The 57,671-nt window shown below is 52.2% G+C and carries 55 protein-coding genes and 1 other annotated feature (1 of these 56 running past the window's edge); of the genes, 45 read left to right on the plus strand and 10 right to left on the minus strand.

Translation table 11 applies throughout. From position 1 onward, the window contains the following. Positions 1-189 precede the first annotated feature (189 nt). From A6395_RS12900 to mnhG, 7 genes are read left to right on the plus strand one after another with little or no spacing between them, the layout of a single operon-like run. The gene (locus tag A6395_RS12900) at positions 190-2,619 is read left to right on the plus strand and encodes a Na+/H+ antiporter subunit A (protein ID WP_071399341.1); all 2,430 of its coding nucleotides are present in this window, start codon (positions 190-192) and stop codon (positions 2,617-2,619) included. Further along, positions 2,603-3,040 carry a Na(+)/H(+) antiporter subunit B gene (locus A6395_RS12905; RefSeq protein WP_071399342.1) on the plus strand — a complete coding sequence of 146 codons (438 nt, stop codon included), beginning with the start codon at positions 2,603-2,605 and terminating at the stop codon, positions 3,038-3,040. The genes A6395_RS12900 and A6395_RS12905 overlap by 17 nt, the downstream gene beginning before the upstream one ends. Next, on the plus strand, positions 3,040-3,381 hold the full coding sequence (locus tag A6395_RS12910; RefSeq protein WP_071399343.1) for a Na(+)/H(+) antiporter subunit C: 342 nt from the start codon (positions 3,040-3,042) through the stop codon (positions 3,379-3,381). The genes A6395_RS12905 and A6395_RS12910 overlap by 1 nt, the downstream gene beginning before the upstream one ends. Next, positions 3,374-4,855: a Na+/H+ antiporter subunit D gene (locus tag A6395_RS12915; RefSeq protein WP_071399344.1), complete on the plus strand. Its 1,482-nt coding sequence runs from the start codon at positions 3,374-3,376 to the stop codon at positions 4,853-4,855. Before A6395_RS12910 ends, A6395_RS12915 begins: the two co-directional genes overlap by 8 nt. A 7-nt stretch (positions 4,856-4,862) precedes the next feature. Next, the gene (locus tag A6395_RS12920; protein WP_071399345.1) at positions 4,863-5,348 is read left to right on the plus strand and encodes a Na+/H+ antiporter subunit E; all 486 of its coding nucleotides are present in this window, start codon (positions 4,863-4,865) and stop codon (positions 5,346-5,348) included. After that, on the plus strand, positions 5,345-5,641 hold the full coding sequence (locus A6395_RS12925) for a Na(+)/H(+) antiporter subunit F1 (protein WP_173647396.1): 297 nt from the start codon (positions 5,345-5,347) through the stop codon (positions 5,639-5,641). The genes A6395_RS12920 and A6395_RS12925 overlap by 4 nt, the downstream gene beginning before the upstream one ends. Next, positions 5,619-5,978 carry a monovalent cation/H(+) antiporter subunit G gene (gene mnhG / locus A6395_RS12930; protein WP_071399346.1) on the plus strand — a complete coding sequence of 120 codons (360 nt, stop codon included), beginning with the start codon at positions 5,619-5,621 and terminating at the stop codon, positions 5,976-5,978. Before A6395_RS12925 ends, mnhG begins: the two co-directional genes overlap by 23 nt. Positions 5,979-6,016: 38 nt before the next feature. Here mnhG and A6395_RS12935 read toward each other — a convergent pair whose 3' ends face one another. After that, a complete protein-coding gene (locus A6395_RS12935; protein WP_071399347.1) occupies positions 6,017-7,330 on the minus strand; it encodes a dihydrolipoyl dehydrogenase family protein in 1,314 nt (437 codons plus the stop codon). A 71-nt stretch (positions 7,331-7,401) separates the two neighbouring features. On the opposite strand from A6395_RS12935, the gene uvrC reads away from it, so the two are divergent. Then, a complete protein-coding gene (gene uvrC, locus A6395_RS12940; protein WP_071399348.1) occupies positions 7,402-9,186 on the plus strand; it encodes an excinuclease ABC subunit UvrC in 1,785 nt (594 codons plus the stop codon). Positions 9,187-9,217: 31 nt separating this feature from the next. Here uvrC and A6395_RS12945 read toward each other — a convergent pair whose 3' ends face one another. Next, the gene (locus A6395_RS12945; RefSeq protein WP_236637606.1) at positions 9,218-9,610 is read right to left on the minus strand and encodes a YslB family protein; all 393 of its coding nucleotides are present in this window, start codon (positions 9,608-9,610) and stop codon (positions 9,218-9,220) included. Between the two features lie 223 nt (positions 9,611-9,833). On the opposite strand from A6395_RS12945, the gene A6395_RS12950 reads away from it, so the two are divergent. The 23 genes from A6395_RS12950 to A6395_RS13060 all read left to right on the plus strand — a co-directional run bounded on the left by A6395_RS12950 (position 9,834) and on the right by A6395_RS13060 (position 34,819). Next, positions 9,834-10,451, plus strand: coding sequence for a succinate dehydrogenase cytochrome b558 subunit (locus A6395_RS12950; RefSeq protein WP_071399350.1), 618 nt, complete (start codon positions 9,834-9,836; stop codon positions 10,449-10,451). 15 nt (positions 10,452-10,466) lie between these two features. Then, the gene (gene sdhA / locus A6395_RS12955; protein WP_071399351.1) at positions 10,467-12,224 is read left to right on the plus strand and encodes a succinate dehydrogenase flavoprotein subunit; all 1,758 of its coding nucleotides are present in this window, start codon (positions 10,467-10,469) and stop codon (positions 12,222-12,224) included. 8 nt (positions 12,225-12,232) lie between these two features. Continuing rightward, the gene (gene sdhB / locus A6395_RS12960) at positions 12,233-13,021 is read left to right on the plus strand and encodes a succinate dehydrogenase iron-sulfur subunit (protein WP_173647397.1); all 789 of its coding nucleotides are present in this window, start codon (positions 12,233-12,235) and stop codon (positions 13,019-13,021) included. A 9-nt stretch (positions 13,022-13,030) separates the two neighbouring features. Beyond that, positions 13,031-13,471 carry an acyl-CoA thioesterase gene (locus tag A6395_RS12965; protein WP_071399382.1) on the plus strand — a complete coding sequence of 147 codons (441 nt, stop codon included), beginning with the start codon at positions 13,031-13,033 and terminating at the stop codon, positions 13,469-13,471. Between the two features lie 72 nt (positions 13,472-13,543). Further along, complete coding sequence (locus tag A6395_RS12970) at positions 13,544-13,807, plus strand: phosphocarrier protein HPr (protein WP_021066838.1); 264 nt, start codon at positions 13,544-13,546, stop codon at positions 13,805-13,807. Positions 13,808-13,924: 117 nt separating this feature from the next. After that, positions 13,925-14,731 (plus strand): glutamate racemase, encoded by an 807-nt coding sequence (racE, locus tag A6395_RS12975; protein ID WP_071399352.1) that lies wholly within the window; start codon positions 13,925-13,927, stop codon positions 14,729-14,731. Then, positions 14,724-15,473: a ribonuclease PH gene (rph, locus tag A6395_RS12980; RefSeq protein ID WP_071399353.1), complete on the plus strand. Its 750-nt coding sequence runs from the start codon at positions 14,724-14,726 to the stop codon at positions 15,471-15,473. Before racE ends, rph begins: the two co-directional genes overlap by 8 nt. Beyond that, positions 15,470-16,060, plus strand: a complete 591-nt coding sequence (locus A6395_RS12985) for an XTP/dITP diphosphatase (protein ID WP_071399354.1) — start codon at positions 15,470-15,472, stop codon at positions 16,058-16,060. The genes rph and A6395_RS12985 overlap by 4 nt, the downstream gene beginning before the upstream one ends. A 5-nt stretch (positions 16,061-16,065) precedes the next feature. Beyond that, complete coding sequence (locus A6395_RS12990; protein WP_071399355.1) at positions 16,066-16,578, plus strand: metallophosphoesterase family protein; 513 nt, start codon at positions 16,066-16,068, stop codon at positions 16,576-16,578. Between the two features lie 545 nt (positions 16,579-17,123). Continuing rightward, positions 17,124-18,029: a hypothetical protein gene (locus A6395_RS12995; RefSeq protein WP_071399356.1), complete on the plus strand. Its 906-nt coding sequence runs from the start codon at positions 17,124-17,126 to the stop codon at positions 18,027-18,029. 98 nt (positions 18,030-18,127) lie between these two features. Next, entirely contained in the window at positions 18,128-19,420 is a 1,293-nt protein-coding gene (gene tig, locus A6395_RS13000; RefSeq protein WP_070327725.1) for a trigger factor, read from the plus strand. Positions 19,421-19,630: 210 nt separating this feature from the next. After that, a complete protein-coding gene (gene clpX / locus A6395_RS13005; protein ID WP_071399357.1) occupies positions 19,631-20,899 on the plus strand; it encodes an ATP-dependent protease ATP-binding subunit ClpX in 1,269 nt (422 codons plus the stop codon). Between the two features lie 71 nt (positions 20,900-20,970). Further along, positions 20,971-23,274 carry an endopeptidase La gene (gene lon, locus A6395_RS13010; protein ID WP_070327724.1) on the plus strand — a complete coding sequence of 768 codons (2,304 nt, stop codon included), beginning with the start codon at positions 20,971-20,973 and terminating at the stop codon, positions 23,272-23,274. Continuing rightward, positions 23,271-23,867: a ribosome biogenesis GTP-binding protein YihA/YsxC gene (gene yihA / locus A6395_RS13015; protein WP_071399358.1), complete on the plus strand. Its 597-nt coding sequence runs from the start codon at positions 23,271-23,273 to the stop codon at positions 23,865-23,867. Before lon ends, yihA begins: the two co-directional genes overlap by 4 nt. Positions 23,868-23,962: 95 nt before the next feature. Next, positions 23,963-25,135 carry an AI-2E family transporter gene (locus A6395_RS13020; RefSeq protein ID WP_071399359.1) on the plus strand — a complete coding sequence of 391 codons (1,173 nt, stop codon included), beginning with the start codon at positions 23,963-23,965 and terminating at the stop codon, positions 25,133-25,135. Between the two features lie 187 nt (positions 25,136-25,322). Beyond that, a complete protein-coding gene (hemA, locus tag A6395_RS13025) occupies positions 25,323-26,666 on the plus strand; it encodes a glutamyl-tRNA reductase (RefSeq protein ID WP_071399360.1) in 1,344 nt (447 codons plus the stop codon). A gap of 58 nt (positions 26,667-26,724) precedes the next feature. Next, complete coding sequence (gene hemC / locus A6395_RS13030; RefSeq protein WP_070327718.1) at positions 26,725-27,642, plus strand: hydroxymethylbilane synthase; 918 nt, start codon at positions 26,725-26,727, stop codon at positions 27,640-27,642. Beyond that, positions 27,635-28,300 carry a uroporphyrinogen-III synthase gene (locus A6395_RS13035; protein ID WP_071399361.1) on the plus strand — a complete coding sequence of 222 codons (666 nt, stop codon included), beginning with the start codon at positions 27,635-27,637 and terminating at the stop codon, positions 28,298-28,300. The genes hemC and A6395_RS13035 overlap by 8 nt, the downstream gene beginning before the upstream one ends. Next, on the plus strand, positions 28,297-29,277 hold the full coding sequence (hemB, locus tag A6395_RS13040) for a porphobilinogen synthase (RefSeq protein WP_071399362.1): 981 nt from the start codon (positions 28,297-28,299) through the stop codon (positions 29,275-29,277). Before A6395_RS13035 ends, hemB begins: the two co-directional genes overlap by 4 nt. Continuing rightward, positions 29,274-30,578: a glutamate-1-semialdehyde 2,1-aminomutase gene (gene hemL, locus A6395_RS13045; RefSeq protein ID WP_070327715.1), complete on the plus strand. Its 1,305-nt coding sequence runs from the start codon at positions 29,274-29,276 to the stop codon at positions 30,576-30,578. Before hemB ends, hemL begins: the two co-directional genes overlap by 4 nt. Positions 30,579-30,625: 47 nt before the next feature. Beyond that, positions 30,626-30,846: a binding site (T-box leader), on the plus strand. Positions 30,847-30,901: 55 nt separating this feature from the next. Beyond that, the gene (locus A6395_RS13050) at positions 30,902-33,553 is read left to right on the plus strand and encodes a valine--tRNA ligase (RefSeq protein ID WP_071399363.1); all 2,652 of its coding nucleotides are present in this window, start codon (positions 30,902-30,904) and stop codon (positions 33,551-33,553) included. Between the two features lie 95 nt (positions 33,554-33,648). Beyond that, complete coding sequence (locus A6395_RS13055; RefSeq protein ID WP_131443453.1) at positions 33,649-34,434, plus strand: hypothetical protein; 786 nt, start codon at positions 33,649-33,651, stop codon at positions 34,432-34,434. A gap of 37 nt (positions 34,435-34,471) precedes the next feature. Continuing rightward, positions 34,472-34,819: a hypothetical protein gene (locus tag A6395_RS13060; protein WP_071399365.1), complete on the plus strand. Its 348-nt coding sequence runs from the start codon at positions 34,472-34,474 to the stop codon at positions 34,817-34,819. A gap of 201 nt (positions 34,820-35,020) precedes the next feature. Here the strand turns inward: A6395_RS13060 and A6395_RS13065 are convergent, their stop codons facing one another. The 4 genes from A6395_RS13065 to A6395_RS13075 form a co-directional block, all read right to left on the minus strand. Continuing rightward, complete coding sequence (locus A6395_RS13065; protein ID WP_071399366.1) at positions 35,021-35,221, minus strand: hypothetical protein; 201 nt, start codon at positions 35,219-35,221, stop codon at positions 35,021-35,023. Next, a complete protein-coding gene (locus A6395_RS16000) occupies positions 35,218-35,394 on the minus strand; it encodes a hypothetical protein (protein ID WP_158625498.1) in 177 nt (58 codons plus the stop codon). Before A6395_RS16000 ends, A6395_RS13065 begins: the two co-directional genes overlap by 4 nt. A 20-nt stretch (positions 35,395-35,414) precedes the next feature. Beyond that, positions 35,415-35,858, minus strand: coding sequence for an ASCH domain-containing protein (locus tag A6395_RS13070; protein WP_071399367.1), 444 nt, complete (start codon positions 35,856-35,858; stop codon positions 35,415-35,417). A gap of 93 nt (positions 35,859-35,951) precedes the next feature. Then, complete coding sequence (locus A6395_RS13075) at positions 35,952-37,394, minus strand: protein adenylyltransferase SelO (RefSeq protein ID WP_071399368.1); 1,443 nt, start codon at positions 37,392-37,394, stop codon at positions 35,952-35,954. Positions 37,395-37,508: 114 nt separating this feature from the next. On the opposite strand from A6395_RS13075, the gene A6395_RS13080 reads away from it, so the two are divergent. The 3 genes from A6395_RS13080 to A6395_RS13090 all read left to right on the plus strand — a co-directional run bounded on the left by A6395_RS13080 (position 37,509) and on the right by A6395_RS13090 (position 43,160). Beyond that, on the plus strand, positions 37,509-38,723 hold the full coding sequence (locus A6395_RS13080) for a bifunctional folylpolyglutamate synthase/dihydrofolate synthase (protein ID WP_071399369.1): 1,215 nt from the start codon (positions 37,509-37,511) through the stop codon (positions 38,721-38,723). Positions 38,724-38,811: 88 nt separating this feature from the next. Further along, entirely contained in the window at positions 38,812-42,552 is a 3,741-nt protein-coding gene (locus tag A6395_RS13085; protein ID WP_071399370.1) for a DUF5057 domain-containing protein, read from the plus strand. Continuing rightward, the gene (locus tag A6395_RS13090) at positions 42,552-43,160 is read left to right on the plus strand and encodes a hypothetical protein (RefSeq protein WP_071399371.1); all 609 of its coding nucleotides are present in this window, start codon (positions 42,552-42,554) and stop codon (positions 43,158-43,160) included. Before A6395_RS13085 ends, A6395_RS13090 begins: the two co-directional genes overlap by 1 nt. A gap of 41 nt (positions 43,161-43,201) precedes the next feature. Here the strand turns inward: A6395_RS13090 and A6395_RS13095 are convergent, their stop codons facing one another. From A6395_RS13095 to A6395_RS13105, 3 genes are read right to left on the minus strand one after another with little or no spacing between them, the layout of a single operon-like run. Continuing rightward, positions 43,202-44,857 carry a hypothetical protein gene (locus A6395_RS13095; protein WP_071399372.1) on the minus strand — a complete coding sequence of 552 codons (1,656 nt, stop codon included), beginning with the start codon at positions 44,855-44,857 and terminating at the stop codon, positions 43,202-43,204. A gap of 20 nt (positions 44,858-44,877) precedes the next feature. Then, positions 44,878-45,441, minus strand: coding sequence for a prepilin-type N-terminal cleavage/methylation domain-containing protein (locus tag A6395_RS13100; RefSeq protein WP_252100543.1), 564 nt, complete (start codon positions 45,439-45,441; stop codon positions 44,878-44,880). After that, positions 45,380-45,844, minus strand: coding sequence for a type II secretion system protein (locus A6395_RS13105; RefSeq protein ID WP_071399373.1), 465 nt, complete (start codon positions 45,842-45,844; stop codon positions 45,380-45,382). Before A6395_RS13105 ends, A6395_RS13100 begins: the two co-directional genes overlap by 62 nt. A 158-nt stretch (positions 45,845-46,002) precedes the next feature. On the opposite strand from A6395_RS13105, the gene A6395_RS13110 reads away from it, so the two are divergent. From A6395_RS13110 to A6395_RS13160, 11 genes are all read left to right on the plus strand, one after another. After that, positions 46,003-47,229: a G5 domain-containing protein gene (locus tag A6395_RS13110; protein WP_071399374.1), complete on the plus strand. Its 1,227-nt coding sequence runs from the start codon at positions 46,003-46,005 to the stop codon at positions 47,227-47,229. Continuing rightward, the gene (locus tag A6395_RS13115; protein WP_071399375.1) at positions 47,226-47,507 is read left to right on the plus strand and encodes a hypothetical protein; all 282 of its coding nucleotides are present in this window, start codon (positions 47,226-47,228) and stop codon (positions 47,505-47,507) included. Before A6395_RS13110 ends, A6395_RS13115 begins: the two co-directional genes overlap by 4 nt. A gap of 1 nt (position 47,508) precedes the next feature. Beyond that, positions 47,509-49,167, plus strand: a complete 1,659-nt coding sequence (locus tag A6395_RS13120) for a GspE/PulE family protein (protein ID WP_149038983.1) — start codon at positions 47,509-47,511, stop codon at positions 49,165-49,167. Between the two features lie 4 nt (positions 49,168-49,171). Next, positions 49,172-50,209 (plus strand): type IV pilus twitching motility protein PilT, encoded by a 1,038-nt coding sequence (locus A6395_RS13125; RefSeq protein ID WP_084813075.1) that lies wholly within the window; start codon positions 49,172-49,174, stop codon positions 50,207-50,209. A gap of 4 nt (positions 50,210-50,213) precedes the next feature. Continuing rightward, entirely contained in the window at positions 50,214-51,431 is a 1,218-nt protein-coding gene (locus A6395_RS13130) for a type II secretion system F family protein (RefSeq protein ID WP_071399376.1), read from the plus strand. A 140-nt stretch (positions 51,432-51,571) separates the two neighbouring features. Beyond that, positions 51,572-52,051, plus strand: coding sequence for a prepilin-type N-terminal cleavage/methylation domain-containing protein (locus A6395_RS13135; protein ID WP_071399377.1), 480 nt, complete (start codon positions 51,572-51,574; stop codon positions 52,049-52,051). Positions 52,052-52,140: 89 nt separating this feature from the next. Then, complete coding sequence (locus tag A6395_RS13140; protein WP_084813076.1) at positions 52,141-52,893, plus strand: prepilin peptidase; 753 nt, start codon at positions 52,141-52,143, stop codon at positions 52,891-52,893. Between the two features lie 12 nt (positions 52,894-52,905). Further along, positions 52,906-54,507: a pilus assembly protein PilM gene (gene pilM, locus A6395_RS13145; RefSeq protein ID WP_071399378.1), complete on the plus strand. Its 1,602-nt coding sequence runs from the start codon at positions 52,906-52,908 to the stop codon at positions 54,505-54,507. Then, positions 54,504-55,211 carry a hypothetical protein gene (locus tag A6395_RS13150; RefSeq protein ID WP_071399379.1) on the plus strand — a complete coding sequence of 236 codons (708 nt, stop codon included), beginning with the start codon at positions 54,504-54,506 and terminating at the stop codon, positions 55,209-55,211. Before pilM ends, A6395_RS13150 begins: the two co-directional genes overlap by 4 nt. A 137-nt stretch (positions 55,212-55,348) precedes the next feature. Then, positions 55,349-55,936 carry a Maf family protein gene (locus A6395_RS13155; RefSeq protein WP_070327700.1) on the plus strand — a complete coding sequence of 196 codons (588 nt, stop codon included), beginning with the start codon at positions 55,349-55,351 and terminating at the stop codon, positions 55,934-55,936. 23 nt (positions 55,937-55,959) lie between these two features. Next, on the plus strand, positions 55,960-56,298 hold the full coding sequence (locus tag A6395_RS13160) for a helix-hairpin-helix domain-containing protein (RefSeq protein WP_252100544.1): 339 nt from the start codon (positions 55,960-55,962) through the stop codon (positions 56,296-56,298). 9 nt (positions 56,299-56,307) lie between these two features. On the opposite strand, the gene A6395_RS13165 is transcribed toward A6395_RS13160, so the two are convergent. Then, positions 56,308-57,671, minus strand: partial view of a recombinase family protein gene (locus tag A6395_RS13165; protein WP_071399380.1) — the 3' portion only. Its footprint extends 73 nt past the window's final position; only the last 1,364 of its 1,437 coding nucleotides appear in the window; the start codon falls outside the window, past its right edge — the gene reads right to left on this strand; the stop codon is at positions 56,308-56,310.

The following is a 57,671-nucleotide window of genomic DNA, read 5'->3' on the forward strand; positions in this document are numbered from 1 at the left end:
CGTTTTTTGTCGACTCCCTTCATATTTAACAGTTCAGGTTTTTTTAGCCGCGGCTAGAAAAGCGGGAAGCTTTTATCATGGAAACAGCCTGAAAATTTAAGCTATACTCATGAGGAAGACGTGATGGCGTCAAATGAACTTAATATTTGATGCCATCGTTGTAAGACTCTGTTCGAAGGAGGAATTTTCTTGTCGGTGTTACATTTAGCTATCTTATTGCCGCTCCTCGCGGCACCGTTCATCCCGTTTTTGTTTCGGGCGTTGAAACGGATCCATACGGGCTGGTTCGTACTGGTCGTCCCGGTACTCCTGTTCGTCTACTTCTTCCGCTTCATCGGAATCACGAGTGCGGGAGACGTCGTGAGCGAAACGGTCGAGTGGATGCCGTCGCTCGGGATCAACTTTACTGCTTACGTGGACGGGCTTGGACTACTGTTTGCCCTCCTCATTACAGGGATTGGGGCGCTCGTCGTCCTGTATTCGATTTACTACTTGAACAAAGATAAAGAGTCGCTCGGGCACTTTTATGTGTACTTGCTTCTCTTCATGGGTGCGATGCTCGGTGTCGTCCTCTCGGATAACATGGTCGTCATGTACATGTTCTGGGAACTCACGTCGATTTCGTCGTTCCTGTTGATCGGGTATTGGTATGAGAAAGAACGCTCTCGCTATGGGGCCCGCAAGTCGATGCTCATCACCGTGTTCGGTGGTCTGTCGATGCTCGGCGGGATCGTCATCTTGGAGTCGATCGTCGGATCGTTCAGCATCCGCGACATGGTCGCGAATCAGGCGCTTATCGCCGAAAGTCCGTTCTTCGTCGCCGCCATGATTTTGATTTTGCTTGGGGCGTTCACGAAGTCGGCGCAATTCCCGTTCCACATCTGGTTGCCGGACGCGATGGAAGCACCGACCCCGGTCAGTGCGTACTTGCACTCGGCGACGATGGTCAAGGCCGGGCTCTACTTGGTCGCCCGGATGAGTCCGGTGTTCCAAGAGTCGTCACTCTGGCTATGGATCATCGTCTCGGTCGGAACGTTCACGTTGTTCTGGGGATCATTCAACGCCGTCAAACAGACGGACTTGAAAGGGATACTCGCGTTCTCGACGGTCAGTCAGCTCGGTCTCATCATGTCGCTGCTCGGCCTTGGCGCCGCGGCGCTTCACTATGACGGGATCGACGACAACATCTTCATGGTCGCGACAATCGCGGCCATCTTCCACTTGATCAACCACGCCACGTTCAAAGGATCGTTGTTCATGATGGTCGGGATCGTCGACCATGAGACGGGCACGCGTGACATCCGCAAGCTCGGCGGTCTCATGACCGTCATGCCAATCACGTTCACGATCGCCGTCATCGGCTCATTGTCGATGGCCGGGTTACCGCCATTCAACGGCTTCCTCAGTAAAGAGATGTTCTTGAAGGCGACGACGAAAGTGTTCTCGATGGACTTCTTCGCGCTTGATACGATTGGGATCTTGATTCCTGTCGTCGCGTTCATCGCGAGTGTGTTCACGTTCATCTACAGCTTGATCATCTTTACGCGGACGTTCATGGGGAAAGCCAAGTTCGACGAATTACCGAAACAGCCGCACGAGGCACCGATCGGGATGCTCATCCCGCCGGCGATTTTAGCCATCCTCGTCGTCGTCCTCGGTTTCGTTCCGAACGTGTTGTCGAACTCGCTCATCAAGCCTGCCGTCGAGTCGATCTATCCGACGCTCGTCGCGAGCGGGCAAGAGGTCAAAGTCGACATTTACTTCTGGCACGGACTTACTCCAGAGCTATTCATGACGCTCGGGATTATCGCCCTCGGGACGCTCATGTTCTTCATGATCAACAAGTGGATGGGGATCTACAACCATATCCCGAACCGGTTGACGCTGAACGGCATGTATGACGGGTCTCTCGTCTGGTCGAACAAAGCAGCTTACCGTTTTAAAGACAATTACATGACCGGATTCATCCGGACCTACTTGATCTACATCTTCCTGTTCTTATCAGGGATGCTGTTGTTCTCGATGTACTGGTTCGACTTGTTCAACTTCTCGTTCGGCGAGATGGAGGCTGTCGCACCGTATGAATATGTGCTCGGGGCGGTCGTCATTTTGGCGGCGCTCGCGATTCTGTTCATGGGCTCACGCCTGCCATCGATCATCTTGCTCGGGGTCATCGGCTATTCGGTCGCCTTGTTCTTCGTGTTCTTTGGAGCACCGGACCTCGCCTTGACGCAGCTCGTCATCGAGACGGTATCGGTCGCCTTGTTCTTGCTCGTGTTCTATCACATGCCGGAGATCAGCAGAAAAGAAGTTCGCATCAAATTTAAAGTGGAGAACGCGATCGTGTCGGTCATCGTTGGGGTGACGGTCATGTTGCTCAGCTTCATGGCACTATCGAACCGGTCGTTGTCTTCGATCTCTGAATATTATAAAGAGAACGTCTACGACTTAGCAGCCGGGAAGAACATGGTCAACGTCGTCCTTGTCGACTTCCGGGGCTTTGATACACTGTTCGAGATCGTCGTCCTCGCCATTGCGGCAATCGGGATCTATACGATGATCAAGTTTAGAACGACAGAACGCACGAAAGGAGCACATGAACATGAATCGGAAAAATGATCAAGTGAATGACGTCATCTTACAGACGGCTGCGGTGATCATCTTCTTCATCATCATCATGTTTTCAATCAACCTATTCTTCGCCGGGCACTATTCGCCAGGCGGCGGGTTTGTCGGTGGATTGATGACGGCTGCTGCTCTCGTGTTGTTACTGCTCGCGTTCGACTCGAAGACGCTTGCGAAAGTTTTACCGTTCGACTATCGGATCATGACGGCACTCGGGCTTGTCATCGCGATGCTTACATCGCTTCACAGCATATTTTGGGATCGTCCGTTCCTGACACACGCTTATGACAAGTTCGATTTGCCGCTCCTTGGTGAACAGACGCTTCACACGGCCATCGCCTTTGACTTAGGCGTCTACCTTGTGGTCATCGGTGTGACGATGACGATCATTCAAACGATTGGAGAGAGTGAATAATGGAAATCTTCGTTAGCATCATCATCGGGGTACTGACGATGAGCGCGGTCTACATGATTCTCTCAAAGAGTTTGTTGCGCATCATCATCGGTACCGGCCTGCTCAGTCACGCAGCCCACTTGCTCGTCTTGACGATGGGTGGACTGAAGACGGGAGCGGCACCTGTCCTCGTCGACGGGGTCACGGAATATACTGACCCGCTGCCGCAAGCGCTCGTCTTGACGGCGATCGTCATCAGCTTCGGTGTGACGGCGTTCTTCTTGGTACTCGCTTATCGGACGTATCAGGAGTTGACCACGGATAATATTGAGGAAATGAAAGGAACGGAATCGAATGATTAACTTACCGATCTTTCCGATTGTCATCCCTGCACTTGCGGCCGTCATCCTGATGTTCGCACCGAAACAGGTACGCCTACAACGTGTGATGGCACTCGGGGCTTTACTTGTCACGTTAGCGGTATCGGTGTTGCTCGTCTTCACCGTATCGCAAGACGGTATCTTGACCGTCAACCTCGGGAATTGGCCCGCACCGTTCGGAATCACGCTCGTCTCGGATATGTTGTCGGCGCTGCTCGTCACAACATCGACGTTGATCGTATTCTTCATCGTCTGGTTTGCGACGCATTACTTCTCGGACGCTTATGAATCGAACTACGTGTACGTCGCGATGTTATTTTTACTCGTCGGTGTCAACGGCGCCTTCACGACGGGCGATATTTTCAACTTATTCGTCTTCTTTGAAGTCTTCCTCATCTCTTCGTACGTCTTGATCGTACTCGGTGGGAAAGGCGTCCAGTTGCGCGAGTCGATCAAATACTTGCTCGTGAACGTCATCGCGTCGGCGCTGTTCGTCATGGCCGTCGCACTTCTTTACGGCGTCGTCGGGACGCTCAGTCTCGCTGACTTGGCACAGAAGATTCCGCTCGTCGAAAACCAAAACGTCATCACCGTCATCGGTGTCTTGTTCGTCATCGTCTTCGGTATGAAAGGGGCGCTCGTCCCGTTGCACTACTGGCTGCCTGGATCGTACGTCGTTGCCCCGACGCCGATTCTCGCAATGTTTGGTGCCTTGCTCACAAAAGTCGGCGTCTATTCGATCTTACGGACGTACACGCTCTTGTTCGACACAGGGTCGTTCATGCAGACGTTCTTGATCGTGCTTGCCGTGCTGACGATCGTCATCGGGATGACCGGGGCGATCGCCTATAACGATGTGAAGTTGATCATCATCTACAACATCATGATCGCGGTCGGCGTCATCCTTTACGGGATCGCTCTCAATACGCAGACGTCGCTCGAAGGGGCGCTCTACTATTTGATTCACGACATGCTCATCAAGGCCGCCTTGTTCATGCTCGTCGGGATGATGATCGGGATCACCGGTTCCGGTCAACTTCGCGACATGGGTGGATTGATCACCCGGTTCCCGCTGTTCGGATGGACGTTCTTCATCGCCGCGTTGTCACTCGCCGGCATTCCACCGCTCAGTGGCTTCTTCGGTAAATTGTTGATCGTTCAAGGCGGGGTGGCCGACGGCGACTTGTTCGGCCCGCTTCTCATCTTGCTGTCGAGCTTGTTCGTCCTGTTCTCGGTCATTAAGATTTTCCTCTATGGCTTCTGGGGAGAAGAGAGACGCGTCTATGACGGTCCGCTCGTCCCGTATATGAACCGACTCATCGTGCCGACGTTGTTACTCGTGGCAGTGGCCGTCGCGTACGGATTCGGGGCCGAGGCGATGCATCCGTTTATTACCCAGGCAATCGAACCGCTTGTCGACCCGGAAATCTACATCGATGCCGTGATTAAGGAGTGATTTAGACATGGCTTACCAACTACTCATCAACTTTTTCTTGGCGTTCATCTGGATGTTCTTCACGGGTACGTTCACGACGAGCGGGTTTCTCGTCGGTTACTTGCTCGGGTTGCTCGTCATCTTCATGATGCGGCGGTTCTTCAAATCTGAAGGTACGGGCTTTTACTTCACACGTGTGATCAAGCTGTTCAAGCTGTTCTTGATTTTCGCACGTGAGCTCGTCATGGCGAACTTCGAGGTGTTACGTCTCGTTTTGAGCCCGAAATTGAAGATTCAACCTGGTATCTTCCGATATGAAACGTCACTGCGCTCGGGTTGGAAAATCAGCCTGTTGTCGATGCTGATCTCGCTCACACCAGGGACGCTCGTCGTCCAAGTCTCGAAAGATAATAAAATACTTTATATCCACGCGCTCAACATGCCGGATAAAGAGGCGCTCAAACGCGACATCTACAATAACTTTGAATCAACCATTAAGGAGGCGACGGAATGAGCATATTAGATATTTTAATTTACATTGCGCTCGCCATTCTTTTGTTTGCTATGCTCGGTATGCTGTACCGAGTCGTCAAAGGGCCGACGACAGCCGACCGCGTCATCGCGCTCGACTCGATCGGGATCGCGTTGATCTCGGTCGTCGCGCTGTTGTCGATCTTGCTCGATACGACGATCTTCTTCGAGGTTATCCTCTTGCTCAGTATCCTCGCCTTCATCGGTACGGTGGCATTCTCGAAATTCTTAGAGAGAGGGGAGATCATCCAACATGACCGCGACAACGATCTTTGATATATTGACCGGCGTCTTCACGATCATCGGAGTGTTCTTCACGGTCGTTGCGGCGATCGGTCTCATCCGTTTGCCGGACGTCTATTCCCGGACGCACGCGGCATCGAAGTCGGCGACGCTTGGCGTCATGTTCGTCTTGTTCGCGGCGGTGCTCCACGTCTGGGTCGACCAACGTATCTTCGATGCGCGCCTCTTGCTCGGCTTGTTCTTCGTCTTGTTGACCGCACCGGTCGGCGGACACTTGATCGCTCGGGCGGCTCACTCTAATGGCGTCGCACTTTGGGAGAAGTCGTTACAGGACGCGCTCAAAGAAGATAAGGAAAAAGGGATCGAATGACGAAAGGCTCTTCCATACGACATGGAAGAGCCTTTTTTTTACATCAAGTGTGTCAAATCAGAGGCGGACGTCGGATAGGCGAACTCTAAGTGCTTAACGTGTTGATGGCTGATATTGTTTTGTATAATGAACGAGAACAAGTTGATGAGCTCGGGCGCGTGTTGCCCGATCAAGTGAGCGCCGATGACGTGGCCGTCTTTGCTGAGCAAGACGCGCGAGAAGGCGGTCGCATCATTGACCCGTTCATACGTAAGAAAGTGGGACATGTCATTGTCCCTGCATTCATAGTCGATCCCGAGTGATTTTGCCTCGTCGACCGTCAGACCGACTTTGGCGATTGGCGGCGTCGTGAACACGACCGTCGGGGCCGGACGCTCCGGCAATGGACGTGTGTTGTTCCGCAACAGGTTAAGGGCGGCGATCCGTCCTTCTTGCCCGGCAAACGGGGTGAGCGCCGGGTTCGGACTTTTGGCGACGTCGCCGGCCGCATAGACGTTCGCGTTCGTCGTCTGTAAATAGCCGTTGACGGTGATCCCGTCCTTGTCCGCCTCGATGCCGGCCGCATCCAACCGCAGCCGCTCGATGCTCGGGATACGACCCGTGGCGTTAAGGACGAGCCCTTCTAGGGTAGAGTCATCTGATAATGTCAAGATGTTCCCGTCAAGCTTGACGGGCTCGAGCCCGAACCGGACGTCGATGCCGATGTGGATCGTCTCATCGATGAGCCGCTTCACAATTTTTCGGTCGAATTGTTTAAGTGCCCGCGACCGGATGAGGAGCGTGACAGCGCTGCCGAACCGGCGGAGAATGTGCGCGAACTCGAACGCGATATATCCGGCACCGACGATGGTGATCCGCTCGGGCACGTCCTCAAGGTCGAACACGTCGTCGCTCGTGATGGCGTCTTCACCGCCTGGGATGTCGAGTGCGCGCGGAAGTTGGCCGGTCGCGATCAAAAATTGATGCGCCGAGATCTCATGGCCTTCGATGACGATCGAGTCCTCATCGATAAAGTGGGGCTCGCCCTCGTATAAGTCGATGTCATCTTCTTTCCACTTGTGCATCTTCGTCGTCGGGATGGCGAAGCGGTATTCATCGACACGTCGCTTGAAGGCGTGCCAGTCGAGCGTGATGTCTCCTTTGACGCCGAGCGGTTTCATGCGTTCGACTTTGGAGATGAGTTCCGCCCCTTCCGCGAGCATCTTTTTCGGATCGCACCCGCGTTGCGGGCACGTCCCGCCGAACGTCCAATTTTCGACGATGGCAATCCGTTTACCGGCGTCGCGTAAAACGCTCGCGGCTTGGCTCGCTGCCGAACCGCTGCCGATGATGATTACGTCATATCGTTTCATCAAAAACCCTCCCTCTGAGACTACACCAATTTTTTCCCGTCTTGGAGGAAGCTAAACTGAGGTGATAAAATTTGAGTCAAACTGACCACATTAAACATAAATTGGCGCTGCTCCCGGACGAACCGGGCTGTTACTTGCATAAGAACGAGTACGGTGAGATCATCTACGTCGGGAAAGCGAAAAACTTAAAGAACCGCGTCCGTTCGTACTTTACCGGGGCGCACGATATTAAAACGATGCGTCTCGTCGCCGAGATCCGTGACTTCGAATATATCGTCACGGCGAGCGAGCTCGAGGCACTCTTGCTCGAGATGACGCTCATAAAAAAACACGACCCGAAATACAACATCCGGTTGAAAGACGACAAGTCGTATCCGTATATTAAAGTCACGAACGAGCCGTACCCGCGGCTGCTCACGACACGTAAGTTGAAACGGGACGGCGGCCATTACTTCGGGCCATACCCGAACGCCTACGCCGCCAACGAGACGAAACGGTTGCTCGACAAGCTGTATCCGCTCCGGAAATGTCAGCCGATGCCACGGAAGCTCTGTCTGTACTACCACATCGACCAATGTCTCGGTCCTTGTGAACTCGCCGTCGACACCGACGAGCAGAAGTCGATCGTCCAAGAGATACGCCGTTTCTTGAACGGGGAGACGAGCGAGACGCTCGCCAAGCTCCAAGTCGATATGCACCAGGCGGCCGAGGATATGCAGTTCGAGCGGGCGGCCGAGCTCCGCGATCAGATCCGGGCCGTCGAATCGATCATGAACAAACAGAACATGATCACGGCCGACCCGACGGCGCGCGACGTCTTCGGCTATACGCTCGACCGGGGCTGGATGTGCGTCCAAGTGTTCTATATGCGCGGCGGCAAGATGATCGAACGCGACGTCTCGTTGTTCCCGCTCCACGGAGAACCGTCAGAAGAACTCGAGAGCTTCATCGTCCAGTTCTATGAGCAGAACGTGTTGCCGAAAGAAGTACTCGTCCCAGAGATTGTCCGGATCGACTTGTTAGTCGAGGCGCTCGGGACGAAAGTGATGCAACCGAAACGTGGGGCGAAACGACAGTTGCTCGAGCTCGCGACGAAGAACGCGGGCATCGCCTTGAACGAGAAGTTCGAACTGCTCGCGCGTGATGAAGAGCGGACATTGCTCGCGATGCGTGAACTCGGTGAGGCAATCGGTATCCCGAACTTGTCGCGCGTCGACATCATCGATAATGCCAACATCCAAGGGGCTGACGCCGTCTCGGCGCTCGTCGTCTTTGAGGACGGCAAGCCGCTCAAGAAAGAATATCGGAAGTACAAGATCCGGACCGTCCAAGGACCGGACGATTACGAGACGATGCGCGAAGTCGTCCGCCGCCGTTTCCGGCGATTGTTGACCGAGGACAAACGTCTGCCGGATCTTCTATTGATCGACGGGGGACTCGGCCAGTTGAACGCCGCCCTTGACGTGTTGCAGAATGAGTTCGGCCTCGATTTGCCGGTCGGATCGTTGAAGAAGGATGACCGACACCGGACGAGCCAGCTTCTGTTCGGTGAAGGCGGCAGTGTCGTCGAATTGAACTCGCGGTCAAGCGCGTTCTATCTGTTGCAACGGATGCAAGACGAGGTTCACCGTTTCGCCATCACGTTCCACCGCAGCTTGCGGACGAAGAAGATGACGCAGTCGGTGCTCGACGATATCCCGGGTGTCGGACCGAAGCGGCGTCAGCAACTGATCCGTCATTTCGGGTCGATGAAACAGATTCGTCTCGCCTCGCTCGAACAGTTGAAAGAAGCGGGGCTACCTGAAAAGCTCGCCCAAATCGTGCTTGAGCATGTGCATGAGGAGACAGATGAATAAGAAAGAGCCGATGCGGTCGCATCGGCTCTTCTTATTCGTACGTATCTTTTCGGTCTAATTGGACGGTGATGTGGACGGCCTGACGCCCCGGGTCGGCATAGCCTTCAGCGACGCATTGGAAACGCCCGGCAATCTGTTCAGCCAAAAATCCAGCCTCAAGCTGGTAATACCCGTTCGCTTTCGCTTGGGTCGCAGGCGGTGGGATGAGTTCGAACACGAACTTGCTCTCTTTCTCTTTCACGAGCGTCAAATCTCCCCAACCGGCTTCCGAGAAGAACGCAGTCAGTTCTTCATTCGGCATCGTCGGGAATTTGCGGGCGACCCGTTTTCCGGACCAATAGATGACTTGGGCGTAATCGTCCCCAAGCAAATCTGTCAACACATAGTCGCGAAGTAGTTCGATCGCGAAAGTGGGTTGGCTCATCGTTTCCATCTTATTCCATCACTCCAATCTTTCTATACTATTATAACGACAAATTTGGATTTGGTCACCGGGTATTTTCTAAAAGAATGTGGGACAAATCGGCTAGGTTATCTTGTCATACAAATTTCACAAGAGTAGAATAGGAGACAGAAAGCTATATTTACATTTGAAAACGCTTTTATTTACAAAACGAGCCAAGGGCTCGTGAAAAGGGGGAACTAGAATGGCAGCGCGTCGTGACTATTTCAGTCGTAAAGTCCATTCGCTACTTGGGGTCATTCCAATCGGCCTGTTTTTGATCGTCCATTTGTCGGTCAACTACTATATCGTCGATGGGGTGGAATCGTTCAACAAGGCAGCAAAATTTATGGAGAGCTTACCGTACTTGTACTTCCTTGAAGTGACAATCATCGCTTTGCCGATGATTTTCCACGGTGTGTACGGCGTGTATTACGCCTTCCTCGGTTCGATCAACACGAACCGATACTCATACGCGCGGAACTGGATGTACATGATCCAACGCTTCACGGGCGTATTCCTCGTCATCTTCATCGCGTGGCACGTTTGGGAAACGCGCTTGGCGAAGTTGCGTGGCGTCGAGGTCAATGCGGAGATGATGCAAAACATCGTCGACAATCCGCTCATGCTCATCTTCTACATAGTCGGGATCCTCTCGGCTACGTTCCACTTCGCGAACGGTCTCTGGTCGTTTGCCATCACGTGGGGAATCACACAGTCGCCGCGTTCACAACACTTCATGAGCTACGTCTCTGGAGCCGTGTTCTTGGCACTATCTTTTGTCGGCATCCGTTCAATCTTGACGTTCGCGGGCATCTTGTAATAGGGGGAAATGTATATGGCAAATCAAAGTTTGATCGTCATCGGTGGCGGTCTAGCTGGACTCATGGCGACAATCAAGTCGGCAGAGATGGGTGTTCCGGTTAAACTATTCTCGCTTGTACCGGTCAAGCGTTCACATTCAGTTTGTGCTCAGGGCGGCATCAACGGAGCCGTCAACACGAAAGGGGAAGGGGATTCTACTTGGCAACACTTCGATGACACGGTTTACGGCGGGGACTTCCTTGCCAACCAACAGCCAGTCCAAAAGATGGCGGAAGCGGCACCGAAGATCATCCACATGTTCGACCGGATGGGTGTCATGTTCAACCGTACGCCGGAAGGTCTGCTCGACTTCCGCCGCTTCGGGGGCACGCTCTATCATCGGACGGCTTACGCCGGCGCGACGACAGGGCAACAGCTCTTGTACGCACTAGACGAACAAGTCCGCCGCTTCGAGGCGCAAGGTCTCGTTGAGAAGTATGAGGGCTGGGAGTTTCTCCGTGCCATCGTTGATGAAACGGGTATTTGCCGCGGTGCGGTCTGTCAGGATTTACGCTCGATGGAAATTAAAGCGTTCCCATCGGATGCGGTCATCCTCGCGACAGGCGGCCCAGGTGTCATCTTCGGTAAATCGACGAACTCGGTCATCAACACAGGGCAAGCGGCCGGTGCGGTTTACCGCCAAGGTGCAGTCTACGCCAACGGGGAGTTCATCCAAATCCACCCGACGGCGATCCCAGGGGACGACAAGCTTCGGCTCATGAGTGAGTCGGCGCGTGGAGAAGGTGGACGTGTTTGGACATACAAAGACGGAAAACCTTGGTACTTCCTTGAAGAGAAGTATCCGGACTACGGAAACCTCGTACCGCGTGACATCGCGACACGTGAGATTTTCGAAGTCTGCGTCAACCAAAAGCTCGGCGTCAACGGCGAGAACATGGTCTATCTCGATTTATCGCATAAAGATTCGAAAGAACTCGACATCAAGCTCGGCGGTATTCTTGAAATTTATGAGAAGTTCGTCGGCGACGATCCGCGTAAAGTACCGATGAAGATCTTCCCGGCCGTTCACTACTCGATGGGCGGACTATGGGTCGACTACGATCAAATGACGAACATCCCAGGGCTGTTCGCAGCCGGCGAGTGTGACTATTCGATGCACGGGGCGAACCGTCTCGGCGCGAACTCACTCTTGTCTGCCGTTTACGGCGGGATGGAGGCCGGGCCTGCGGCGGTCAACTATATGCGCGGTCTTGACCAAGCGACCGAGAGCGTGCCAGAAGCGCTCTTCAACTTCAACGAACGTGAAGAAATCGAGCGGTTCAATGACATCCTTGCGATGGAAGGTACGGAGAACGCCTACCAGATTCACCGGGAACTCGGCGAACTCATGACCGACAACGTCACGGTCGTTCGTTACAACGATAAGCTCGAAGCGACAGACTTGAAGCTACGCGAGCTACGCGAACGCTACAACAACATCTCAGCGACCGATACGGCGCGCTGGAGCAACCAAGGTGCCTCGTTCATCCGTCAACTCGACCACATGCTCGACCTCGCGCGCGTCATCACGCTCGGCGCCCTTAAACGCGACGAGAGCCGTGGCGCTCATTACAAACCGGACTTCCCGGAACGGAATGACGAGTTGTTCATGAAGACGACGATGGCACGTTACAACGAAGGGGAAGTCGATATCTCGTTTGAAGAGATCGACGTTTCGTTAATCCCGCCACGTAAACGGGATTACTCGAAGAAAGGGGCGAAGACGAAATGACGACGCCGATGCAGTCTGAGCATAAAGATATTCGTTTTATCATCGAACGCCAGGACGGTCCGGATCAAGCGACCTACTCGGAAGAGTTCTCGGTCCCATATCGTCCGAACATGAACGTCATCTCGGCGCTCATGGAGATCCGCCGCAACCCGGTCAACGCTGAAGGCAACAAGACGACACCGATCACCTGGGACATGAACTGTCTTGAGGAAGTGTGCGGCGCTTGTTCGATGATCATCAACGGCAAGCCGCGCCAGTCGTGTACGGCGCTCGTCGATAAACTCGAGCAGCCGATCCGCCTTGCTCCGATGAAGACGTTCCCGGTCATCCGGGATCTTCAAGTCGACCGTCAGCGCATGTTCGACGCTTTGAAAAAAGTGAAGGCGTGGGTACCAATCGATGGCACGTACGATCTCGGTCCAGGACCACGGATGCCAGAGAACAAACGTCAATGGGCGTATGAGTTATCGAAATGTATGACGTGCGGTGTCTGCCTCGAGGCTTGCCCGAACGTTAACGACAAGTCGAACTTCATCGGCCCGGCCGCACTCTCACAAGTCCGTCTCTTCAACTCGCATCCGACCGGCGCTTTCCACGCGGAAGAACGTCTCGAAGCGCTCATGGAAGACGGGGGCATCATGCAGTGCGGAAACGCGCAAAACTGTGTCGAGGTTTGTCCGAAAGGAATTCCGCTCACGACGTCAATCGCCGCGATGAACCGTCAGACGACGCTTCACTCGTTCAAACAGTTCTTCGGCAGCGACAAAGGTCGTACCGGTTCTGCGGTCGAGGCGTAACGTTTGCCGATGTCAAAGTATTTTCGGGAACCCGGTTGGGAAACGCGTGTCAGGTCAGGAATCGAGCTCGACGTCAAAGTCCGTTTTTCGGAGTGCGACCCGTACGGCCATATGAATAACACAATCCCGTTCATCTATTTTGAGGATGCACGGATCGAGCTGCTCGAAGCGACAGGATTTTCCTTGAAAGACGGCTTCGTCGTCGTGGCGGACGCCCAGTGCGATTACGTCCGACAAGTGATGCCGCGGCAACAGTTGAAGGTGTATGCCAATGTCTTGACGGTCGGAAACACTTCATGTGATATTCATTACGGCGCATATGATGGAGATCAACTCATGTTCGCGGGCCGTACGAGCCTCGTGCATTTGTCAAAATCCGGTCGTCCGGCCGAATGGACTCCAGAATATAAAAATCGCTTGCAGAATTTTTGCGAATCCGCTATCATTTGATAATGAGTTCACAAACAAAAATTTCTGCCGGTTCGCCTGCAGAATTCAGATTTGAAGGGAGACTATCACGTCATGGAAAAAACATTCACAGTCGTTGCTGATTCAGGAATCCACGCTCGTCCAGCTACTCAGTTGGTCAACACAGCTTCTAAGTTCCAATCAGATATCAACCTTGAGTACAATGGTAAGACAGTTAACTTGAAGTCGATCATGGGTGTACTTTCACTCGGAATCGCTAAAGATTCAACAATCAAGATCACTGCAGCAGGTGACGATGCAGAAGAAGCGGTTAACACGCTTTCTGACATGCTCACTAGCGAAGGTCTTGCTCAGTAATTCGAGCAACGGACGAGGCGGCCAATCGGCTACCTCGTCTTTTTTGTTTGTCATGACACCGTTTCTTTTTTGGATACGGCTTTTTTGGTAAGATAGATGGGAATGGAAGTGATATTTATGAAACGAGCGATTGGAGTACTCGATTCAGGTGTTGGCGGCTTGACCGTAGTCAAAGAACTGATCCGCCAGCTGCCGAAAGAAGAAATCATCTATATCGGCGACACGGAGCGCTGTCCGTATGGGCCGCGTCCGCACGATGAGATTGAAGCATATACGTGGGAATTGATTGAATTCCTATTAGAAAAAGACGTTAAGATGATTGTCATCGCCTGCAACACGGCGACGGCTGTCGTCTTGAAAGAAGCGCGCAAGCGCCTCAACATCCCGGTCATCGGTGTCATCGACCCGGGCGCCCGGGCCGCCGTCAAAGGCACACGCAACAAACATATCGGTGTCATCGGCACGAAGATGACGGTCGAAAGCAATTCGTACGAGACGGCGCTCCGTCACGTCGCGGGCGAGATCGATGTCTATTCGCTCGCTTGCCCGCCGTTCGTCCCGCTCGTCGAAGCCGGCGAATTGAGCGGCGAACGCGTCCGGTCGATCGTCGCCGAGACGATTCTTCCGCTCCAAGATTCGGAGATGGACACGCTCATCCTTGGGTGCACCCATTATCCGTTGCTAGCGCCGGTCATCCAAGACGTCGTCGGACCCGATGTCCACTTGATTTCGTCAGGTGATGAGACGGCGCTCGAAGTGGCGGCGATCCTTGATTTTAAAGAACTTGAGAACGATTTGGATACCATCCCGACGCATCAGTTTTATGCGACCGGGGATGTCGCCATCTTCAACCGATTGGCGACAGAGTGGCTTGGCCAACCCGTGAAAGCGGAGAAAGTAGAGGTGTCTGGTGTCGATGCGTAACGAAAGACAACATGATGAACTGCGGACCGTTGAGATCATTCCGCACGTGAACAAACATGCCGAAGGCTCGGTCTTGATCTCGATCGGGGACACGAAAGTGATCTGTACGGCGACGGTCGAAGAACGCGTCCCAAACTTCCTGCGCGGGAAGAAACAGGGCTGGATCAACGCCGAGTACGCGATGCTGCCACGGGCGACGGGTAACCGGACCGTCCGGGAATCCGTTCGCGGTAAGCAGACAGGACGGACGATGGAGATTCAACGGTTGATTTCGCGTTCGCTCCGTTCGGTCGTCGACTTGGAACGGCTCGGTGAACGGACGATCTGGATCGATTGTGACGTCATCCAAGCAGATGGTGGCACACGGACAGCGTCGATCACAGGCGGTTTTTGTGCGCTCGTGCTCGCGATCGACGCGCTCATCCGTCAAGGCAAACTCGGCGACACGCCGATCAAAGAAGGCGTCGCCGCCATCTCGGTCGGACGGACGAACGAGCTGTTGCTCGACTTGAACTATGAAGAAGACGCAGCGGCCGAAGTTGACATGAACGTCGTTATGACGGCGAGCGGACGCTTCGTCGAAGTGCAAGGCACGGGTGAAGAAGCGACGTTCACGCTGCAAGAAATGAATGAGATGCTCCAGATGGCCCAAGGCGGGATCGAGACGCTGTTCAAAGCAGCAGAAGACGCACTCGGTGCCTCATGGTGGTATGTCGGGGAACAAATGGAGGAAACGATATGAAACTGATTGTCGCGACACGCAACAAAGGGAAAGTGGTTGAAATCGAAGGGATGCTCACGCCGCTCGGATTTGAAGTCGAATCGCTCTTAGATTATCCGGATGCACCGGAAACGGATGAGACGGGCACGACGTTCGAAGCGAACGCCGAACTGAAAGCGACCGAGGCGGCCCGTTACTTCGGACACGCCGTCCTCGCCGACGATTCGGGGCTTGAAGTCGATGCGCTCGACGGTGCCCCAGGCGTCCACTCGGCCCGCTTCGCCGGTCCTGAGAAGTCGGACGCGGCGAACAACGCGCTCCTGCTCGAGAAGTTGAACGGGGCGAACGACCGCTCGGCTCGCTTCGTCTGCGCGCTCTGCCTCGCCAAACCGACAGGCGAGACGTTGACCGTGCGCGGGACAATCGAAGGTACGATCGGCTATGCGCCCCACGGGGAAAATGGATTCGGGTACGACCCGCTCTTTATCGTCCCGTCGCTCCATAAGACGGCAGCAGAGCTCGAGCGTGACGAAAAGGCGGCGGTCAGTCATCGCGGTCAGGCGTTAAGAAAACTGGAGGCAGAAATCATTCCATTTATGAAAGGTTGAGGTGTATGCGTTTTCTAGTAGTCAGTGACAGTCACGGATTGACAGACGAACTAACGACCATCTTTACTCGGCATGAAACTGAGATTGAAGACGCGTTCCATTGCGGCGACTCCCAGCTCGCGCTCGTCGACGAGCACTTGCTGCCGTATCGGACCGTCCGCGGAAACTGTGACTTCGGGGGCGATTTGCCGCTCGAACGGGTCGAAGAGACACCTGAAGGTACGGTTTTAATCGTCCACGGCCATCACCATGACGTGAAGTTCGATTTGAACCGGTTGCGTTATCGGGCCGAGGAAATCGGGGCGAACGTCGTCTTGTACGGTCACTCGCACGTGGCCGGGGCCGTCATCGAAGACGGGGTGCTCTACGTGAACCCGGGCTCGATCCGGATGCCGCGCGGACGCGCGGACAAGACGTACGCGTTGATCGACCTTGACGCCGGTCAGGCAGCGGTCCGGTTTTACCGGTCTGAGGACGGGACGCACGTCGAAGATTTGGACTTGTCAGGACAACTTTGAACAAAACAGAAAGAACCAATTGACAGCAAAGCATTTTTCTATTATAGTTTTCTTGTCAATGTCCCAATAGCTCAGCTGGATAGAGCAACGCCCTTCAAGACAAATAGGAGCCTTTATAGGGAAACAGAAACCTATAGAGTGGACGACACTATATCGGTGAAGCCTTAACAGATCATGCTGATGGTAATACCGAGGAAACTTGTATCCTTTCGAGGTCAAGGTGGTTCAAAGGACTAAAGGGTCAGCCTTTAGAGGTAGAACCATTGAAGGAACAATTTGTTCGTGAGGTTCCGTAGAGACTACACGTGTCGCACCTGAAATGGTGAAGATATAGTCCAGACTACAAACAACATGCGTTGGTGGCGAAAGCCATGGTGGTAAGCTAAGGCGTCGGTCGGGGGTTCGAATCCCTCTTGGGACACTTCCATTTAAAATAGAGATAGCCTCCACGGAGGTTGTCTCTTTTTTCGTTTTCCGGGGTATTGATTGACAACGCAGCAATTCCTAAGGAAGATGGAGATGGATGGAAGAAAGGGTGTGTGAAGATGGAAAAAGAGCGGGAGTACCCGTTTCCAGGGAACTGGTCGCGGCTGCAGAAGATGATTCAAGAAGCGGATGCGGCCGGGGAGCGGCAACGGGTCGAGCCGATCCTATGGGATTGGTACGCAGCCGTCAAAGGCGATCAGTTTATTTTCATGGAAATTTTTCAATGTTTGATGGAGCGTCCGGAAGAGCCGGAAACGCTTGAAAAACTCGAAGAACTCGTCACGACGCAGATTCATGAGGCAGAAGAACCGGCAGCCGGCGGGCTTCAAATTGCCCAGTACTACATCATGCGTGACCAACCTTTCGAGGCGGCACACTGGATTCATCAATATTTAGAGTGGCAAGACAAGGCCGATCAAGTGAACACCCAAGCTTACCAAGTGCTCCAAGTACTTAAGATGACCGAGTTTCCGGCGGCCATCGCCAAACTGAAACGGACGGTTCATCGTGGCAGTGTCGGGGAACAGATTGAACTGCTCGAGCACGTCCATTTCAATATCGATGACGTACTCGACAACGTATTAAAGGAACTGCTCCTTGAAGATCGCCCAAAATTGATGAAGTTGATCGTGCTCGAAAAAGCGTTCGAAGAACTGTCCGTCATCGAATGGGTCGACCTCGAAACGCATCATCGGCTGACGCAGGCAGAGGCACAAGTGAAGATGGACGAATGGGAGCATGTGGTCCACGATTTGCAGAAGGCCGTCAAAGGCGACGAAATCGCGACGCAACTGCTCATGAACTACATGTATACGCACTATCCGTTCACACCGGGTGAGACATCTGAAATCGAAACAGCCGTCGTGAAAGCGAAAGCAGCGATCCTGAACGATGAAGAAACAGACGGGCTCGCGGCTGAAATTTTAGAGGCGGACATCCGTTTCACGCAAGCGTTTCTAGACTAAATCCTTGTGTGCAGTCACCTGATTTATGCTATAATACTGCTTGTTGTACATTTTTGTACGGTATAGAAGAATAAACGAATTTGTTGGAGGGACTTAGCATGACAGCAAAATGGGAAAAAACATCAGGTAGCCAAGGCGTACTCACGTACGAAGCACCTGCAGAAGCATTCAATAAAGCAGTCGACGCAGCATTTAAAGATGTCGTCAAAAACTTGAACGTACCTGGCTTCCGTAAAGGGAAATTGCCACGTCCAATGTTCAACAAAATGTACGGAGAAGAAGCACTCTTCCAAGATGCGCTTGATATTCTCTACCGTGACACAATCCAATCTGCAGTCGAAGAAGCTGGTTTCGAACCAATGGCTCTCGAAAACATCGACGTTGATGGCACGCTCGAAAAAGGTCAGCCGGTTACTTTCAAAGTAACATTCGTTGTTGAACCAGAAGCTGAGCTCGGCGACTACAAAGGTCTCGAGTACGATGCTGTAGAAACGAACGTCACAGACGAAGAAGTCGCAGCAGAACTTGACGCCCTCAAAGAGCAAGGCGCAGAACTTGCTGTTAAAGAAGGCGCAGTCGAAAACGGCGATACAGCTGTCTTTGATTTCGCAGGTTTCGCTGAAGGCGAGCAATTCGAAGGTGGCACGGCTGAAAACTACACACTTGAAATCGGTTCAGGTCAATTCATTCCTGGATTCGAAGAGCAAATGGTAGGCATGACTGCTGGTGAAGAAAAAGACATCGAAGTAACATTCCCTGAAGAGTACCACGCTGACAACTTGGCGGGTAAACCAGCGACGTTCAAAGTCAAACTTCACGAAGTAAAAGCGAAGCAAGTTCCTGAGCTCGACGACGAGTTCGCAAAAGACATCGACGAGTCAGTAGCATCACTCGACGAGTTGAAAGCGAAAATTCGTGAGCGCTTAGAAGCTGCGAAGCAACAAGAAGCTGATGGCACGATGCGCGACCAACTCGTTGAGCAAGCAACTGCTAACGCGACAATCGACGTACCTGCAATCCTCATCGACCAAGAAGTAGATCGCATGGTTCAAGAGTTCGGTACTCGTGTATCTTCACAAGGCATCGACCTCAACATGTACTTCGAACTCACTGGCACAACAGAAGAAGCTATGCGTGAAGAGATGAAAGAGCAAGCTGAAGAGCGCGTTAAAGCTCGTCTCGTCTTGAAAGCAATCGCTGAAAAAGAAGCGATCGAAGTAACTGATGAAGATGCTGAGAAAGAACTCGAAGAAATGTCTAAACTCTACAACATCGCACCGGATCAACTCCGTACGATGCTCGCACCGCAAGGCGGAATCGAGACACTTAAAGGTGACCTCAAATTCCGTAAGGCGATCGACATCCTCGTTGAAACTGGTAAAGCGAAGTAATTAGATGAGAGGAGGGCGACTGCGACGCAGTCGTCCTTTTTTCTGTCACGACACATTACGTGTGTTAATCTTTGAAGTCGCTATATGTTCATGCTACAATTATTGCAACGCAGAGATGTAAATGTTTTTTCGTGAGTGCTTTGCACCTGAAAATACAAATAGGCGATTTATCGCACTTACATCCATTTCCATTCAGAAGGGGTGTACCGAATGTTCAAATTTAACGAGGAAAAGGGACAACTTAAATGCTCGTTTTGCGGGAAATCGCAAGAACAAGTCCGTAAACTAGTCGCCGGTCCTGGCGTATACATTTGTGACGAATGTATTGAACTTTGCAATGAAATCGTTGAGGAAGAGCTCGGTGTCGAAGAAGAAGTTGAATTCAAAGACATTCCAAAACCACAAGAGATCCGTAATATCCTTGACGAATACGTCATCGGTCAAGACCGGGCGAAACGTGCGCTTTCGGTAGCTGTCTACAACCACTATAAACGTATCAATGCCGGTGGCCGTTCTGATGATGTCGAACTTTCGAAGTCGAACATCGTCATGATCGGACCAACTGGTAGCGGTAAGACACTTCTCGCTCAGACGATGGCTCGCGTCTTGAACGTCCCGTTCGCTATCGCGGACGCGACGAGTTTGACAGAAGCCGGTTATGTCGGGGAAGACGTCGAGAACATCTTGCTCAAGCTGATCCAATCGGCTGACTACGATGTCGAAAAAGCTGAAAAAGGGATCATCTATATCGATGAAATCGATAAGATTGCCCGCAAGTCGGAAAACCCATCAATCACGCGTGACGTGTCTGGTGAAGGGGTCCAACAAGCCTTGCTCAAGATTCTTGAAGGAACGACTGCGAGCGTACCGCCACAAGGTGGACGGAAGCATCCGCATCAAGAGTTCATCCAAATCGATACGACGAACATTCTTTTCATCGTCGGTGGCGCATTCGCCGGCATCGAAGCGGTCGTCAAACGCCGCATCGGGAAGAAAGTCATCGGTTTCGGGAACGATCAAGAAAATCGCGAGATGACGCAAGAAGACTTGCTCGCCCGCGCATTGCCGGAAGATCTTCAAAAATTCGGCTTGATCCCTGAATTTATCGGACGTCTACCGGTCATGGCGACGCTCACGACGCTCGACGAGGAAGCACTCGTCGAAATCTTGACGAAGCCGAAAAACGCGCTCGTCCGTCAGTACGAGAAGATGCTCGAACTCGACGATGTCGAACTCACGTTCACAGACGAGTCATTGATTGAAATTGCCAAGCTTGCGATCAAACGCAAGACAGGTGCACGTGGTCTCCGCTCGATTATCGAAGAAATGATGCTCGATGTGATGTTCACTGTCCCATCGCGTGATGATATCGAGAAAGTCATCATTACAGAAGAAACGATTACGGGTCTTGCCGGTCCGAAATATGTTCTCCGTGATGGTACTGTCGAACAGACTGGGGACAACAAAGAGACAGCATAATCTTTTAACGAAAAAGGCTCAAACACTCGGCACACCCGAGTTTTGGGCCTTTTTGCACAGGAGGCGTTGTAATGGAACAATTACCAATTCTTCCTTTGCGTGGAGTTGTCGTTTATCCGCTGATTGGCGTGACGATCGACGTCGGGCGACCGCTCTCATTACGAGCACTCCTTGCCGCAAAGGAACACGAGACAGACTTGATTGTCGTCACGCAAAAAGAGACAGGCAAAGAATCACCTGAACCGGAAGACCTTTACGCGATCGGGACGCGGGTCCACATCGCCAAGATGAGCGAACTGTCGAACGATACGGTACGGGTCCGCCTCGTCGGGAAAGAACGCGTCAAAATCAACGCCGTCGAAGCGACGAAAGACGGCTGGTTTGCTGACGTCGACTCGCTTGAACTCGTCGAAGGGGAAGAAGTCGAGCGGACGGCACTCGTGCGTCTCTTGAAAGAACAGTTCGGCAAACTCGTCGGGACGATCAAAGGCTTGTCACCGGACGAGCGTCGTCGGTTTGAGATGTATGAGCGGCTCGAATCGCTCACTGACTACATCTCATCGAAACTCGATGTCGATGTCGACATTCGCCAAGCGATGCTTGAAGAACCAGACGCGGTCAAACGCGGGCTCGAACTTCTCGAGATCATGACGCACGAAGTCGAGATCATCGAGCTCGAACAAGAGTTGCGTGAACGGACGAAGAAGACGATTGAACAAGCGCAAAAAGAGTACTACTTACGTGAACAGATGAAGACGATTCAACAAGAACTTGGGGACCAGTCGCAAGAGTCGGAACCGAACCGTCTCCTTGAGAAGCTCGAGGCGCTCGACTTGCCGGAAACGACACGGAAGAACGTCATGCGGGAAGCGGAACGGTTGAACGTCGTCCCAGCGACGTCACCTGAGTACGCGGTCATCCGCAACTACCTCGATTGGATCGTCTCGCTGCCGTGGGGAATTGAAACCGAAGATAAATTGGACGTCAAACATGCGGCCGGTGTCCTCGACGATGACCATTACGGGCTCGAATCGGTCAAAGACCGGATCCTCGAATACTTGGCGGTCCGTCAATTGACGAACTCGCTGCGTGGACCGATCCTTTGTCTCGCCGGACCTCCTGGGGTCGGGAAGACGTCGCTCGCCCGCTCGATCGCTTCGGCGCTCGAACGTAACTTCGTCCGCGTCTCGCTCGGCGGGGTGCGTGACGAGGCTGAGATTCGCGGTCACCGCCGGACGTATATCGGCGCGATGCCAGGCCGGATCATCCGTGGCTTGAAGCAAGCTGAAAGTAAGAACCCGGTGTTCTTGCTCGATGAGATCGACAAGATGGCGTCGGACTTCCGGGGCGACCCGGCTTCGGCGATGCTCGAAGTGCTCGACCCGGAACAGAACGTCTCGTTCTCGGACCATTACATCGAGGAGCCGTTCGACTTGTCGAACGTGCTGTTCATCGCGACGGCGAACGACGTCTCGCAAATTCCGGCCCCGCTCCTCGACCGGATGGAACTCATTCAAATCGGCGGCTACACGGAGCTCGAAAAAGTCGAGATCGCGAAACGCCACTTGATTCCGAAACAATATAAAGAACACGGCTTGAAAAAGAGCCAGCTCACGATTAAAGAAGACGCGCTCTATGAAGTCGTCCGTCGCTACACACGCGAGGCCGGCGTCCGCAACCTTGAGCGTGTCATCGGATCGCTTTGCCGGAAAGCGGCGAAACAGATCGCGATCGGCGAGAAGAAACGTGTCACCGTGTCGCTCAAAGTCCTAAGCGACTACCTCGGGAAACCGAAGTATCGTTACGGCAAAGGCGAGACGGAAGACTCGATCGGAGCGGTCACAGGCCTCGCTTACACGGCGTTCGGCGGCGATACGCTCACGATCGAAGTCGCGCTCGCACCGGGCAAAGGCAAGCTGCAGTTGACGGGGAAACTCGGCGATGTCATGCAGGAGTCGGCGCAGACGGCGTACAGTTACGTCCGCTCGAACGCGGAACGGTTCGGGATCGACCCGACGTTCTACGAGCGGCAAGACGTGCACATCCACGTCCCGGAAGGTGCCGTCCCGAAAGACGGGCCATCCGCCGGGATCACGATCGCGACGGCGCTCATCTCGGCCTTGACCGGGAAAAAAGTCCGTCGTGACATCGGGATGACCGGAGAGATCACGCTCCGTGGCCGTGTCCTGCCGATCGGCGGCTTGAAAGAAAAAGCGCTCGCCGCGCACCGGGCCGGACTCACGACCATCATCATCCCGAAAGACAATGAACGTGACATCGATGACATTCAAGACACCGTCCGTGAAAAACTGACGTTCGTCCCGGTCACGATGCTCGATCAAGTATTAGAAGTAGCATTTGGAGGAAAACAATGAAAATCAATAAAGCAGAATTTATTACGAGTGCCGTGGCGCCGGACCATTATCCGGTCCACGAGTTGCCAGAAGTCGCACTCGCCGGCCGTTCGAACGTCGGGAAATCGTCATTCATCAACAAGATCTGTCAGCGTAAAGCACTCGCCCGGACATCATCAAAACCGGGGAAGACGCAGACGCTGAACTTCTTCAACATCAATGACGAGATCATGTTCGTCGACGTCCCGGGCTACGGGTATGCCAAAGTTTCGAAGACCGAGCGTGAGAAGTGGGGCGTCATGATGGAGCAATACTTGACGTCGCAAAGCGCACTTAAAGGTGTCGTCCTCTTGGTCGATATCCGACACGAGCCGTCGGGTGATGACGTGACGATGTACAATTTCTTGAAACATTATGAGATTCCGGTCATCGTCGTCGCGACGAAACTCGATAAGATCAAGAAAGCGCAGCGCCAGAAACATGAGGCGGCCGTGAAGCGGAAGCTTCAATTCGAATCGACTGACCGATTCGTATCTTTCTCGGCCGAAACGGCAGAAGGAAAAGACGAAGCGTGGAAAGCAATCTACGATTTGTTGACGGACGACGAGGGATAATCCCCTCGTCTTTTTGTTTTTAGGGTTACGTGAACGGGTAAGTATCGTATAATTGTCATATTGTATAGCAATACATTAATGAACGAGGTGGAAAGATGCAGAGAATGTTTGAAAGCAAATGGTATCGCTTCTTATTTTGGACGTTGACGATCTTCTTAGTGATCTTGGTCGGGACAGAGATCTCATTCGTGTTCGAACCGATCCAAGTCATATTGGCGCTCGTCACGGTACCGCTTATTATTTCAGGACTTTTCTTTTATTTTCTCGTTGGAGTCGTCGATTATTTAGAACGACGGTCCGGGAAACGTGGCATGTCAGTCGCAATCACGCTAACATCGCTTATCCTGATCATCACGCTCGTGTTCAGTATTCTCGGGCCGGTGCTCGTCGGACAAGTGACCGATCTCGTCAACGCGATGCCGAGTATCGCCAAAGAGTTACAGCAACAAGCGTTCTCAGTGCGTGACTCGCTCATGCAAAACGAGTTCCTATCGCGCTTCATGGCGGAGAATGATGACATGTTCACCGATTTGACCAACAACGTCACCACATACCTCGGTGATATTTTTGGCAACATCGCTTCTTCATTCGGCCAAGTCATCGGATTCATCACATCAGCCGTCATCACGATCGTCGTCATTCCATTCATGCTGCTCTATATGCTACTCGACGGGAAACGTTTGCCGGACTCGATCGTCAAGCTGTTGCCATCGAGCTATGAGAAAGAGACGCGTAAAATTTTGAACGACATGCATACGACCGTTAAAAACTATGTGCACGCCCAGCTGATCGTCGCGTTCTTCGTCGGGATCACGTCGCTTATCGGTCTTTGGATCATCGGTGTCGACTATGCCATCTTGCTCGCGCTCTTCATGATGGTGACGAACATCATCCCGTATGTCGGACCGTTCCTCGGGGCTGCACCGGCCGTCGTCGTCGCCTTCATCCAAGATCCGATCAAAGTGCTCTGGGTTATCCTCGTCATCATCATCGTCCAACAGATTGAGGCGAACGTCATCTCCCCGCTCATTCAAGGGAAGACGCTCAAAGTGCATCCGCTTACGATTATCATCGTCTTGCTCGTGGCCGGTAACTTGGCTGGGATCATCGGGATGTTGATCGCGGTTCCGACGTATGCGGTGGCGAAAGTGGTCGTCAAAAACATCGTCCGCATCTACAAGCTGAAAGAACGGAAACATTATCTTGAAGAACAAGAAGATGAGCGAAAAGAAAGCACGATTATCACAGATTCATCGTCACTTAAATGACGAAACAAGTAGAAATGGCCAATTTGACCGTTTCTACTTTTTTTCGTCACAAAAAGTTCTTAAATTATTTCACAAAAATCGAACAGAAGATTATAGTTCCTAAATAAAAATTGTTATAATGTACGGTAGAGATGTAAAAAAAGAAAAGACAACCGCCACTGTGATTTTAGATGAGGGGAAGAGGTACATGCATATTGTCGTCGTCGGACTAAATAACAAGACAGCCCCTGTCGCGATTCGGGAGCAGTTCTCGTTTGGGGAGCAAGAAATCGTGGACGCGATGATCGCGCTCCGCGAAGAGAAAAGCATTTTTGAATCGGTTATTTTGTCGACCTGTAACCGTACCGAGCTATACGTCGTCACAGACCAGCTCCATACGGGTCGTTATTATACAAAACGTTTTTTAGCGAACTGGTTCGATCTTGAGATGGATCAGTTCACACCATACTTGTCGATCCGTGAAGGGGAAGAAGCGATTCGTCACTTATTCCGTGTCACGTCAGGTCTCGACTCGATGATTATCGGGGAAACGCAAATTTTAGGACAAGTGAAGTCAAGTTTCTTCCGCGCCCAAGAGAACGGGACGACGGGGACAGTGTTTAATAAATTGTTCAAAGAAGCCGTGACGCTCGCCAAACGGGCCCATACTGACACGCAAATTGGGGAAATGTCGGTATCGGTCAGCTCGGCTGCGGTCGCGCTCGCGCAAGAGATGTACACGCGCCTCGATGACAAACAAGTCGTCGTCGTCGGTGCAGGCGAGACGGGTGAGCTGACAACGCTCAACTTGTTCGAAGCCGGCGCCAAACAAATTGCGGTCTTCAACCGGACTGAAAGCAAAGCGAAAGCGGTCGCTGACAAGTTCAAAGGCCGGGCCCACTCGATTCGCGAGATCGCCTGTGGACTGCTCGATGCTGATATTTTAATCAGCTCGACTGGCGCCAAAGAAGCCGTTATCGCGTATGATGACGTCGCCGCAGCGCAATTGTTGCGCCGGGAACGTCCACTTCTTCTCATCGACATTGCTGTGCCGCGAGATATCGATCCAGCGGTCCGGTCGCTTCCGGGCGTCCATTTGTTTGATGTCGACGACTTGAACGGGATCGTCAATAAAAACTTGGCAGCCCGTCTCGTCGAGGCAGAGAAGATTGAAGTGAAGATTGATGAGGCGATTCAAGAGTTCCAAGCGTGGCTCGTCACGCTCGGTGTCGTGCCGATCATGAACGAGTTGCGCTCACGTGCGCTCACTGTCCAAGAAGAGACGATGGAAAGTCTTGAGCGCAAGCTCGACCATCTGTCGGACCGGGACAAGAAAGTCATCGGCAAGCACATGAAGTCGATCATCAACCAGATGCTTCGTGAACCGATCGACTACATTAAAGACGCGGCCGCTCAACCGGACGCGAACACGCGCATCGCCCAGTTCGTCGAAGCGTTCGCGCTAGACGTCGACGTTCCGACTGTGGACACAGAACCGGAAGAACTAGAAGCGATGGCGGCTAAAGCACCACTTCGCGCGTTGATGCGCTAATACAAACCAAAAAGGCGGCGGATCTCGTCGCCTTTTTCTATGAAGGGGACTAAACATTATGCGTAAAATTATCGTCGGCTCACGCCGCTCACAACTCGCGATGACACAAACGAAATGGGTCATCGAACAATTGAAGCAAGCCGGGGCCCAGAACGAGTTCGAGATCAAAGAAATCGTGACGAAAGGTGACCAAATCGTCGACGTCCAACTGTCGAAAGTCGGTGGGAAAGGCTTGTTCGTCAAAGAGATCCAACAACAGATGCTCGCCGGGGATATCGATTTTGCCGTCCACAGCATGAAAGACGTCCCGGCCGAACTGCCGGAAGACCTCTTTATCAGCTGTATGCCAAAACGTGTCGACGCACGTGACGTGTTGATTTGCGAGGACGGCTACACGCTCGAGACGTTGCCGCAAGGCGCAGTCATCGGGACGAGCTCGCTCCGTCGCGGTGCGCAGATGCTCGCGGCCCGTCCGGACTTCGAGATCCAATGGATTCGCGGCAACATCGACACGCGCTTGAAAAAACTCGATACCGAGAACTTCAACGCCATCTTGCTCGCGAAAGCGGGACTTGAGCGCATGGGTTGGACCGACCGCGTCAAGTTCGAGGCGCTCGATGCCGACATGATGGTACCGGCCGTCGGACAAGGCGTGCTCGCGATCGAGAGCCGGAAAGACGACGCCGAAGTGACGCAGATTTTACAGCTCCTTCACGATGACGTAACGGCGAAAGCTGCGACGGCGGAGCGGACGTTCTTGAAGGCGATTGAAGGCAGCTGCCACGTACCGGTCGGCGGCTACGCGACGGTCGACGGGGACACGGTCACGCTCACCGGCTTGATCGCCTCGGTCGACGGCAAAGACGTGCTCCGTGTGACGAAAACGTCAACGGACGAAGTCGCGCTCGGTCAAGACGTCGCTGACGACTTGCTCGGACGCGGCGGACGCGAGATCCTCGCCTCGGTCAATGTGTGACGTCTGGTACACAGGGACAAAACGACTGACCGCTTCGCAACGGGCCTTGCTCGACGCGAGCGGTCTTTCCGTTCATCACGTCCCGATGATTGAGACACGGCTGACCGGGAAACCAATGCCAACTGATTCGTTCGATTGGCTCGTCGTCACGAGTCAAACCGCTGTCCCAGCGCTTCAAGACGTTCCTCGGAACGTTCAAGTCGCTGCCGTCGGCGAGAAGACGCGGGACGCGCTCGAGGCAGAAGGATTCACCGTTTCGCTCATGCCAGAGACGTATACGGGCGAGGCGTTGTTCCGCGAGTTGGCTAACGTCGTCGGGGAGGATGACGTCATCTTGTTCGCCCGTGGGGATTTGGCGAACACCGAGCACATGCAGCAATTGCCGCATGTGTACGATTGGGTCGTCTATGAGACGGTCGAGAAAGCACTCACGGCCGATCAAGCGGCCGCGCTCGAACACGTCGAGGCGCTGCTCGTGCTCAGCCCATCCGCGGTCCACGCGCTCACACCATACCTCGAGCGGTTCCACGGCACGTGGTATGCCATCGGCGAAGTGACCGAGCGGGCCGTCCGAGAAGTGTCGACGTTACCGGTCCGAGTGCCTGAGTGTTATACTATGGATGCATTAATACAGTGTGTAGGGGGAGATTTTTCATGAACCAATTCGACCGTCACCGTCGTCTGCGCTCGTCGAAGTCGATGCGTGCACTCGTACGTGAAAACCATGTTCGGAAAGAAGATTTGATTTATCCGCTCTTCGTCGTCGAAGGGACAAATATTAAACGCGAAGTCAGCTCGATGCCTGGCGTCTTCAACTTCTCGCTCGATCGTCTCGAAGACGAGATCCGTGAGCTCGTCGACCTCGGGCTCGAGTCCGTTCTCTTGTTCGGTGTACCTGAGCATAAAGATCCGGAAGGCACGGAAGCGTACCACGACCACGGCATCGTCCAAGAAGCGATCCGCAAAGTGAAAGAGTGGGCACCACAGCTCACGGTCATCGCCGACACGTGCCTCTGTGAATATACGTCGACGGGCCACTGTGGCATCGTGAAGAACGGTGACGTCGATAACGACGCGTCACTGCCGCTTCACGTCCAGACGGCGATCACGCAAGCGCAAGCGGGCGCAGACATCATCGCGCCGAGCTCGATGATGGACGGCTTCGTCGCCGCCATCCGCGAAGGGCTCGACCAAAACGGCTTCAGCCACATCCCGATCATGAGCTACGGCGTCAAATACGCATCGGCGTACTACGGACCGTTCCGTGACGCGGCGCAGTCGGCGCCTGGTGAAGGCGACCGCAAAGGCTATCAGATGGACCCGGCCAACCGCCGCGAGGCGTTCCGGGAATCACAGTCGGACGTCGAGCAAGGTGCCGACTTCATGATCGTCAAACCGGCGCTCGCGTTCATGGACATCATCCGCGACATGCGCGACTCGCTCGATATGCCGATCGTGGCGTATAACGTGAGCGGGGAGTACGCGATGATTAAAGCGGCGTCGATGAACGACTGGATCGATGAACAACGTATCGTCATGGAGACGATGGTCGGTTTCAAACGGGCCGGTGCCGATTTGATCGTCACGTATTTCGCAAAAGACGTCTGTCGCTATTTGGAAGGAGAATTCGCATGACATACAAGCAAACTCGCTCAGAAGCAGCGTTCAAACAAGCACTCCCACTCATGCCGGGCGGGGTCAACAGCCCGGTCCGTGCCTATAAATCTGTTGGGATGACACCGATCTTCGCCGAACGCGGTGAAGGTTCACGCGTCTACGACATCGACGGCAACGAGTACATCGACTACGTCCTCTCATGGGGACCACTCATTCTCGGTCACCGCGACCCGGTCGTCATGAAAGCGATCCAAGATCAGGCTGAAAAAGGCTGGACGTTCGGGACACCGACGGAGCTTGAGACAAAGATGGCCGAGCTCGTCATCGACCGCGTCCCATCGATTGAGATGGTCCGCATGGTCAACTCCGGTACGGAAGCGACGATGGCGGCTCTCCGCCTCGCACGCGGCTATACGGGCAAGACGAAGATCTTGAAGTTTGAAGGCTGCTACCACGGCCACGGGGACTCGCTCCTCATCAAAGCCGGATCTGGTGTCGCGACACTCGGTCTCCCGGACTCACCGGGCGTCCCAAAAGACTTGGCGAGCCATACGCTCACCGTCCCATACAACGACCTCGACGCGCTTCGCATCGCGTTCGAGAAGCACGGCGACGACATCGCCGGCGTCATCGTCGAACCGGCTGCCGGCAACATGGGCTTCGTCCCGCCGCAGCCAGGATTCCTCGAAGGACTTCGTGAAATCACGGAACAAAACGGCGCGCTCCTCATCTTTGACGAGGTCATGACCGGCTTCCGCGTCGGCTACAATTGCGCCCAAGGTTACTTTGGCGTGACGCCTGATCTTACGTGCCTCGGCAAAGTCATCGGCGGTGGCCTTCCGGTCGGCGCTTACGGCGGCAAACGGGAGATCATGGAACACATCGCACCGCAAGGGCCGATCTACCAAGCAGGGACGCTTTCAGGCAACCCGCTCGCGATGATCGCCGGCTACACGACGCTGTCGCAACTCAAGCCTGAGCACTACGAGGAGTTCGAGCGCAAAGCCGACCGCCTCGCGGCAGGTTTCACGGCAGCGGCCGAGAAATATAACATCCCGCACGACACGAACCGGGCCGGCTCGATGTTCGGCTTCTTCTTCACGAACGAGAAAGTGACGAACTTCGAGAAGGCGAAAACGTCGAACCTCGACATGTTCCGCTCGTACTATCAGAAGATGGCGGCGCGCGGCGTGTTCTTGCCACCGTCACAGTTCGAAGGCTTGTTCTTGTCGACTGTGCATACGGACGAGGATATCGACGCGACGCTCGCTGCGGTCGATGCGACGTTTAAAGAGCTGCAACAAGAGTTTTCACTGTAATCTTGACTGAAACGTCTTCAATCGCTACAATTGTTTAACAGATACGTTTAAAAGCTATGATGAGGAATAGTACGCAACAACACTCCTTTCTAGAGACGCGGCCGCACGGTGCAAGGTCGCGAGGGAAGTGTGCGGAAGTCGCCTCGGAGCTGACCTTTTGAATCAAGTAGGAAGGTTCGGTCCATCGACCGTTATTCGATTTTGAGGGCGCCACGTGTTGGCGAACTAAGGTGGTACCGCGGAAGATACGGCTTCTTTCGTCCTTAGCGTTAAGGACGAGAGCAGCCGTTTTTTGTGTAGACAGATAGAGGAGGATTGGCACAATGACCAACGAAACAAACGAAATCAGCATGCCGACGAAGTACGACCCGAGTGCGACGGAAGCGAAATGGTACGACTATTGGATGGAGAACAACGTGTTCAAGGCGGACGAGGACGACTCGAAACAGCCGTACACGATCGTCATCCCACCACCGAACGTCACAGGGAAACTTCACCTCGGACACGCGTGGGATACGACGCTCCAAGATCTACTTACGCGCTTGAAGCGCATGCAAGGCTATGACGTCCTCTGGCTCCCAGGGATGGACCACGCCGGTATCGCGACACAGGCGAAAGTTGAACAGAAGCTCCGTGAGGACGGCATCATGCGTTACGACCTCGGACGCGAGAAGTTCCTCGAGAAGACGTGGGAATGGAAAGACGAGTACGCCGACACGATCCGTGCCCAGTGGTCAAAACTCGGCCTCGGTCTCGACTACTCGCGTGAACGGTTCACACTCGACGCGGGACTCTCTAAAGCGGTCCAGGAAGTCTTCGTCCGTTTGTATGAAAAAGGCTTGATCTACCGCGGCGAATATATCGTCAACTGGGACCCGGCACAAAAAACGGCCGTCTCCGACATCGAAGTCATCTATCAAGAAGTCGAAGGCGCGTTCTACCATATGAAATATCCGCTCGCTGATGGCTCAGGCCACATCGAGATCGCGACGACACGCCCCGAGACGATGCTCGGCGATACGGCCGTCGCTGTCAACCCGAAAGACGAGCGCTACGCGCACCTCGTCGGTAAGACGATCATGCTCCCGGTCATGAACCGTGAGATCCCGATTGTCGCGGACGACTATGTCGACGTCGAGTTCGGTACCGGTTGCGTGAAGATCACGCCGGCGCACGACCCGAACGACTTTGAGATCGGGAACCGTCACGAGCTTCCACGTATCCTCGTCATGGACGAGTCGGGGACGATGAACGAGAATGCTGGCAAGTACGAAGGGCTCGACCGCTTCGACTGCCGCAAGCAGCTCGTCAAAGACTTAGAAGCGGATGGCACGCTCGTCAAAATCGAGCCGCATACGCACTCGGTCGGTCATTCGGAACGTTCAGGCGCGGTCATCGAGCCTTACTTGTCGAAGCAATGGTTCGTCGATATGGAGCCACTCGCGAAAGCGGCGCTCGCAGCGCAAGGCAACGACGAGACGAAAGTCAACTTCGTCCCAGAGCGGTTCGAAGGCACGTACCTCCGCTGGATGGAAAACATCCGTGACTGGTGCATCAGTCGTCAACTTTGGTGGGGCCACCGCATCCCGGCTTGGTACCATAACGAGACAGGCGAAGTCTATGTAGGCAAAGAAGCGCCGGCTGACATTGAGAACTGGCATCAAGACGAAGACGTGCTCGACACGTGGTTCTCGTCAGCGCTCTGGCCGTTCTCGACGATGGGCTGGCCGGACACGGACTCGGCAGACTTCAAACGCTACTTCCCGACGAGCGCGCTCGTCACGGGTTACGACATCATCTTTTTCTGGGTATCGCGGATGATCTTCCAATCGCTCGAATTCACGGGCAAGCAGCCGTTCAACGACGTGCTCATCCACGGTCTGATCCGTGACTCGGAAGGCCGCAAGATGTCGAAATCGCTCGGTAACGGCGTCGACCCGATGGAAGTCATCGACCAGTACGGTGCCGACTCGCTCCGCTGGTTCCTGCTCACGGGCTCGACACCAGGGAACGATCTTCGCTTCTACTGGGAGAAAATCGAATCGACATGGAACTTCGCGAACAAGATTTGGAACGCGAGCCGCTTCGCCCTCATGAACATGGACGGGATGAAGTTTGAAGATATCGACCTCTCAGGTGAGAAGACGCTCGCCGACAAGTGGATCTTGACGCGCTTGAACGACACGGTCGACCAAGTGACACGCCTCGTCGACAAGTACGAGTTCGGTGAAGCCGGTCGTTACTTGTACAACTTCATCTGGGAAGAGTTCTGTAACTGGTACATCGAGATGGCGAAACTCACGCTCTACGGTGAGGACGAAGCGGCGAAAGCGACGACACGTTCGGTGCTCGCGCATACGCTCGATTCGATCATGCGTCTCATGCATCCGTTCATGCCGTTCTTGACAGAGGAAATTTGGCAGCACTTGCCGCACGAAGGCGACTCGATCGTCCGTGCGAGCTATCCGACGCGTCGTGACGACCTCCACTATGCGGAGTCGGTACCGGCGTTCGAAGCGGTCATGAACGTCATCCGTTCGGTTCGTAACATCCGTTCGGAAGTGAACGCACCGATGTCGAAACCGATCCAACTGTTCATCGCGACGAGTGACGACACGACACAAGGCTACTTGAGCGAGAACGAAGCGACGATCGGCAAGTTCACGAACGCGACAGAGCTCGAAATCGGTCGTGGCTTGACGGCGCCTGACAAATCGATGTCAGCGATCATGACGGGCGCGGAGCTGTTCATCCCGCTCGCCGACTTGATCAACTTCGAAGAAGAGATCGCCCGTCTTGAAAAAGAAGTGACGAAGTACGAGAAAGAAGTCGAACGCGTGCAGAAGAAACTCGGTAACCCCGGTTTCACCGGCAAAGCACCGGCTCACGTCATCGACGAAGAGAAAGCGAAAGAAAAAGACTACCTCGACAAGCGTGACGCCGTGCGTGCGCGTCTTGAAGAGTTACGCAAGTAAGACATCAACCTTCTTTGGAGAATTTGTTCTCCGAGGAAGGTTTTTTTGTGGTTTGGGAGAATTTAGGGAAGGAGACAAGATAAAGGTGGAGTGATATGAGACGAATCGCAATGGTGTTGAGTCTAGCGATGATTGGATTGAGTGCGTGTGCCATGGACGAACAAAAGGTTGTGGAAAGAGAACCTGCGCATACAGAAGTTACAATCAATGTGAAGGAAGAAGAGGCAAAGTCGTCAGAAGTGGAGGTTGCCGAAGCGGATGAGAAAGAAGTGTTAGGCTCGATGATCGAGGACGTGCCGAAAGGGACCAATCGTCTCGTCGATGCGGTCGTGGCTCAATACACGATTCAATATACAGATGGCACGTCCGAACGACCTTCGAGAGACGGCGTCCTCTATGAATCGGTCATCGGCGATATCGGACTCATCGCGATCAAGTTACCTGACCACGACAGTTCGTTTGGCGTGTTCAACTATTCTCGAAACGAAGAGTGGGTCCTGCATGGCATTCAAAATTTTACGGTCCCCGAGGCGGCCGAAAAAGTCCGTCATGGGTTGGACCTGCCTAAAGAGGAGCTATTTGTCGCAAACTTCGAGATGGATCAACTTGAGCGGCCTGTGGAGATGTGGACACTTTACGATGAAACACAACGTATCACCATTTGGGTGACCGATGCGTTTAGTGTGGCAGAAGGTGAATTGATCGAACGCCGAGACGCTTTGAATAAGCGATACCGCTTAAATCAGCCGAATGGGAATGGCTTGTTTCATCTAGAGCAAGGCAAGCTCATTGTTGTGACAGGGAACGTATCGGAAGAGGTGCTGCTTATACTATCAGACTCATTGCCGGAAGTGTGGGCGGTAGATTTTCCAATGAAGTGAACAAGCTACTTTCAATCATTCAGGAGGAGGGAAGACCATGGCGTACACTCATGAATTCGGTGTATTAGATGCAACAATCCGTCAATCATCATTTGACGATTATACTCCAGAGAAATACGACTGTATCTCGGTGGACGGAGAGTGTGTAGATGCTTTTATCGATGAGCTAAATCATATGCGCACGTATTCTCATTCCTATGACCGTCCCGGATACGGATTAGAGGAGTGTGGAGTCACACTCATTCCGTATGAGTCACTGGCATTATTCTATCAAGTCGTCAAAGCGATGATGTATATGCATGAATCCAAGCAACTGAATCGACTCGTTTTGAAAATCGCTCAAGCCCAAGTTGAAAAGAAAGATATGATTCATTATGGGCTTTAAATCTAGAGTAAAGAATAACCCCGAGCATCGTCATCGATGTTCAGGGTTTCGTTTGCGTCCAACGTGGATGAGGCCAGAGAGAACGATAGCAATGAGAAGGTGAAACAAAGTCGGTTGAGGATGTCCGATACGGAATAGATGAACGGCATAGACGAGATAGAGGATGCTACCGAATCCTAGTAAGATGGAAAAAAAGAACTTTCATACGTCCTCTTCCTCTGGCTCTGTCCAAAACGATAATCGTTTCGTCGTCACGAAGTAAGACGACGTGAGCAGGGCGCCAATCGCAAGCCCGGTGAATTGTGGCTGAATCGATTGATTCGTCAACGACAGATAAAAACTGTAGACGAGGTAGGACGTGGACACGACGATTATCGTCATGAGCAAGACGGTCCTCTTCATTTCGAGTCACTCCATTCGAGCTCGTTCAAATGCTTCATGAATTGGACTAACGAGACACCTAGAAAGAAGGCTGGCATCGTCCATACCCAATTGCTTAGAAATGGACCTTGCCATAGCTCGAGCGAAATCAGACAAGCGAAACCGAGAGAAATGAGTGAAGCAAGTAATCGCATAGTATTTTCTCCTAATAATGTTAAATTTGATGTACGACCTCGAAGCGTTCACAGACGACTTTCATATCTTCTGTAAATGAACGTTGATACGTGCTGAGCAAATCTGTAAAAAACCGCTTGTGTGCATGCCACCACTCCGCGTAATCACCTTCACCTTCGGACAATACGAAATCTTCTGAGATTTCATTCATTGGCTGGATTGTGACTTCTGTCGTCCGAATGATGGCGACGGGGTGATCTGTGGCATCGAGAACGATGGCGTACTGACCGACGTACGGAAGAGGTTCTTGCTCAATCTCATATAAGATATAAGCAGAACATGTGGCTGTTTTTTGACCTGAAGTGACAAGTTTTGCTAAGTGGTTCGCGTCATCACCGAATTGAAAAGCTTCGACATCATCCGGCTGAAGAGTAGAATCTTGTTCCCAAAATTGATTCCAATACGAAATCGTCTGTTCATTCATAAGCGTTACCTCCTTCTATACATTCCTTCAACTTTACGAAAGAATTAAACAAAGGTTCCCACCAAAAAAACCATCCCGAAAGAACGGAATGGTTTATGTGCCACAAAACGTCTGATATGGATACGTCCGCTCTGGTCCCGTCGAGACGTAACGCCCGTAATCGGCTTCGTAGTCATACGGCTGACGCAACACGTCGAGCAAGGCGGTTGTCGGACCGAAGTCACCTCGCTCGGCTGCCATGATCGCTGATTCGACGTGATGGTTGCGCGGGATGACGGCCGGGTTGTGTTGGCGCATGAGTCGCGTCACATCTTCGTCTGGGAGAGCTTGTTCAGCGAGACGTTTACGCCATGCCGAAAGCCAGGCCTTTCCATCGTCACGCGACGCGAACGGAAGTGACTCCGTTTCTCCGAGCGTGAGCGCGCGGAACGTGTTCGTGAAGTCGGCCTCGGTCTCCATCATGAGTCGGAGCAGTTCGTCCGTCAGCGCGTCATCGTCGTCTTTTCGGACGTAGAGACCGATCTTATGGGCGAGTCCGGTGAAGTACGTTTGTTTATAAATCTCCGTATAATCGTTCAACAAACGATTGGCGATATCGACGGCAGCTTCTTGCGTGTCGGCGAGCAGCGGCAACAGCGTCTCGGCAAGCCGGGCCAAGTTCCACGACCCGATATACGGCTGATTCGCGTAGGCGTAACGGCCCTCGCGGTCGATCGAGCTGAAGACGGTGTTTGGATGATACGTATCCATGAATGCGCACGGGCCGTAGTCGAGTCCTTCGCCGCTGATGAACGTGTTATCCGTGTTCATGACACCGTGGATGAAGCCGACGAGTTGCCAGTCGGCGATCAGTTTCGCCTGACGTTCGATGACGCGTCCGAGGAACGCCTCGTAGCGGTCAGGACGACCTTCGAGACTTGAGTCGTGACGATGGATCGCATAGTCGGCGAGGGCGGTGACGTCATCGATCGACCCGGCAGCGGCCGCGTATTGGAACGTGCCGACGCGGATATGGCTCGAGGCGACGCGGGTCAAGACGGCACCGTGCTTCGGCCCTTGACGCATGACCGGCTCACCAGTCTTGACGACGGCAAGTGCCCGATTCGTCGGGATACCGAGCGCGTGTATCGCTTCACTAATCAAATATTCGCGTACCATCGGCCCGATAGCGGCCCGGCCGTCACCACCTCGTGAGTATGCGGTCGGTCCTGAGCCTTTCAACTGCACGTCGACCCGTTTACCGTTCGCTGTGACGTGTTCCCCTAAGAAGAGGGCGCGTCCGTCACCGAGCATCGTGAAGTTGCCGAACTGATGCCCGGCGTACGCTTGCGAGAACGACGTGTCAGTCTGCCGGTTTCCGGACAGGAGCGCCACGTCTTCTTTCAATGCATCAATATCGAGTCCGAGTGTCTCGGCGAGGGGTTCATTCAATAAGACGAGTTCTGGTTTGTCGACCGGGTTGATCGGCCCACGGTCGTAAAACGTATCACGAAGTTCGACGTACGTCGCTTCAAAGTTCCAACCTGTGTCTTTCATCTGAATTCCTCCTATCTCTGTTCGCTTCGAGTATAGCACAGCCGATTCTCTGCGTAGGCCTTCGTGAATTTTGGTAAGATGGGAGGGAAGTGTTAGAACAGGGGTGGGTTAAAGATGGAGACAAGACAAGACGTATTTGAATGGCTGAACGGACAACTGCGGTTCGGGATCAAGCCTGGATTGAATCGAGTCGAGTGGATGCTCGAGACGTTACAGATTGACGAATTGCCGTCGATTCACGTGGCCGGGACGAACGGGAAGGGATCGACCGTCGCGTTTTTGCGGGCGATGGCTATCGCTGAAGGGTTGAACGTCGGGACGTTCATCTCGCCGTACATCATCCAGTTCGAGGAGCGGATCATGTTGAACGGCGAACCGATTCGCGAGGTTGATCTCGTCCGTATCGCGAACCGTGTCCGTGACCGTGCCGATGAGTCGCCGGAGACGTTGACCGAGTTTGAACTGCTGACGGTCATGGCGTGGCTGTACTTCCATGAACAGCAACCGGACCTTATCATTTGGGAAGTCGGTCTCGGGGGCCGGCTCGATTCGACGAACGTCTTGAAGCGACCGCTCGCGACGATCGTGACGTCGATTGGCCACGACCATCAAGGTATACTCGGTGATACGCTCGCAGAGATTGCCAAGGAGAAGTTCGGCATCATGAAACGAGGCGTCCCGATGTTCCATAGTTTGGACGATGCGCAGTTGATCGCTTTGCTCGAACAACAAGGACGGACGATGGAGTCACCGGTGCATGCGGTCACACCGCTCATCGAGTCGATCGAAGGCGGGGCCGACACAACCGTTACATATGAAGGACTGCCTGCTGCGGCGCTCGGCTTGACGGGTCATCATCAAGCCTACAACGGGGCGTGCGCCGTCGCGGTCGCCCGTCATCTCGGGTGGAAGACCGAGTCGATATTGACAGGGCTTGAGACGGCACAACATCCGGGGCGCTATGAGATCATCTCAAAAGAGCCGCGGATCATTTTAGACGGGGCGCATAATGCGGAAGGCGTAGCGGCACTCTGTGAGCAACTTCGTCTAGAAGAAAATGTCACCGTGCTTGTCGCGACTCTTGCCGATAAGGACCGTGAAGCGATAATCAAATCGTTAGGGATGCTCGCGACCGTTTATGAGACGACGTTCGACTTTCCGCGGGCACGGACGCAAGCGAGTCTAGTTGAAGCAGGAGCGAACTATGTGGAGTGGACAGGCTGGTTGGTGGAATGGATGCGTTCGCCACAAACGAAAACGCTCGTCGTGACGGGGTCGCTTTACTTTATTAGTGAAGTGAGAACGTATTTCCAAAGTTTTCAAAAATGACCTTGTTTTCACCATGGATTCAGAGTATGAATAAGTATGAGTACTTATGTCAAAAAATCCATTCACAACACCAGGGAGGAAACGCAGCATGGTCAGTCAACCTAGATTGAAACGACCCGTGGCGGCACTCGTTGCCATCGTCTTTTTAGCCTCACTCCTCATAACGACCATCTTTGAGGTCTATACAAAAGTTTCAGCGAGTACACCGGTCAAACCAGTGATTTTAGAATTGACCGATCTTGCAGAAAAAGATAAAAACACGACGGATGTGACATATGTCATCCCGTCACAATTAAATTTGGGAGCCGAATATACGGTCGAAACGATGACCGTTAAACAGTTTAATGCATCTCGAGAAGACTTATTAGGGAAGTATGATGCTGTCGTATTTGGACCGTCGCGGGCAACTGGCACTCAAGCAAAATATAGCTCGAGTACGGTCACATACGACTCTTCGTTAAACGGGTCTAGTGCCATTCGGACGGTTACTCAAAAATCGCATGATACAAGATTTCTAGACAATGATTTAACTTTGTTAAAAGCAAAACAAATTCAGGAAGATTTACTTGCTAATGGAATTCCTGTTTTACTTCATGAAGATGTATTTGTTAACGAAAATAGTTCTCCAAAACAATTTGATCAATTGAAACAAACCGAAGCACGCACTTATAAATCGGTAGATGAAGCGAAAAAATATTTGCAGACTTATTTTGCAAGCAACAAACCGAATAAATTCAATCGCGTGACAACCCTACAAGATGCTAAAACCCTTACTTCTTTAGTAGATGTCAAATCAGCTTCTTCGATTGTCCCCGCAGTGCGTGGTAAAGCAATTCAATTTGATTATTCACTTGATAACAAGCCATCTGATAGCGCGACTGTCGAGCTTTATATCGATTTTGATAGTAACGATCGCTTCACTCAAAATGAATGGATTGAAACGGTACAGGCTAAACAAACAGGTTCGCTTTCATATACAATCGATGCGCCGAGTTACACGAGTCCCCGTTATTGGAAAATCATCATGAAAGATCCAGTCATGAAAACGTACTCGTATAAAACAGGACGCTTTTTACTGAAAGATGAAAAAGCAGTGGCAAAAGTGCTACAAGTTACAGCCGATACTTCAGATACAGCGAGTACTGGAAACTTAAAAAATACGTTCACAAATAATCAAATGCTAAGTTACGGAGATTTATATGAATTTGATTTGGAGACGATTAGTTATAAGCAACTAACGGATAGAATCTGTGGGCAAAATCTCAACAAGAACAAAGAATGGTTTTATAGTAAAGATTTAATTATATTCGGATTCAAAGATTCATACATCTCTGGGCTTACGAATACATGTACGCATTCAGAATTGAAGGAATTTATGGATCAAGGTCGTGGAGTTATGTTTACGCACGATATGCTATATCGCACTGAAAGTAGTGGCAGATTCAATGTGAAAAATATGTGGGAGAATAATTTCGCATCACGTTTTGCGACAAGAGAATACACGAATATGGGAATTTATGCTCAAAATCCTTCAACAGAAGTCGTTCAAACCGCGACAGGGCTATTCACTGAGTATCCTTATAAAATAAGCTCTAGTTCAATAGCGAAGAAAAAAGTCAAAACAACACATAATCAATACTTCTCACTAAATTTAGAAAATGAAGATTTGACGACGTGGTTTAATCTTGTCGGAAGCAACCGTACCGCCGGCGATAGTTCCAATCACTACTATATGTATACAGTTGGAAACTTGACATATTCCGGAGCAGGTCATGTTCAAACGTTTAACGAGCAAGATGAGAAAGAGATATTTGTGAACACGATGTTCCGTGCCTTCATCGGATCGAACCATGCTCCGAAAATTGAGGTGATCAACCCTCAACTGGAACAGGATCGACAAGCAAGCGTATACGACATTGAACCGCTTTACTTGTCATGGAAGTCGCTTGACTATGATTTTGCAGACCGCTTTTTAGATACACGTGTCTTGATCAACGAGAAGCAAGTTTATCCAGCGGAGAACGGAAAGTTTGCCAGTGTTCGAAACGGGGAGACGAGCGGTTTCTTTTATGAACATAACGCACAGGCTGGTTCGCAGTTAAACGTTCGGATTGAGACGAAAGAACAGCGTACTAAAGGTGCAATCACATCGACTGAATCCTTTGTCGTCAATGTCTTAGAATCTGAGGAGGCTGCGTTCGTGTCTCGGACGATTAGCCCGTTAACGACAGAAGTCGAGAATCAAATCGCTCTTACGTACAACCTGAACTATTCGGTACCATTTATTCAAAAGCCGAACGGTAACGCGTATAAAGAATTTGCGTGGATTGTGAACGTTGAAGAAACGATTCCAAGCGGTTATTCAGTTCTAGACAGTTCGTTACCAACAGGATGGAAGCGAGTCGGCGATAAACTTGTCGGGTCGATTACAGATCAATGCGTCATTCAGAACGGTGATCGAAGCTGTAAGGTGAATGATACAAAAGTAGAAGTTAAGCTTGTTGCGAATAAAGTAGGAAACTATACGTTCGACCGAGGGACATTTGATTATGTTTTTGAAGCGAACCATAATTCGAACGGTACGGACAAGCATGATGTTGAGAAAGAAGGGGCTGGTAAGCTTTCTTCAGTCAATACGACTGTTCTTGAAAAAGAAATTGAACGGTTGCAGCTCGAGGGCCCGATTTATTTGAATATCGGGGAAACACGTCAAGTGACACCTATTCTCACCCCTGAAACAGCACGCAAACTCGATTTAAAATGGGTAATTGGCTCTTCGGCTGTAGAGTTGACGCCGAGCTACGTCAACAACAGTGCGTCGATTAAAGGGATGAAGCCAGGGAAGACGACAGTACGAGTAGAATATACATCTCCAGTGACGGGGAAAACGATTCGATCAAATGAGATCGAAATCATTGTCGATGATCCGCCAACGCAGTTCTCAGCGAATAACTTAAATTTGTTGGTCGGTGAAGATGGGATCATTCGACCGTCTATTAAAACGACGAATGATGAGTATCGGAACTTCCGATTTGATATCGTTTCAGGTCAAAACGCCGTCAACGTCGTTCAGCAGACGAAGCAAGAACTTAAGTTGAGCGGAAACGCACCAGGAACGGTTCAAGTCAAAGTATCGCTTGTGAATCAACCGGCGAATCAGCCGGTTGCACCAATCTTTGTCAATGTACAGGTTTCACTGCCGGCGTTGAGTGTGTCTCCGACTGAGGCGACGTTATGGGTATACCGTGATTCAGAAGGAACACTGGTTCAACAATCAACCAATCTATCTCTTATTCAAACAGGGTCAGTCCGATTGCCGGTCAGTTGGGAGCTTCCATCCGGTACAAGTGAAATCACGTTAGGTGCGCCACGAGCTGATGGTGTGACTGTCCAGGCTGTTCAAGGGACAGGGACGATGCAGCGCTTGATTCCTGTCACAGGAGCATTCACGAACTTTGCTTCTCAACGCGTCACAGCGATGATTGATGTTAAAGAGTACCCGCAAGACATGCTAGCGTCGAACATCGAGCTTTACATGGAAAACTCACCGTACACGTATGAACCGGTCTTCTTGCCGAGTACAGCAAACGTGCGAGGTTTTGGAATGCAGGTGGCTGAAGGTTCAGACGTCGTAGAAATCGTGGATCAAACAAAACTGCGGTTGAAAAAACCAGGACTTGCAAAAGTACGAATTGCGACAGAAGACGTCAGCCGCTTCTTCCCTGGAACGAATGGGCCGAAAATTGTTTATCGTGAATTTTATGTGCGAGTTCGTGAAGGCGCAGATCCTAATCCCGGTTCACCGGAAGATGCAGGAGATTACTATTGATGAAATGGAAAGTAATTAGTGTCATCCTGTTCGTCGTTTTCATTGGTGCGGCAGGATGGGGCTATACCTATTACCAGACAAAACAAGTAGATGAATCGCTTCAAACAGCTGATACTGAACAACTCGCTACGATTTTAGAGCGACCGCTCGTCAACGTACAAGCCGAGTGGATGGAGAAGGCAGTTGAACAGTACGATGTTCCTTCAGTGCTTGTTTTGTACGAACACGGTGGAGTTCTTACAGATAAGCAATGGATTTACTTGGCTGACTTGATGACGTTTGAAGAATTCGAACGCATGGTGAAGGCCGGTGCACCGCTTGATGTTTCAATCCCTTCGAGCACGTTGTTAGAAGGGTTGTATAGCTTGAATGACGAGCCAGAAAAATGGCGCTTGGCTCACGAACGGATTGATGTTGCGTTTTTAAATACACATCCTAATATTCTGATTCAAGCGGTCTATGATGGGAATACGGAGGCCTTTACAGACTTGATTGAACGTATGGATACAGAAATTGTGCCATATGAAGAAGTCGCACCGGTTGTCATGGAAATGAATCAGCAATTGATGTTAGAAGCGATGGTTAAAAAAGGGTATCAACCCAAATGAAAACAAGGACAATCCTGTGACGGATTGTCCTTGTTTTCATTTTAACGAATTTGCACAGGCTGACTGACGAAGAACTGCAGTTGATTTGTTACTGGCAACGTATCTAATTGATTGAAGACTGCATCGTTATACGAAAGTTTTAGTCGTGATTGTGACGCGTCGTGCGCAGGAATACGGCTATCGAAGTATTCAGCCGGGCTCAGATTATCTTGACTGTTGAACGTTCCACGAAAGACGTTCACATTCATCGGACCTTTACTATACAGTCCACCTTTAATCTGTAAAATTGAGCCGACAGCATAGACGTATGTCGGTTCGGAAGAATCGCTATACAGAAACGCCTGTAATGTCGTCGGAGTTTCGTCGAACTCATTGATTCGGTTCAATAAAATCTTCCCTTTTGAAAGCAAAATCAAAGAGTTTCCTTTGGACTCGTCAATCGGTAAAATATTGGCCCGATCGATAAACGTATCACCAAGTGTGTAAACTGTCGATTCAAACGAGATGTTGCCTCGAATCGTCAAATTCCCTCTCACAATAAGGGGTCGTTCAATCGTTAAACGGTCAGTCGATTCAATGACTAAATCTCCGTCAAATAGCAACGGGGCTGATGCTTTCGCAATTGATTCAGTCACATACATGGCACGATCAGCTAACGTTGCGGGTAATTCGATAATTGTTGGGTTCGTGAACGCATTATACGTACGTGCGGTTAAGTAGGGAGTAGGTCTTTCGATAACCGTCACACCGTCTTCGGCGAGAATACGCTCGACTTCGAACACTTGATCTGTTGATGGAATCAAAACACCATTGAAAATTGAAGCGTCGATGGTATTCGTGTAGCTTAGCTTTTGATCCAAATAGCGATTTAAAAATTCAATAATCGAATAGTCATATTGGAATGGAGAAAACTGACTCGTCGATATGCCGGCGTCCGGCAATTCACCAGCCACCTCTTCGCCAGATGTGAAATAGTTCGATTTGCTGCAGGTTGCACAATCATTCTGATTCTTCAAGTCGATGCGACCATCGAGATGGAGCAAGCTTGTATCAATGTTGTCTATACGTTTCGCCACGCCGTCCAGCTGATAATTCGCCGTCCGGTCAAACGTCAATGGCCCACCTGAGAAGATGTTCCCTTTCACGGTCGGCATCCCGTTCACCGTCAACTGCTCATCCGACCCGAGTACGTAATACAAAAAGGCGGGCAGAGCCGTCAAATAAAGGTCTTGTGTGTATTCGACCGACAGGAGCGGTTGCTCAGGATTCGTCTGTCGGCTCGCGACGACGTTTACTTGTAAAATCTTCGTGAACGGTGCAGTATCGAGCAGGTTCGCGTCCGCATTCTCTTTTAATTGAATTGAATAGCTGATCTCGCTGTCGCTCTCGCTCGGGAGATTAAGGAACGGTTCGTTTGAGACGAGTGCGCCTTGAATCGCGTCATTAAAAGCGGACTCCGATTCCATATGAGCCGGTACATCATTTGCGTCATGAAGTGGGAAACGATTTCGAACATCCGCCGCAATCAGATTGAGCGCACTTTTTGCGTCTTCGTTCAGCTGCGTATCTTCCGTGCGGATGACCGTCAGCTTATTCGTGACCAAGTTCACTTGCATGGCAGCGAGCGATAAGACGGCGAGCGCGGCCATCGTCACGAGGACGAGTACGAGGACATAACCTTCTTCTCGTTTATGCATAAGTGGTGCCTCCTTTCTTCTCAAAATGGGATCGAGCTTTTAAACGTTTTAATGGAATCGGGATTTGCCTTCAACGATAGGTTCATCTCGATTTCAATCAAGCCGCTCGTCATATAGTTCGGTCGCCGTGGATCATAGACGGGCTCAATCAGTTGAATCGTAATGTTATCTAGTAAGACGTTCGGATTACTCGGCACGTATGAATCTGCTGATAAGTTCAAGCTGATCGGTTCGTATCCGGCTTCCCGATAAATCATCCCAGTCGATGAGATGCGAGGTTCGGATAGTTGGTGGAATTGGTAGGTGTCATCTACTTCGGTGACGGCATCGAATTCACTCCGGTTGACTTCGGATAGGATGGACGTGACTAAATAGTCGGCCTCACTGCGCAGTTCGCTCGTTTCGCTCGTCAATTGAAAACCGAGCGTTCCTGAAATGAAGGCAGTGATGATGACACCGCTTAAGATCGAGGCAACGACGACGGTCACAAGGAGCTCGACGAGCGTAAAACCTTCGGACGCTTTACTGAACGAGTTCACTTTCTGGGACAGCCGTTTCAGGGAACGGCTCACGTAACGTTGCATTCGAAATCACTCCTTTCAACGTGACAGGTGTTCGGAGTCGATCGGTCGTCACGGAAATCTCGACTTCGATTGTATTTGACGGCAGCGTTGACAATTGGGTGATGGTAGCGACGTACGTCTCACCATGGATCCGATAGTCAGAACAAAAATCACATTCTGAACTCACGCCGTTTCGATTCAACAGTTTATTCAAGTCAAGCGTTTCTTGAACAGCTGAGGCTCGTCGATCTAATGTATGCAGTGCGTTTTGAGCGACTTGGTTGGCGATGGTCGTACTCAGACTATCATTCGTCGTCTTCAGGCTTTGGCTGAATATGTTTAACAAGGAGAACGAGACAATCGATAAAATGACGATCGACACGAGTACTTCGACGAGCGTAAAACCTTTTTCGGAACGGGCCAACGCATTGACCTCCTTTTCAAATATAATAAAATACTAGGAAAAAAGCGTATGATTACCTAAATAAATGTTAATTTATGTCCAATGCATATTATACTAAAGTTAGAGTACGAACGGATAGTAAATCGAAAGTCTCAGTTTTTTACATAGGGGGAATTGGAATGAAGCAATATGGGATGCACTTTTTCATCCTGACATGTCTTGTGTTGCTCGTGTCGTTACCGACAATCGGGCTCGTCAACTATCTCGACGCGTCAGCGAAGACGAGTGCTACATATAAAGACACACGTGTCGCCGGGATCGATATATCGGGGATGACGAAAGAAGAGGCGGTCGTCCGTCTCGACAATGCCGTCAAAGACTTCGCAAACGCACCGTTCACGGTCACGCTCGTCGACGGGACGGCGCTCGAAGTCGGGAAAGACGTCGTGACGTTTAACGTGAACGATACGCTTGAAGCCATATCCGAACCAGGGGACTATCCGCTCATCACAACAATCGATGAAGAGCGAATCGCTCCGTATTTAGAGAATCAACCCGTCACGATGACAATGGTGACCCCACCGCTCGTCGCCTCGGCGTCTGAGCTCGATTCGAACGTCGCCCTTGAGATGGTCGCAGAAGAGAACGAGGTCGTCGCGTCGATGACGATTAGTCCGACGCCGGCAATGCGCTCGGCGTTAGAACGGATGAACGGATTTGAAATGGATGCAGGCGACATGTTCAGCTTGAAGTCGTTCGGGGAAGATTTTGAAGCACTCACGCCGCTCGGCTCGTCGCTTTATAAATTGTTTGCGGCGACTCCGTTCAAAGTGCTCGAGCGTGTCCCGCATGAAGTGCTTCCAAGCGGTATCGAGCTCGGCTACGACGTCAAAATCGATGCCGGATCGAACTTCGCCGTCCAAAACACGGAACAATCACCTTACGCCATCATCGTCCTAGATGAAGGGAACGTGATGACGGTGCAACTGCTCGGGAAAGCGTTCGTCGGCGCGTACGAATCGCGGGTCGAAGAAGTCGCAAGCGTGCCGTACCAAAACGTGATCCGCTTCTCCCCATCACTCCCGGCCGGAAGTTCTTCGGTGACGCAATCCGGTCAAACTGGAGAGTCAGGGAAGTTGTATCGCATCCGTGTCACCGAGGCAGGCGAGACGCGTGAACTGTTGGGCTTTGATTTCTATGAGCCGGTACCGGAGATCGTGACGAAAAGTTCGGTCCCACTACCGCCGCCTGAACCGGTTGAACCGGTCATTCCAACGTTCCCGGACGAAACACTGGACGACGATCCGTTTAATGACGATATAAAAGATGATGGATTGAATGAATTTGAAGAGCAACCGCCGGTGGACGAGGACGTCCCGGCGTCTAGCGAGGAGGCAGTCGGATGATCGGATATGTAATACTGCTCGCTTTTTGGGTGCTGGCCACGTTGACGCTGTTTGCCTTGTCAATCCCATACGTACGGAAGCGCGAGACGAAACTCGTCGTGTCGGTACTTGTGGCCGTGTTATCGCTCGGTATGTATATGTTGTATGCGGAATCGCTTGAACGGACGTGGTGGGCTTGGCTCCTCCTCGTCATCGGTTTAGCGGGCGGCGCAGCGTTGAGCGTCTTCATTGAACAGCGAGACGTCGAGCAGGAGGTACCTCAGAGGATGGTGAAGTAAGGTGAGACGAACGAAAAAACGATTAGGCGAGATGTTGATTGAGGCTGGATTGATTACGAACGAGCAACTCGACGAGGCGCTCGCCCAAAAGCGGCGAGGCGAAAAACTCGGCGATGCACTCATGCGGTTGCACTATTTGACCGAGACACAATTGATTCAAGTACTTCATGAACAACTGGACGTACCAATCATCGCACTATATTCGCAAGACATTAACGTGACCGTCACAAAACTCGTGCCAAAAGCGATTGCCCAAAAGCACGACATCATGCCGATCGAATTACAGGGGAACACGTTGTTCGTTGCAACGGCGGATCCCCTTGATTTGATTGCGATTGATGACGTTCGGCTGCAGACCGGGATGAATATCGAGGTCTACATCACGACACGTGAACAAATCCGGAAGACGATCAGTCGGTATTACGAAATGGACGCCTCGCTCATCGAGATTTTAAAAGATGAGGCGCCGGAATTCGAACGGCAAGAGACGGCATCGCGCGACGATGCCCCGGTCATTCGGCTCGTCAACCAGCTGTTTTTGAGCGCGATCGATCAACGGGCGTCAGATATCCATTTCGATCCACATGAGAAGCAACTACACGTCCGCTTTCGTGTCGACGGTGATTTACGGACAGAAGCGGTTTATCCAAAGAAAATTCAAAGCGTCATGCTGACGCGACTTAAAGTGATGAGTAATCTAGACATCACGGAAAGTCGGCTGCCTCAAGACGGTCGGATCAAGTACACGCTACGCGATCGCCCATACGACTTCCGCGTTTCGACGCTCCCGACGATGTACGGCGAAAAGATCGTCATCCGGGTGCTCGATTCTTCACAAGGGTTGACCGACTTGACGAAACTCGGGTTCGGCGACCATAACGAGATGTTGTATCGCGACATGTTGAAGCGGCCGAACGGCATTATTTTGATCACAGGGCCGACCGGTTCGGGTAAATCGTCAACACTGTACGCATCGCTCAAAGAACTAAATGACGAGTCGAAGAACATCATCACAGTCGAAGATCCGGTCGAGTATCAACTTGACGGTATCAATCAGGTCCAAGTCAATGCGAAAGTCGGGCTTACGTTTGCTTCCGGCCTCCGCTCGATCCTCCGCCAAGACCCGAACATCGTCATGGTCGGGGAGATTCGGGATACCGAGACGGCCGAGATTGCGATCCGGGCCTCGCTCACCGGACATTTAGTCTTATCGACGCTCCATACGAACTCGGCGATCAGTTCGATCACCCGCCTCGTCGATATGGGGGTCGAACCGTTCCTCGTCGCGGCTTCAACGTCCGGCCTTGTCGCCCAACGCCTCGTCCGCCGCGTCTGTCGCGACTGTGGTCATGAGCAACCGGTCTCGAAACGGGAACAAGAACTGTTCGACGCCGAACATGTGGCGATCACACGCGTCATCCGCGGAAACGGGTGCTCGTCGTGTAACTTTACAGGCTATCGTGGGCGACTCGCCATCCATGAAGTCGTGCCGATTGATGAAGAATTGCGTCGTTTGATCATGAACCAAGCGACCGAGGCCGAGATGGTCGAGCAAGCGAAGCGATCCGGTGCCCGGTTCTTGCTCGCCGACGGTCTCGAGAAAGTCGCTCAAGGTTTGACGACGACCGAGGAAATACTGAGAACAGTCATAACGGAGTGAACCTATGATCCATCAATCAATCGAAGCGATTTTAACGAAAGCGGTCGAACAACGTGCCTCAGACATTCATCTGACCGCCGGTTCGCCACCGATTTTCCGGATTGACGGCAGTCTGATTACGATGGGCGAGGAGAAAGTGCTCCCCGTCCACATCGAAGGCTACTTAAAAGAGATCATGACCGACGAGATGCGAGGCCGCCTCGAGAACCAGCGCGACCTCGACTTTTCGTTCGGCGTGCCCCGCGTGTCGCGCTTCCGTGTCAACGCTTACTATCAACGTGGCACGATCGCCATCGCGTTTCGTTCTATTTCCGGGGAAATCCCGACGTTGAACGAACTCAATTTACCGCCGGTGCTCAAGCGCCTCATCGAGAAACCACACGGGTTGATCCTTGTGACCGGGCCGACGGGGTCTGGGAAATCGACGACGCTCGCGGCGATGATCCATGAGATCAACCGGACGCAGCGAAAGCGCATCATCACACTTGAAGACCCGATCGAATATTTACACTCGCACGATCAGAGCATCGTCGACCAGCGGGAAATTGGATCGGACGTCATGAAGTTCGTGAACGGCCTCCGGGCGGCGCTCCGCCAAGATCCGGACGTCATCTTGCTCGGGGAGATGCGCGACTTGGAGACGATCTCGACGGCGATGACCGCCGCTGAGACCGGTCATCTCGTCATGGCGACACTCCATACGTCGAGCGCGATGTCGACCGTCAGCCGGATCATCGACGCTTTCCCGGCCGAACAACAAGATCAAATCCGGACCCAACTCGCCAACGTGTTGCTTGGGGTCGTCAGTCAGCGCCTGTTCCCGCGTGTCGACGTGCCGAAGGGTCGGGTCGCGGCGATGGAGATCATGATCGGGAACGCAGCCGTCGCCAACTTGATCCGGAACGAGAAGGAGTTTCAGCTCCCGACCGTCATCCAGACGAACCGGCAGAACGGGATGCAATCGATGGAAATGTCGATTGAACAGTTGATCCGTCAAGGGGTCATCAATCCAAGCGCCGTGCCAAGCGAAGAAATGAGGTGAGACTATGGCCATCTTTCAATACGAAGGAAAACTGCTGAACGGGAAGCGCAAGAAAGGGCGGATCACCGCCGTATCGCTCCGGGAAGCCAAAGATAAACTTCGGCAAGAGTCGATTCTCGTCACTGACTTGTCCGAACTCGAGTCGACCGGACTGAACACGGAAGTCAACTTATTGCCGGAACGCGTCAAGATCGAGCATTTGATCATGTACGTCCGCCAGTTCGCCACGCTCATCCGGGCCGGCGTCCCAATCGTCCGGGCGACGTCGATTTTGCGCGTCCAGACGGAATCAAAGCTGTTGAAGAAGACGCTCAGCCAAGTCGAGGACGACCTTCGAGAAGGGATTGCCTTTTCGGAAGCGATCAAAAAACATCCGCGCGTGTTCTCGAACTTCTTTAGTTCGATGGCACTCGCGGGTGAGGCGAGCGGTAACTTAGAAGAAGCACTCGACCAAATCGGGCTCCAACTTCAGAAACAATATGATATTAAACGTAAAGTCATTTCGGCGCTCACGTATCCACTCGTCGTCTCGATTGTCGCGATTGGCGTCGTCGCTTTCCTCATGGTGAACGTCGTCCCGACTTTTGCGACCATTTTCGGACAGCTTGGCGGTGAGCTTCCGCTCATCACCCGAATCGTCGTCGCCGTCTCAGACTTCGTCGCCGCCTATTGGTGGTTATTGTTCGGTGGTGCACTGCTCGGCGTCCTCCTGTTCTCGTGGATGTTAAAGCGTGACAAGGAACGGTTCTTGATCGACGGGTTGTTGCTGAAGATGCCGATTTTCGGACCGATCGTCCTAAAGTCACAGATCGCGCTCTTGACACGAAGCTTGGCCGTCTTACTGCAAGCGGCCGTGCCGATCTTGTCAGCGATCGAGATCACGGAGAAGATCGTCTCGAACCGGGTCATCCGTAAAGGGCTCGGACAAGCGCGCAATATGATGGCGCAAGGGATCCCGCTCCATGAACCGCTCGAACGGAACCCGAACTTTCCGCCACTCATGACACAAATGATTGCTGTCGGTGAGGAAAGCGGAGATTTAGATTCGATGTTGAACGAAGTCGCCGAATTTTATGAGACCGAGGTCGAGACGACGACAGACCGGTTGAAGTCGATCATCGAGCCGCTGTTGATCGTCGTATTGGCCAGTATCGTCGGGGTCATCGTCATCGCCATCGTCGTCCCGATGTTCCAAATTTATGGAGATATCCAAAATCAGTAGAAAATTCTTAGTTTATGCATATAAACTACTTTTCAACACCATATTTTGAATGTATAGTAAAATTGCACTACTTATTTTAGTACTACAGTAATGAATCCAGCACAAAATACAGCAAAACACGTAAAAGGGGAGAATCAGTCATGTTAGAAAAAATGAAAATGATTTGGCAAGATGCGAAACAATTGAAAGATGAGCGCGGACTCACACTCGTCGAGTTGCTCGTCGTCGTCGTTATTTTAGGGATTATCGCAGCCATCGCCGTTGTCGCGATCGGTGGGATTATCGAGAACTCGAAGAAGGATGCTGTTAAATCAGATGCTAAACAAATGATTAGTGCTGCGAAACTCTACACGGCTTCAAATGACGTAGCTGATGGAACAGTCCTTATTTTTGCCGGCGATGTAGCCACTACAGGAACGCCTAAAGAAGTTGACGCGAAATCCTACATGCAAGAAACTAAAGATCCATACGGCACTGGAAGCTACACAGGTGCTGGTGTTAAAGTAACTAAAGCTACGAATGGTAATTATACTTACGCTGTCTTTGTAGACGGAGTTAAAGATTTGGGTACTAAAGCTGCGCCAATTGCTGAAGCTTCAGTTTCATCGACTACACTATAATATTTCCTTCCGGCTGGCGCTGGGCTCTCGCTCAGCCTAGCCGGTTTTCTGTTTTTGGCATATACTTACAAGTAAGGAAGTGACCAATTTTGGTTGACCTCATTGGACTCATTTACAGCATCGTGCTCGGGATGATCATCACCTCGTTCACAAACGTCGTCGGGCTCCGCGTGCCACGCAAACAGTCGATCGTGACGCCGCGGTCGCATTGTCCGTCGTGCGGACACGTCTTGTCCGCTTGGGAACTCATCCCGGTGTTCGGTTACATATTGTTACGCGGCAAGTGCCGCGGCTGTGGCGGACGGATCGCGCCGACGTATCCGCTGTTCGAACTGCTCGGGGCGGTCGGTTACGGCTATAGCTTTTGGCTGTACGGATTCTCCGGGACGACGTTGCTCGCGTTCGTCTTCTTATCGACGCTACTCGCATTGGCGATGTCAGATTTGTCGACGATGCTCGTGCCGAACGTGATTCTTCTATTTGCGGCACCACTGCTGCTCGTCCTCGCTTATGCGTCCGGAGCCACATGGTGGAGCCCGCTCGCCGGGGCCGCGCTTGGATTTTCTGTCCTCGCCACCGTTTTTTTCGTCTCAAAAGGGGGACTTGGGGCCGGCGATGTCAAACTGTTTACAGTGATCGGTCTCGTGCTCGGACCACGTGACGTATTGGTCGCCTTATTTTTAGCGAGCTTGATTGGAGCGGTCGTCGGACTGTTACTGATCGGACTGAAACGGATCGGACGCAAGCAACCGATCCCGTTCGTCCCGTCGATCGCACTCGGTACGATGCTGACGTTTTGGTTCAGCGAACGTTTTTTTGATTGGTATTTTGATTTGATGTAGGGGGAAACAAGCATGAGCCGGGCTATAGAGAAAGGAACGGTCGCGTACTTCTCGTTCGATGCACTCAGCATCCACGGGGCCGTGATTAAACAAGGCGTCTTTAAACGAAGCGCTTCCGTCCAATTGGCGAAAGGTGCCTATGCGGAAGGTTTGATTCAAGACGAGAACGCGTTCGGACTCGCCTTTGACGAGTTGTGCCGTAAAATAAAAGTAAGAAAAGGGATGGTCTGTGCCGTCGATATGGCGGAGACGGAAGTGCTGTCCCGCAAAGTCGAGATTCCATCGAATATCCCGAAAGACGAGATCCGTGGCTATTTGTTCATGGAAATCGGCAGCTCGATCATCCTGCCGTTCGACGACGTCGCCTTCGACTACGAAGTGCTCGGCGAGACGGATATGAAGACCGAGGTCATGTTGCATGCCGTCTCGGTCGATTTGACGAAAGCGATCCGCGCCTACATGAAGAAACGCGGCTTCGCCTTGAAAAAAATTGTCCCGCGTCCGATCGCGATCGCGAACGGGGTGTCTCGACTCGAGACGCTCGACCCGCTCAAGTCGACGCTATTGTGGCACGTGACACCGTTCGCACACCAACTGCTCGTCCTCGAGGAAGGACAGGTCCGCTTCATCCGTGCCATCGAAAATGACTTAGCGTATCGTGCCGACACGACAGACGGCATCGTTACATATACGTTCAACGGCTCAAGCGAGGCGTTAGCGAATCGAACCGATGAATGGTTGAACGAGCTCGCTCGTTTCCTCGACTTCTACCGTTACTCGCTCCGTACGGACGGACGCCCAATCGATGAGCTGATCATCTCCGGGACGGTCCCGGAACTCGACGACCTCGTCCGGACGATTGAACTGGAATCGATGGTCCAGGTCAAACGGATCGAAGACCCGTTGCCGTTGTCGCATGCGACGCCGCTAACCCATCAGATGCTGCCGCTTCTCGGGATGGCGACACTCGACCGCGACCATGACGCCAACTTCATCAACGCGACCGACGTGACGCTGCGTTGGCCAATCATTGCGAGTCTAGCCGCCTTATTGATTGGCGGCGGACTGACCGGTTATCTTTATTACGAGGTGAATGGGATCGAACAGGACAAAGCACAAGTGAACGAACAGTTACAGCTCGTCCGCATCTACCAGACCGAACAAGTGAACTCGAAAGGGCAGCAAGTCATCTCGCTCGAGCAGACGGTGACCGCGCTGACGACTGAAGAGAAGCAGGCGGTCCCAGCGCTCCGTGCGCTGACCGAACAGTTGCCGCCGACAGGTTACGTCTTGACGTACAACTATGCCGATGGTTCGCTCATGAGCGTCCGGACCCAGTTTGAGACGCTGCCTGACTTGAACGCGTTCCAACGGGCGCTGTTGAACGATCCGCGGTTCGATAACGTCAAACTGCTCGGTGTGACGACCGAGACGAAAGCAGAAGCGGACCAAGACGCGGAAACGGATACGGGGACACCGGTTCTAAATGCGTCAGATGAGCCGCTCCCACGCTATATCGGAGAGTTCACGTTCACGTTTATCGATGCCGAACCTGAGACGCCTGAAGGCGAGACGGAACAACCGGAGGAAGATGAGGAGGTGGTGAGCGAATGAAACGTTCAACGATTTATTTGATCTTTACAATTTGTTTGTTCGCAGCTATCGCCGTCCCGTCGTACTTCGGCTACCAGTACTTTATCAACCAAGGTGAATTGAAGGCGCTCGAGCGCGAGCTGTCACTCGAACAGACGAAACTCGAACTGTTGCGCCAAGAAGGCGAAGTCGTCGACGTCGCCGACTCGCAGCGCTTGCAGACACGCGTCCCGACGGAGCCGGCCCTAGATACGGTCGTCGAAACGTTATCGCAAGCGAGCCAGCTGTCTGACGTGCGTGTGACGAGCATCGCTTTTGCGGACGGACTCATCGCCGAATCGGAAGTGCCTGAACCGATCGACGAACCGGAACCGAACGATGTGAGCGAGACGGCCGAACCGGCTGAACCGGTCGAGATCACACCGGTCAACGCCTCGTCCGTCCGCTCGACGGTGTCGCTCCAAGCGGAGACGTATGAGGCGCTCGTCCTCTTCCTCGAGTCGGTCGAGTCGATGAACCGGGTCCACATTTTACGGACCGTCCAGTTCACGGGACCTGCCGAAGCGGGCCCGAACACGACCGAACCTGCCGCACCGCTCGACTTCACGGTCGAACTCGATGCGTTTTACCGGCCCGACCTCGATCAACTTGTCCCGGACCGCTACGTGCCGACGCAGACGTTCCCACGAAAAGATATCCCGGTGTACGATTACACGACACCGTAAACGAGCGTCCCTTCGAAAAGAAGGGGCGTTTTTTTTGGCGTCTTGGATTGTGTTCGGGTGACGCTTTGCCTACAATCAACAGAGAAGCGTGAAACGGCAAGGAAGCCCGTTTCGAAAGTATGGAAGGAGTCGATACAATGAACACAACACAGAAACGTGTCATCCTCGCCTCGATGTCGCCGCGGCGGACCGAGTTGTTGAAACAAGCCGGCATTTTGCACGAGGTGATCCCGTCAAACGTCATCGAAGGGACTGACGGACGTGAGCATCCGGACGAGTACGTCGGACGTCTCGCCCGTGAGAAAGCGATGGACGTCGCACGAGACAACCGCGACGCGATTGTGATCGGGTCGGACACGGTCGTCGTCCTAGACGGAACGATTTTAGAGAAACCGAACGACCGCGATGACGCACGCCGGATGCTCAAGCATTTGTCAGGGGCGACCCATGAAGTGCTCACAGGCGTCAGCATCATCGGACCAGACCGGCATGACTTGTTCGTCACGACGACGCACGTCACGTTCATCGACATCCCGGAGTCTTGGCTCGACGGCTACCTCGATTCGTCGGAGCCGTATGACAAGGCCGGTGCCTACGGGATCCAAGGGTCGGGCGGTTTGTTCGTCGAACGGCTCGAAGGGGATTACTATAACGTCGTCGGCCTCCCGCTCCGGCCGCTCGTCGAGACGCTCGAGCGTCACGGGGTATCGCCGCGCTTTCTGTGAATGATGCGAGAGTAGGTGAAGGAATGACTATGGTGCTCGACCGAAGTGTTGAATCCGCTATTGCCAGACTGCTTCAAATCGGTGGACGGGGCGGGGACCCGCAGGCGACGGCCCGGCGGTTGTCAGATGTATATCCGACGCTTCGGGCACTGTCACAGGCGTCCGTGCACGACCTCTGTCAAATCGAAGGGATGACGAAGAAGAAAGCCGAGCAGTTGCTCGCGGCGTTCACAATCGGCATCCGTTACGTCGAAGAGCCGAAAGTAGAGTCGCCGACGATCCGGTCGCCGCAGGATGCGTACGAGCTGCTGCGTGATGAGCTCCGGCTACTTAATCAAGAACATTTCGTCTGTTTTAAGTAGACATAAAAACTAAAAAAATCTGACTAGCTTAACGTCATAAACCTTTTTAACAGATGCGGTAGGGGAAGAAGCTTCTACGAGTTCGATCGACTCGATGAATTGTTGTACAAAAGTTCTCTTCTCCTCATCTGTGAGGTACTCGTAGTTCTGGTTGAATTCGTTGGATAGTTGTTTAATATATTCCGGGTTAACATTACCGAAAGTTGTTTCATCCTGTGAGGCGTTTAATTGCCGTTCTAAGTCCGAGTAACGTTTTCTTGTGTCGTCCATCCGATTTTTGAACTCGGTGTCAGAGATTAGGTCTGAGGCCCATGCACGCTGATATTTTTCGCGCTCTCGTTCAATGCGACGAATCTCATTCTCGATTAGCTGCAGGTTATCTTTCTCGGCCTCGAGTTCTTCATGATCATTCTCATCAAAGGTTAGAGCATTCATATGCTGAATGAGCTGCAGTGTTAGCTTATATTCTGAAATGCTTACCGGCTCTCGTCCATCTAAGGCGCATGACTGGCAGCGATAACGGTTAGCTGATCGCTCCATCCCATTCTTATTTTTCCAGCGTGAACATTCCGAACTCAATCGATTGCCACAAGATGGACAGACGATCTTGGTTTGATAGATAAAGTTGTAATTCGTTTCTCGTTTCTTTTGAAGCTGACGTGACTTAATGATGTTCTGGAGTTGCATGAACTCTTCTTTGCTCATGATTCCTTCATGAGTGCCTTCATAGACCTCATCATTCCATTGCATTGCTCCGTAAAGCACTGGGTTATGCAGTAGGTCTAGCAAAGACGCTATGTGCCATTTATAGCCTCTACGTGGCTTATGGGAGGTATTCTGCATATACATTGATAGTTGGCGGAAACTGTATCCCTCTTTAACCTTACGTACCATAAGTTTTACGGCCTCAATCTCGTCTGGATTTATTTCCAGGCGTTTTTGATCGTTCTTTCTGAATCCATAAGGGGCAGGAGCGGACCATTCACCTTGTCGTGCTTTTTCGATCTGGCCAAGTCGAACGCGCTCGCCCAAGTTTGCTGACTCCCATTCGGCGATTGCTGCGACAATGGTGATAAACATGCGACCCATAGCAGTCGAGGTGTCATACACTTCTGTTGCTGAGCGGAACTGACAATTATGTTTCTCTAGGAAGTCTAAAATGTCATGTAAATCACGTACACTTCGAGTAAGTCGATCCAGTCGATAAACCAATAGCACATCGATTAATCCATCCTCGATGTCTTTCATCATTTTCTTTAATGCTGGTCGTTCAGTGGAACGTCCAGAGATACCCTCATCTACATAAAACTTAATCGTTTCCCAACTCTGTGCGACGCAGAATGCTTTTAAGCGTTCGCGCTGACCTGAAATAG

The organism is Exiguobacterium sp. SH31 (assembly GCF_001816105.1).
GTDB classification, from domain to species: domain Bacteria; phylum Bacillota; class Bacilli; order Exiguobacteriales; family Exiguobacteriaceae; genus Exiguobacterium; species Exiguobacterium aurantiacum_A.

What these genes read in the sequence shown, in the direction of transcription:
- A6395_RS12905 (WP_071399342.1), top strand. Translation starts at nt 2,603, where the DNA reads ATGAATCGGAAAAATGATCAAGTGAATGACGTCATCTTACAGACGGCT.
- A6395_RS12910 (WP_071399343.1), top strand. Translation starts at nt 3,040, where the DNA reads ATGGAAATCTTCGTTAGCATCATCATCGGGGTACTGACGATGAGCGCG.
- A6395_RS12915 (WP_071399344.1), top strand. Translation starts at nt 3,374, where the DNA reads ATGATTAACTTACCGATCTTTCCGATTGTCATCCCTGCACTTGCGGCC.
- A6395_RS12920 (WP_071399345.1), top strand. Translation starts at nt 4,863, where the DNA reads ATGGCTTACCAACTACTCATCAACTTTTTCTTGGCGTTCATCTGGATG.
- A6395_RS12925 (WP_173647396.1), top strand. Translation starts at nt 5,345, where the DNA reads ATGAGCATATTAGATATTTTAATTTACATTGCGCTCGCCATTCTTTTG.
- mnhG (WP_071399346.1), top strand. Translation starts at nt 5,619, where the DNA reads ATGACCGCGACAACGATCTTTGATATATTGACCGGCGTCTTCACGATC.
- A6395_RS12935 (WP_071399347.1), bottom strand. Translation starts at nt 7,330, where the DNA reads ATGAAACGATATGACGTAATCATCATCGGCAGCGGTTCGGCAGCGAGC.
- A6395_RS12945 (WP_236637606.1), bottom strand. Translation starts at nt 9,610, where the DNA reads ATGAGCCAACCCACTTTCGCGATCGAACTACTTCGCGACTATGTGTTG.
- A6395_RS12950 (WP_071399350.1), top strand. Translation starts at nt 9,834, where the DNA reads ATGGCAGCGCGTCGTGACTATTTCAGTCGTAAAGTCCATTCGCTACTT.
- sdhA (WP_071399351.1), top strand. Translation starts at nt 10,467, where the DNA reads ATGGCAAATCAAAGTTTGATCGTCATCGGTGGCGGTCTAGCTGGACTC.
- sdhB (WP_173647397.1), top strand. Translation starts at nt 12,233, where the DNA reads ATGCAGTCTGAGCATAAAGATATTCGTTTTATCATCGAACGCCAGGAC.
- A6395_RS12965 (WP_071399382.1), top strand. Translation starts at nt 13,031, where the DNA reads ATGTCAAAGTATTTTCGGGAACCCGGTTGGGAAACGCGTGTCAGGTCA.
- A6395_RS12970 (WP_021066838.1), top strand. Translation starts at nt 13,544, where the DNA reads ATGGAAAAAACATTCACAGTCGTTGCTGATTCAGGAATCCACGCTCGT.
- racE (WP_071399352.1), top strand. Translation starts at nt 13,925, where the DNA reads ATGAAACGAGCGATTGGAGTACTCGATTCAGGTGTTGGCGGCTTGACC.
- rph (WP_071399353.1), top strand. Translation starts at nt 14,724, where the DNA reads ATGCGTAACGAAAGACAACATGATGAACTGCGGACCGTTGAGATCATT.
- A6395_RS12985 (WP_071399354.1), top strand. Translation starts at nt 15,470, where the DNA reads ATGAAACTGATTGTCGCGACACGCAACAAAGGGAAAGTGGTTGAAATC.
- A6395_RS12990 (WP_071399355.1), top strand. Translation starts at nt 16,066, where the DNA reads ATGCGTTTTCTAGTAGTCAGTGACAGTCACGGATTGACAGACGAACTA.
- A6395_RS12995 (WP_071399356.1), top strand. Translation starts at nt 17,124, where the DNA reads ATGGAAAAAGAGCGGGAGTACCCGTTTCCAGGGAACTGGTCGCGGCTG.
- tig (WP_070327725.1), top strand. Translation starts at nt 18,128, where the DNA reads ATGACAGCAAAATGGGAAAAAACATCAGGTAGCCAAGGCGTACTCACG.
- clpX (WP_071399357.1), top strand. Translation starts at nt 19,631, where the DNA reads ATGTTCAAATTTAACGAGGAAAAGGGACAACTTAAATGCTCGTTTTGC.
- lon (WP_070327724.1), top strand. Translation starts at nt 20,971, where the DNA reads ATGGAACAATTACCAATTCTTCCTTTGCGTGGAGTTGTCGTTTATCCG.
- yihA (WP_071399358.1), top strand. Translation starts at nt 23,271, where the DNA reads ATGAAAATCAATAAAGCAGAATTTATTACGAGTGCCGTGGCGCCGGAC.
- A6395_RS13020 (WP_071399359.1), top strand. Translation starts at nt 23,963, where the DNA reads ATGCAGAGAATGTTTGAAAGCAAATGGTATCGCTTCTTATTTTGGACG.
- hemA (WP_071399360.1), top strand. Translation starts at nt 25,323, where the DNA reads ATGCATATTGTCGTCGTCGGACTAAATAACAAGACAGCCCCTGTCGCG.
- hemC (WP_070327718.1), top strand. Translation starts at nt 26,725, where the DNA reads ATGCGTAAAATTATCGTCGGCTCACGCCGCTCACAACTCGCGATGACA.
- A6395_RS13035 (WP_071399361.1), top strand. Translation starts at nt 27,635, where the DNA reads ATGTGTGACGTCTGGTACACAGGGACAAAACGACTGACCGCTTCGCAA.
- hemB (WP_071399362.1), top strand. Translation starts at nt 28,297, where the DNA reads ATGAACCAATTCGACCGTCACCGTCGTCTGCGCTCGTCGAAGTCGATG.
- hemL (WP_070327715.1), top strand. Translation starts at nt 29,274, where the DNA reads ATGACATACAAGCAAACTCGCTCAGAAGCAGCGTTCAAACAAGCACTC.
- A6395_RS13050 (WP_071399363.1), top strand. Translation starts at nt 30,902, where the DNA reads ATGACCAACGAAACAAACGAAATCAGCATGCCGACGAAGTACGACCCG.
- A6395_RS13055 (WP_131443453.1), top strand. Translation starts at nt 33,649, where the DNA reads ATGAGACGAATCGCAATGGTGTTGAGTCTAGCGATGATTGGATTGAGT.
- A6395_RS13060 (WP_071399365.1), top strand. Translation starts at nt 34,472, where the DNA reads ATGGCGTACACTCATGAATTCGGTGTATTAGATGCAACAATCCGTCAA.
- A6395_RS13065 (WP_071399366.1), bottom strand. Translation starts at nt 35,221, where the DNA reads ATGAAGAGGACCGTCTTGCTCATGACGATAATCGTCGTGTCCACGTCC.
- A6395_RS16000 (WP_158625498.1), bottom strand. Translation starts at nt 35,394, where the DNA reads ATGCGATTACTTGCTTCACTCATTTCTCTCGGTTTCGCTTGTCTGATT.
- A6395_RS13070 (WP_071399367.1), bottom strand. Translation starts at nt 35,858, where the DNA reads ATGAATGAACAGACGATTTCGTATTGGAATCAATTTTGGGAACAAGAT.
- A6395_RS13075 (WP_071399368.1), bottom strand. Translation starts at nt 37,394, where the DNA reads ATGAAAGACACAGGTTGGAACTTTGAAGCGACGTACGTCGAACTTCGT.
- A6395_RS13080 (WP_071399369.1), top strand. Translation starts at nt 37,509, where the DNA reads ATGGAGACAAGACAAGACGTATTTGAATGGCTGAACGGACAACTGCGG.
- A6395_RS13085 (WP_071399370.1), top strand. Translation starts at nt 38,812, where the DNA reads ATGGTCAGTCAACCTAGATTGAAACGACCCGTGGCGGCACTCGTTGCC.
- A6395_RS13090 (WP_071399371.1), top strand. Translation starts at nt 42,552, where the DNA reads ATGAAATGGAAAGTAATTAGTGTCATCCTGTTCGTCGTTTTCATTGGT.
- A6395_RS13095 (WP_071399372.1), bottom strand. Translation starts at nt 44,857, where the DNA reads ATGCATAAACGAGAAGAAGGTTATGTCCTCGTACTCGTCCTCGTGACG.
- A6395_RS13100 (WP_252100543.1), bottom strand. Translation starts at nt 45,441, where the DNA reads ATGCAACGTTACGTGAGCCGTTCCCTGAAACGGCTGTCCCAGAAAGTG.
- A6395_RS13110 (WP_071399374.1), top strand. Translation starts at nt 46,003, where the DNA reads ATGAAGCAATATGGGATGCACTTTTTCATCCTGACATGTCTTGTGTTG.
- A6395_RS13115 (WP_071399375.1), top strand. Translation starts at nt 47,226, where the DNA reads ATGATCGGATATGTAATACTGCTCGCTTTTTGGGTGCTGGCCACGTTG.
- A6395_RS13125 (WP_084813075.1), top strand. Translation starts at nt 49,172, where the DNA reads ATGATCCATCAATCAATCGAAGCGATTTTAACGAAAGCGGTCGAACAA.
- A6395_RS13130 (WP_071399376.1), top strand. Translation starts at nt 50,214, where the DNA reads ATGGCCATCTTTCAATACGAAGGAAAACTGCTGAACGGGAAGCGCAAG.
- A6395_RS13135 (WP_071399377.1), top strand. Translation starts at nt 51,572, where the DNA reads ATGTTAGAAAAAATGAAAATGATTTGGCAAGATGCGAAACAATTGAAA.
- pilM (WP_071399378.1), top strand. Translation starts at nt 52,906, where the DNA reads ATGAGCCGGGCTATAGAGAAAGGAACGGTCGCGTACTTCTCGTTCGAT.
- A6395_RS13150 (WP_071399379.1), top strand. Translation starts at nt 54,504, where the DNA reads ATGAAACGTTCAACGATTTATTTGATCTTTACAATTTGTTTGTTCGCA.
- A6395_RS13155 (WP_070327700.1), top strand. Translation starts at nt 55,349, where the DNA reads ATGAACACAACACAGAAACGTGTCATCCTCGCCTCGATGTCGCCGCGG.
- A6395_RS13160 (WP_252100544.1), top strand. Translation starts at nt 55,960, where the DNA reads ATGACTATGGTGCTCGACCGAAGTGTTGAATCCGCTATTGCCAGACTG.